Here is a 56,828-nt window from a genome sequence, read left to right on the forward strand (position 1 = left end):
GGTTTTCCCTGTCGACCATCGTCTGGAACTTTACCCTTGGCGACCTGCGAACGGAGATTGGCCATTCGTTAAGCCACGCTAAACAGGCATGGAAAACAAAAGGTTAATTTTCCCGCGCCGAAGCGTCGGTTTCTCGTTTCGGTTGCATCTATTTTCGACACAAGCCCAGCCGCCAGAACGGCACGTTAAGTTTTCCGGCCTAGGCTCTCCTTGAGACATGACGCAGGCCAGTGACATACCGCAAAGGCGGCCCCTCGCCCGGCCGCAAAGGCGGCCCCTCGCCCGGATCGGCAGCTTTTTGGCCGAACGACGGGGGCTGCTTCGCGACTATTTCTCAGCGATCAGCGGTGCCGGTGGGCGACTGGTGTTTTCGCTGGCCTATTTCATCGCGCTGGCCAACACGCTGTCGATATCCGAATTCGGCATGTTCGCCACCGCGTCGGCGGCCGGCGTCATGCTGTCGCGCATCCTCGCTTTCGGGTTCATCTCGGCGCTTTACCGCACCGCCACCATCCGCCCCAATCTGATCGGCACCTTTTCCGCCGGCTTCCTGCTGCTCGGCGTGCTGTCGCTGCCGCTGCTGGCCGTGGCCTCGTTCGGCGTCTATCTGCTTTTCTTTGCCGACACCGTGCCGCTGTCGGTGTTTGCGGCAATCGTCTTTGCCGAAGCGCTGTTGTGGCGGCCGGTGGAGGTGGCGCTGATCGTCAACAACGGCCTGGGCAAGTTCGGCCGCGCCGCGCTGCTGGCCATCCTGGCGACCGCGCTGCGGGCGCTCGGCGCGGTGCTGTTCATGTTCTCAGCGCAACACAGCGTCTGGATATGGTCCTGGTTCTATATCGGCGCCAATGCCGCCTCGCTGCTGATTGCCTTCGGCTTCTTCTACCCGCGCCAGAGGCTGCGGCTGCGCGTCGAGCTGTATCTTCGGCGATTGGCCGATTCCATCTATGTGGCCGGCGCCGAAGTGCTGTTCTACCTGCAGATGGAGTTCGACAAGCTGCTGGTGCTGGCGATCGGCGGCCCGCATCTGGCCGGCATCTACGCCATCATCATGCGGCTGGTAGACCTGACGGCGATTCCGATCCGCACCTTCTCGATGATGCTGGTGCAGCGCATGATGCGCGCGCCGGAACTGCTGTCACGGCTGGCGGTCAAGAGCGGCATCGAAGGCGGCGTTTTCGCGGTGTCGACGCTGGCGCTCTTGACGCTCGGCATCGTGCTGCATTTCTTCCCCAATGCGCTCGGCAAGAATGTCGCCGAGGCTGCCCCGCTGGTGGTGCTGGCGATCTGCGTGCCGGGATTGCGCAATCTGATCGAATACCAGGCCGAGCTTTTGTTCGCACGCGGCCAGACGCTGGTGCGGGCGCTCAATCTCGGCCTGCTCGCCGGATTGAAGGCGCTGTTGCTGACCTATGTGCTGACGACCATCCTCGACACGCCGAAGCTGGTGCTGTCGCTCAATGTCGTCTTCCTGCTTTTGTATCTCGCCTCGACGCTGCTCACCTATTCGGCGATGCGCAAGCCGGCCAAACCCGTCTAGGACTTTCTCATTTGTACATGACTTCTGGACAAACGGAAATCGTTGTCCGAGAAAACCGGTTTCCGCTTTTCGGGATGATCTAATCCAACCCAATCAGACGGCGGATGCGGCCGATATCGGTGCCGATGAAGGATTGCATGCCGATCGCCACCTGCTCCGGCGCCATGGCGGCAACGAAGCGGCGGAACTCGTCATCCGAAAGCGCTTCGCCGGTCCAGTGCACGCGGCAGAACTCTTCGGAACCGTGGAAGTGGCCGGCTCCGTCCAGCAGATCGTCGACATAGCGGCCGTAGATCATGCATTCGGAGAATTTGCGCGCCGAACCGACGACCTCGACCCAGTTGCGGCCATGGACCTTCTCGATCTCGCCGCACATGGCCAGCACGGTGTCGCGCCGCCAGGCGATCAGCGTCGAGATGTAGTCATGGATCGACGTCCGGGACGGGTCGATGCCGAGTGCCGATCCCGCATTGCGCGACCAGATGCGATGCTCCTCATGACCTTCGTCCGCCAGCACAGCGTCGCGGCGGAACAGGCGCACCTTGCCGTCGCGCCAGAAGGCGCCGCAGTCGAAAGGTTTCAGGAAGGCAACATCGGAATCGCAGAAGATGAGCACGTCTTGAGATGCATGCGCTGATATGGCGATGCGGCGCAACTGCTGCACATGCCAGCCGCGCAGCGGCTGGGTCTTCAGGCTGAGCCAGACGCGCCGGCGAAACAGGCTGAGCGGATCGTCGAAGGCGTGCAGCCAGCGCGGCAGCAATTCCCGCTCGTCGACCACCGTGCGGCGGCCGGTCTCCAATTGGCGAAACAGGCCGACATCGCGATGCTCGACCAGGATGTAATGGTGCGCCGCGCCAGAAACGTGGCGATCAAGTGTCTCGCACAGCAGGCGACAGCGCTCGAAATCGGGCGCATAGCTTGCCGTCACGATGGCCGCCGTCGGTGTCTGCCGGAGCGGGCTTGGCTCGACAGCGGCACCTGGCACGAACCTGCTGTTCATTTGGTATCTCCCGCGGCTTCGGGCGCAAGCGAGAATTTCTGCCTGACGACGCGCAGCAGGAACAGCGGGTTGCCGACCACATAGCGGCGCCACAGGCGGCCCGGCTCGACAGCCAACCGGAACAGCCATTCGAGCCGCAGCCGGCGCATCCACAAGGGCGCGCGGGGCACCGCGCCGCTCAGGAAATCAAGCAACGCGCCGACGGCGATCGGCAGCGTGCAATGGCGCGCGTCGATATGGCGTTCGATCCACAATTCCTGGCGCGGCACGCCCATGGCCACGAGCAGCACGTCGGGCCGAAGCGCGGCAATCCGGTCGACGATTTCCTGCTCCTGCGAAGGGGGGAAATAGCCGTCATGGATCACCACGAACCGGTGCTGCACGGCCAGTGCCGCCAGCTTGACCGACGCCGCTTCGGCGTTGACGCGCGTCGCGCCGAGCAGCCCGACGGTCAGCGGCGTCGTCGAGGCCTGCAGGAAGGCCGGGACGAAATCGGTACCATTGAGATTGTCGGGAAACGGCGCCCCGTAGAGGAGCCTCGCCGCCAGATCGATGCCGATGCCGTCGGGCAGGATGAGGAAATCATCGAGTGCTTCGGCGAACACCGGGTCGGTATAGGCGATGTTGGCGTTGTGGGCGTTGAGGAAACTGACCTTGGTGAAGCGCCGCTCGGCAATCAACCGGTTCAGCAGGGCGATGGCATCGTTCCAGCGGACCGCAACCACCGGGATGCCAAGGATCGTCTTCAGCGTGTCGAGCCCGAAAGCGGCGCGGGCGGAATGCATGTTCATGCAAACGCCTCCTGCCTGAGAGGGGCGAGCTTTTCGAGGCCGAGCCGGATGGCAGCGTCGAGCGCCTTGACCTGCGAGCCCCGGAACGCGCTGCCGTCAACGTCGCGGATGTCGGCCGCCGCAGCCTCGAGCGCCCTGGCGAAGGCAACGGGATCGTCGGTGACGACGCAATTGGAAGGACGGTGGTCGATGCCGCGCAACGAACGGCTGGTGGCGACCGAAGGCAGGCCGAGCTCGAAGGTTTCGATGGTCTTCAACTGGACACCGCTGCCGGCGGTGCTGATCAGCGGGATGACGGCAGCACCGCGCACGAAAGCTTGCGCGTCGGGCACGCGGCCGACAAATTCGACACCCGGGTGCTTCGACGCGACGCCCGAAGGCATGTGGCCCGCAATGCGGATGCGGAAATCGGGCCGCAGATGCGGCACGACCTTGCCCAGGAACCAGTCGAGGCCGATGCGGTTCGGCTGCCAGGTCCAGGTGCCGATCAGTGCGGCGTCGCAGTCGATGCGGCGCGGGCTTTTCAGGGTTGGCGCCTGGGCACCGGTCACCAGCGACAGCACCGCCGAGCGGTTGTCGGAGGCGACACCGAGCGCGGCGCGGTCTTCCTCGGCCAGGGTGAAGACGAAGCGCGCCCGGCGGCAGAGACGCTCTTCGACGGTCTTGAGCAGCCTCGCCTCGCGGCGAAACAGCAGGCGCTGGAAGAGGCTGCCGGCGGCAGCGGCATTCTCCCGCGCCGAAAGATGCTCGACATTGTGGGCAACGAAGATCGAAGGCCGCTCAGCGAACAGCTTTTCGAAGGCGCCGGCGAACTGCACGGAATTCAAGACATAGCCGTCAAACGGTCCGGCACGCTCAATGGCAGCGAGAACATCGCTGTCGGACACGGCGCGCAGCTTGACCGACGCGAAGGTGAGGCCCGAAAGCAGCGCCTTGCCGACCCAGGCCAGCTTTTGCCGCGCGGAGGCATTTTCCGTGCGCACGTCGATCGCACCCAGCACCACGGTGTTTTCGGGGTCGGCCGCGGGCTTCCCCGGCCAGGTAAAGCCGATGACGGTGACGCGCGCGCCAGCGCGCCGCAAGGCAGCGATGATCGCAGCGTTGGCGATCTCGTAGCCCGAGGCGAGAGCGCCGTCGGGCACGATCGATGTGGCGAACAGCAGATGCATCTTACCTATCCAGTGGTGTAGCCGGTAGCAAAGTGCGGTGAACCCTTGATTAAGCCTGCACATTCGACGACCGAAAGCCGCTGCCTGGCGGGCTTCTCCGTACAAGGTGATTAACGAAACCTTATCAACCGTGGTGCTACCAGAGCCCAACTCACCATGTGGCTGGACACGGATGATCCCTTTGCCATCGGACGGCTCGGTAACGGTCGCGGGACGCACGCCGCGGCTTGACGTCGAGGCCGTCGAAGCCGTCGTCACCTTGCCGACCTTCAAGCGTCCCGAGCAAGTGCTGGAAACGCTGGCGTCGCTGCGCGCGCAGCAAACCGGCAGACGCTTTGCCGTGATCGTCATGGAGAACGAAGCCGAGGCGCGGGCCGGCGCCAAGGCGGCGCTGCCGCTGTTCGAGCGGGGCGAAATGCCGGGCCTGGTGATCATCGCGCACGAGCGCGGCAATTGCAGCGCCTACAATGCCGGCTGGCAGACAGCCATCCTGCAATTCCCGAACTTCAGGCATCTGCTGGTCATCGACGACGACGAGATCGCCGATCCGCAGTGGCTGGAACGGATGTGCCTGGCTGCCGAAACGCTCGGCGCCGACATTGTCGGCGGCCCGCAGGTGCCCGTGTTTGCCGACCCCGCCCATGCGCGATGGGCAGACCATCCGGTGTTCGCGCCGCCTTACCGGGAAACCGGACGCGTGCCGGCGCTCTATTCGTCGGGCAATCTTCTGGTCGGGCGCAACGTGCTGATCGCCATGGGTCCGCCCTTTCTCGATCTCAGATTCAATTTCATGGGCGGCGGCGATTCCGACTTTCTCAGCCGGTCGGTGCAAAAGGGCTTTGTGCTGGGCTGGTGCGCCGAGGCCAAGGTGCTGGAAACCGTTCCGGCGCGGCGTATCGAAGCCGACTGGATCCGCGCCCGCAGCCTGCGCAACGGCGTCATCTCGACACTGGTCGAAAAGAAGAAGCGCGCCGGCACGCCAATGGCCGGCGCCAAAGTGTTGCTGAAGAGCCTGGCACTGCTTGCCGCCTCGCCGTTTCGCGGCCTGATCCGGCTGGCGCGGACCCGATCGCCGGCGATCGCCATCTACCCCGTCCATGTGGCGCTGGGCCGCGTGCTGGCCGAATTCGGATATGCCAATGAGCAATACCGCCAGCCTGAGAAAAACTGAGCGCGCGCCGCTCGGCGACGCGTTCACGCGCGAAGGCGTGGCCACCGCCATTGCCGCGCTGCTGTTCACCGTCATCATGGTGTCGTTCCGGCCGTTCCAGCCGGGCGGCGCCGAACTCACCGGTCAAGGCGGCGACATCGTCAACCAGCTTGGCTTCGGTTCGCTCGGCGCCATGTCGATCTTCTCGCTGATGGCCTTTGCCGATCCGCGCGTGGTGCGCTCGCTGCTGAGCCCATCCTGGGTGTTGATGCTGGGCTTCTTTTTCCTCTCGGTGATCCTGTCGACCGATCCGCCTTCGGCCATGCGCGCCGCCTCCTTCACGCTGATCGGCATCCTGACGATGGCGACGATCCTGGTGCTGCCGCGCGACGCCGAAGCCTTCTCGAAGGTGATCATCTTCACCGCCGTCGTGGTCATGGGCCTTTCCTATCTCGGCCTCATCGTCTTTCCGCACGAGGCGATGCACACAGCCGACTCGCAGGAGCCCGAACATGCCGGACTGTGGCGCGGCGTGTTCACCCACAAGAACATTGCCGGGCCGGTCATGGCCTGCCTCAGCTTCGCAGGCCTCTATCTCTACCGGCGCGGGCAGCGCTACTGGGGCGCCGGGATCTTCTTCGCGGCGATGATCTTCATGCTGCACACCGGCTCCAAGACGACAGCCGGCCTGGTGCCGTTCTCGATCCTGATCGTCATGTTCCCGAGCCTGATAGGCATGCGGCTCGGCACGCCGATCCTGTTTGCGCTGGCCATCATCGCCACGGCGGTCGGCACGCTGGGCATCGTCTTCCTGCCGCCTGTAAAACATCTGGCGGCGATCTATTTCCCCGGCATGACCTATACCGGCCGCACGACGCTGTGGGAGTTCGCCGGCAGCATGCTGGCGAAGAAGCCATGGACCGGCTACGGCTATGAAAGCTTCTGGGGCACGCCGCTCTTGCTCAACCAGGACCAGCCCTTCGACCGGCCCTGGGACATCAGGACCATCGTGCACGGCCATGACGGCTATCTCGACATCGCCGTGCTGATGGGCATTCCGGCACTATGCGTGGCGGTCTACACCTTCCTCATCGCGCCGCTGCGCGACTACATGCGCATTCCGTTGCGCAGGGAAAACATCTTTCTCGGCGACTTCTTCATGATGGTGGTGCTGTTCACGGCGCTTAACGCTTTCCTCGAAAGCTTCTTCTTCCATCGCGGCGACCCGGTCTGGCTGTTCTTCGTGCTCGGCGTGCTCGGCCTCAGGCAAGTGTCGCTGCGGCCAATCGCGGTGCGCGATCCCGATCGTGGCTCGCGATCCTGATGGGGCTTCCCCAGGGAAGCGCCAGCGTCTATGTGAAGGCCTTCCTTTGGAGGGCTTTCGATGACGATCAGGCTTGTTCTCGCCGGCTGCGGCAATATGGGCTACGCCATGCTCTCGGGCTGGCTGAAATCCGGCAAGCTCGCGCCGTCGGCGGTTTTCGTGGTCGAGCCCAATGCCGATCTGCGCAATCGCGCGGCAACGCTGGGCTGCGTGACATCAGCCGATGCCGGTAGCATACCGGCCGATGCCCTGCCCGATCTCGTCGTCATCGCGGTGAAGCCGCAGGTGATCCGCGACGTCACGGCCGCCTACAAGCGCTTCGGCGACGGCCGCACCACCTTCGTCAGCATCGCCGCCGGCACGCCTGCCGCCACCTTCGAGGAAATCCTCGGCAACCGCGCGCCGATCGTGCGCTGCATGCCCAACACGCCCGCGGCGATCGGCAAGGGCATGATGGTGGTGTTCTCCAACAAGCTCGTGTCCGATGACACCAAGCGTTTCGTCGCCGACCTTTTGTCGGCGAGCGGCGAAGTGGCCACCATCGACGATGAGGGCCTGATGGATGCGGTGACCGCCGTGTCCGGATCGGGGCCGGCCTATATTTTCCATTTCATCGAAGCGCTGACGGTTGCCGCCGAGAAGGCCGGTCTGCCGACGGCGACCGCCAAGCTGCTCGCCATGCAGACCGTCTATGGCGCCGCCTCGCTCGCCGCCGAAAGCGGCGAGGAACCGGGCGTGCTGCGCCGGCAGGTCACCAGCCCCAACGGCACGACGGCCGCGGCGCTGGCCGTTCTGATGGGCGAGGACCGGCTGACCAATCTGCTGACGCAAGCGGTGGAGGCTGCGCGGCTGCGGTCGGTCGAACTGGGGAGATAAATCCTCAGTTTGTCCCGTACAGCATCTCATCCTGCAGCCGGCGCAAGGCGAACAGCCTCGTCGTCTGGTCGGGCGACGCATTATCCGCCGTCAGCAATTCGCCTTTCGTGACCGGTTTCAGCACCTTGCCGCCCTCGAGCAGGCCGACCGGCACGGCGCGCTGGGCGCGGGCTTCGCCGACGGTCATCGTCCAGGAGCGGTAACAAGTCTCGCCGATCGCATCGAAGGTCTCGCCGGGGGCAAGGTCGCGCTTGGCAACGGCGCACACTTCGGCAACCGGCCGCGGCAGCGGCACCATGTCGGGCTTGCCGAAAAGCACGATGCGGGCGGCGGTCAGCGGCACTTCCAGCGAGGTCAAATGGTATGGCCGGAACAGGCTGTAATAGGGGCCGTGGCCGATATGAAGATCGTCCATGCGCTCGATGATGCGCGGATGCGTCGCTTCGACGATGACGAAGACACCGGGCGCGACGCCCTTGCCGACCGTGTAGTCGACGACGCCTTTCTTCAACAGCAGCCCGCCATCCTCGCGCGGGATCAGCACCTTGGCGAGGTCGTCGCGATCGGCCTTGGGGCCGTGCATGCCGGGGACGTCCGGCACCAGCCCGGTGGCGTTGGCGATGGCGCACATCTCGACCATGGTCTTGGAGCCGTCGACGAACTCGACCAGCATGCGCGGGTTCATGTTGCGGCGGATCGCTTCGGCGCGATAGTCGTCCGGCACGGCATCGTGGTTGAGCGGGTTGTTCTTGCCCTTGCCGGCCGACACGATGGTCAACCCGAGCGCCGACGCAAACTCGATCAGTTCCATGCAGCTCGACGGCTCGTCGCCCGCACCCACCGAATAGACGACGCCAAGCCGGTCGGCCTGCTGCTTGAGATAGCAGCCGATGGTGACGTCGGCCTCGACGTTCATCATCACCAGATGCTTGCCGTGCTCCATCGCCATGAGGTCGAAATCGGCGGCGACGCCCGGCTTGCCGGTGGCGTCGATGACGACGTCGATCAGCGGATTGGTGACCAGCATCTCGTTGGATGTGACGGCGATTTTTCCCGCCTCGATTGCCGCGGTGACTTTCGAGGCGGTGTCGGCTTCGACCGCCATGGCTTCGTCGCCATAGGCGATACGGATAGCGTCGCGCGCGGTGTGCGGGCGGCGCGTCGAGACGGCGCAGACCGAAATGCCCGGCATCAGCATGCCCTGCGTGACCAGATCGGTGCCCATTTCGCCCGAACCGATGACACCGATGCGCACCGGGCGGTTCTCGGCGGCACGCTTGGCGAGATCACGGGCAAGCCCGGTCAGGGCGACGTTGGTCATGCAGGAATGTCCACAGCTTCGTGATTTGGGGTCGGATAGCAGGGAATGGGTTCTATTTGCCAACGAAACCCGGTCGCGACCGGCAATTTCCCACGAAATCGTCTCGGAAGGCACGTCCGCCGGGGCTCGATTCGCCGAAGCCCAACAATTGACATTGCAGCGGACAACCCCAATAAAACATTCGTTTGTCAACAAAGGCAAATGTTCACCGACGCGACAGTCGGGAAGCATTCGCCTCTGGGCAAATTGGGGAGTGTCTTTGCGCCACGGCGTCAAAGGCTGGATGGAGCATCATTGCGAGGCGTCGAGCGAAGGCTCGCGGCTCCAGGGGAGGAAAAATGGATACTGTTCTCGCGGGCCTAAAAGGGGCCATCGATACGCTTGGCCCGACGATCCTGCTGCCAATTGTCATTTTCGTCATCGCCGTGGTTCTGGGCGCCAAGGTCAGCAAGGCTTTTCGCGCCGCCGTCACCATCGGCGTCGCCTTCATCGGCATCAATCTGGTGCTTGGCCTCATGTTCACGTCGATTGGCGACGTCGCCAAGGCCATCGTCACCAACACCGGCATCCATCGCGACATCATCGATGTCGGCTGGCCCTCCGCGGCCGCGATCGCCTTCGGCTCATCGGTCGGCCTTTGGGTCATTCCGGTCGGCATCCTCGTCAACATCGTGCTGTTGCTGACACGCATGACGCGCACGCTCAATGTCGACGTCTGGAATTTCTGGCACTTCGCCTTTGTCGGCTCGCTGGTCGTCGCCGCAACCGACAATCTGGCCTATGGCATCGCGGTCGCAGCACTTGTCGCAGCACTCTCGCTGCTGTTCGCCGACTGGTCGGCGCGCGCGGTACAGCAGTTCTACGGGGTACCCGGCATTTCCGTGCCGCATCTCGCCTCGGCGCAGATCCTGCCGATCGCCATTGTGCTCAACTGGATCATGGACCGCATTCCCGGGATCAACCGCATCAACATCAACACCGATACGATCGAGCGCAGGTTCGGCGTGTTCGGCGAACCTGTCGTGATGGGCCTCATTATCGGCCTCGTGCTTGGTGCGATCGCCTTCTACAATGCGGGTGATCTCAGCGTGGTGCTGGCCAAGGTTCTGGGCACCGGCATGACGCTGGCCGCGGTCATGCTGCTGCTGCCGCGCATGGTCAAGATCCTGATGGAAGGCCTGCTGCCGGTTTCCGACGCAGCCCAGGCATTCGTGCGCAAGCGCACGGGCGATCGCGAGCTTCTTGTTGGCCTCGATTCCGCGATCCTGATCGGCCATCCGGCCGCGATCTCGTCGTCGCTGATCCTGGTGCCGATCGCGATCATCCTGTCCATCATCCTGCCGGGCAACCGCGTCATCCTGTTCGCCGACCTTGCGGTCATTCCCTTCATCGTCGCCATGACCGCGCCGCTGGTCAAAGGCAACGTGTTCCGCATGGTGGTGATCGGCACGGTGACGCTGGCCATCGGCTTCTACGTCGCCAACGCGCTGGCGCCGCTGTTCACAAGTGCTGCCGTCGCATCGGGCTTCAAGCTGCCGGCGGATGCGCTGCAGATCACCTCGGTGGTCGACGGCTTCCTGTGGGTGCCTTACGTGGTCATCGAGGCGATCCAGGGGCTTGGACTTGTCGGCATCATCGTGATCGCGGTGGTCATCGCGGCATTGTTTGTCCTCTACCGCCGCAATCCGCTCGGCTGGGAGCGGGCCGCGGGCGCCGAAGACGAGCCGGCCGAAGAGACGGCCTGAACCTGATAGGGTCCACCCTTCAAACCGATCGTACGCCCTCCTCGGGGCGCCCGATTTCATCGACGGAGCCCGATCGTGCGCCCTCCTCGGGGCGCACGATTTCATCGACGGAGCAAAGAATGTCCGACGGCCTCATGCAGCTTCTGGATCCCGACGCGATCGTGCTCGGATCCGATGCCTCGACCAATGAGGAGATCATCCGCATCCTGGCGGGCCGGCTGGAGAGACTTGGCTATGTCAAAAGCTCCTATGCCGACGCGGTCGTGCGCCGCGAATTGACCATCCCGACCGGACTGCCGCTGGAACGCTCCGACAATGTCGCGGTGCCGCACACCGATCCGGAGCATGTGCTGAAGCCTGGCATCGCGATGGGCACATTGAAGCAACCAGTGACCTTCGCCAACATGGAGGATCCCGACGAGATGCTGCCGGTCGGCTTCGTTTTCCTGCTTGCCATCAACGACAAGGACAAGCAGATTGAGGCGCTGCAGGCCGTCATGGCCACCATCCAGAACCCGCAAGCCTTGGATGATTTGAGGTCGGCCAGAACCCTCGAAGACGTGCGAGCCGTACTCGGCTGATAACCAAGGAGAAGCAGAGATGTCCAGACAGAAAACCATTCTCTTCGCCTGCGGCACGGGCATCGCCACCTCGACCGCGGTCAACGTCGCCGTCACCGAGGAAATGAAGAAACGCGGCCTCACCTTCAATGCCCAGCAGGCAAAGGCCACCGAAGTGCCCGGACTGGCCGACAATGTCGACTTCATCGTCGCAACCACCCCGATCTCCGCTTCGGTGACCAAGCCGGTCATCAAGGGCCTCGCCTTCCTCACCGGCATCGGCAAGGACAAAGTGCTCGACGAGATCGAGGCTCAATTGCGCAAGTGACGGTCCAGACGCCACGCGCAGGCTGACGCGGCTTCACACCACCCTGACGTAGCTCGTCATTCCCGATTTCTGGTGCTCGATGATGTGGCAGTGCAGCAGCCAGTCGCCGGGATTATCGGCGACGAAACCGAGCTGAACCTTCTCGTTGGGCTGGATGAGATAGGTGTCGGAAATGACAGGCTGAACCTGGCGCGTCGAGGACGACAGCACCTTGAAGCTCATGCCGTGCAGATGCATAGGATGGGATTGCGGCGTCAGGTTCTCCATGTCGATGACATAGCTTTGGCCAAGCTTCAGTTCGGCCAGAGGCGCGGTCGGATCCTTGGTGTCGCCGGGCCACGGCACTTTGTTGATGGCCCAGAAACTGTAGCCAAGCGAGCCGCAGATGCCATCGCTCGGGACGTTTTCCGCCGTGGCGCTGAGCGCCAGGGAAATATGCCTGGCACTGGCGAGATCCACTTCCGCCACCGGATTGAGCTCCAGTGGAGCAAGATCCCGAATGTCCCGTTTGAGGGAGTTTCCTGTCGCGCGCAGGGTTGCCAGGATTTTTGGCTTGGTGCCTCTGACGTCCCTCAAGCTGACGATCGCGCCTTCCTCGTCGGGCATGCGTATGGCCAGCTCCATGCGCTGGCCGGGTCCAAGCAGCAAGGCATCGGGCGAAAAACGCTCAGGCACCGGATTGCCGTCGAGCGCCATGACAGTCGCCTTTGCACCGTCGACGTGAAAAGCGTAGATTCGCGTCACGTCGGTGATGGCGACGCGCAGCCGCGCCAGTCCGCCGGCCGGCGCATCATATTGCGGCTGGTCGAGCCAATTGGCGGTGCGCACCGTGCCGTAAGTTCCGGTTCTCGCGGCATCGCGCGGCCGGAACTGGTCGATGAACTGACCGTCGTCGCCGAGGCGCCAGTCGCGCAAATTGAGGACGATTTCGGCATCGAATTTCGGATCGTTGGGATTCTCGACCACGATCACGCCGGTCAGGCCATGGCCCATCTGCTCCAGCGTGTTGCAATGCGGGTGGTACCAGAAGGTGCCGGCATCGGGCGGCGTGAAGGCGTAGTCGAAATGATCGCCGGTGTAGACGTAGGGCTGGACCAGGAACGGCACGCCGTCCATCTTGTTTGGAACGCGAATACCGTGCCAGTGGATCGTCGTCGGATCGTCGATCGCGTTGACAAGGCGTGCAGCGAAGGGCTGGCCTTTTTTCATTCTGAGCACGGGCGGCATTCCGGCGTTGCCATAGGTCAGCACATCCCTGGTCTGGCCGATATCCATCAGCTTCGCCTGGATCTTTGCCGTCTGCAAAACCACCGGCTCAGGCGTGGCAGCGGCCCAGCCACCAAGCCGGCCCATGGCCGAAAGCCCGACCCCGCCTGCGCCGGCAATCGCTGCCGTTTTCAAAAGCCGGCGTCGGGTGAGTACGGTCATTTGACGCTCCAGCTGCAAAGACGGCTGCCCTGGGTTTATCGCAGCCTTGGATCGTAAGCGAGCATCCTGTGCCTAAACCGACTCCGCCACCGGCCTTAAGCAAAAGACGCTGGCGTGGACGGACAATCGACCACAATAAGCATCGCTGGCGGAGCGGCGCGCGACTATTTCGGCCGCGCCCCATAGGCGGCAAGGAATGCTTCGACCGAAGCATCGGCGTGCCGCTCGAGGTCCGCCTTCGAACGCGGGTTGCTTCCGGTGAACATGGCTTCGTTCATTGGGATCCAGAGAAGCATTCCGAAGAGATGGCTGGCCGCCAGACGGGGATCGCTGGTCTGCAACAGGCCTCGACTGGTAAGCTTTTGAAAGCATGATGCCACCGAGGCAAGCATGCGTTCAAAACCTTTTTCATACCAGCTCCGGCCAAGCTGCGGCATCCGATCCGCGTTGGCGATAATCAGACGCCGCAGCTTCAGCAGCTCTTCGTCCATCAGCGTCGTTGTCATGCGTCGGGCAAGCTGCTGTAGCCCACCCTCCATGAATTTCGCCTCGGAAAGCAGCATCGTCACGGACTCGACGACATCGTTGGTCTGGCTGGCGGTGGACTCGACGACTTCGCCGAAAAGCGTCTCCTTGTCCGTGAAATGCTTGTAGACAGTCTGCTTGGATGCGCCTGCTTTGGTGGCGATCTCTTCCATGCTGGTTCCATCATAGCCCTTGGCGATGAAGGCGGCCGTAGCCGCTTCAATGATTTCACGATCCTTGCGAGCCGACCTGGTCTCACCATCAATTTTCATAGCGCCTCTCAACCGGTACTAGACGGTACCGTTCCCGCATGGTAGCCATAGTTACAGTACTAGACTGGCTAGTACCCATCAACGGCAGCAAGGCTTAGACCGATGACCAAAATGATCTTCCTCAATCTACCGGTACGCGATCTGCAGGCGGCGACCAAGTTCTATCTCGCGATCGGGGGCACGCTGAACCCGCAGTTCTCGAGCGACCAGTCCAGCTCGATCATGTTCTCAGACTCGATCGGGGTCATGTTGCTGACGCACCAGCATTACAGCCAGTTCACAGCGCGCCCGATCGGCGACCCCAAGCGGGACAGCCAGATGTTGATCGCACTAACCGTCGACAGCAAGGACGAGGTCAATGTCGTAATCGAGAAGGGCGTGGCGGCAGGCGGTCGCGCCGATCCCAACCCGGCGCAGGATCTTGGTTTCATGTTCAACCGCCACATCGAAGATCCGGACGGCAACGTCTGGGAGCTGCTGTGGATGAACCCGTCGGCCATGCAATAGCCCACAGGAATCGAAGCGGGCCAGGATGACACTGGAGAAGCGATCGGCATTCGCCTGTCGCTTCCGTCAGGCGCGCCGGCATCGGCTATTCAGCCGCCTCGGCATAGTGTGCCGGCACGTAGTTGAGGATGGGGCCAAGCCAGCGCTCGGCCTCGGTCAACGGCATCGCCTTGCGGCGCGCATAATCCTCGACCTGGTCGCGTTCGACCTTGGCGACGCCGAAATAATAGCTTTCGGGATGCGCCAGATAGATCCCCGAGACGGATGAGCCCGGCCACATCGCATAGCTTTCGGTCAGTCTCACGCCGGCATTGCCTTCGCCATCGAGCAGCCGGAACAAAGTCGCCTTCTCCGTATGGTCGGGCTGAGCCGGATAGCCGGGCGCCGGTCGGATGCCGCGATAGGGTTCGCCGATCAGCTCGTCGGGCGCCAGCGCTTCATCTGACGCGTAGCCCCAGAATTCCTTGCGCACCTTCTCATGCATGCGCTCGGCAAAGGCTTCGGCGAAGCGGTCGGCCAGCGCCTTGACCATGATCGAGGAATAGTCGTCGTTGGCGCGTTCGAAGCGTTCGGCGATCGCCACCTCCTCGATGCCGGCGGTGACGATGAAGCCGCCGATGTAATCGGCCTTGCCGCACTCCGCCGGCGCGACGAAATCCGACAGGGCAACATTGGCCTTGCCGTCGCGCTTGGTCAGTTGCTGGCGCAAGGTGAAGAACGTCGCCAGTTCCTGCGACCGCTTCTCGTCCGTAAACAGCCTGATGTCGTCGCCGACGGCGTTGGCCGGCCAGAAGCCGATGACGCCGCGCGGCGCGAACCACTTTTCGGCAATGATCTTGTTCAGCATCGCCTGCGCATCCTCGAACAACTGGCGTGCGGCGGCACCTTGCGCCTCATCCTCCAATATCTTGGGATAGCGGCCCTTCAGCTCCCAGGTCTGGAAGAACGGCGTCCAATCGATGTAGCGCGCGAGCTCGGTCAGGTCCCAGTTCTCGAACACCTTCACGCCTGCGAAGGACGGCTTCGGCGGCTCATATTCAGACCAGTCTATCCGATGCGCATTGGCCCTCGCCTTGGCCAGCGGCAAACGCTGCTTGTCGGCTTCCGAGCGGGCATGCGCATCGGCGACCTTCTTGTATTCGGCGCGCACCGTATCGACAAAGCCATCCTTGCTCTCGTTGGACAGCAAGGATGAGACCACGCCGACCGCGCGGCTGGCGTCGGTGACATAGACCGTCTGCCCCTTGCTGTAACGCGGGTGGATCTTCACCGCCGTGTGCACGCGGCTGGTCGTCGCGCCGCCGATCAGCAGCGGAATGTCGAAGCCTTCACGCTCCATCTCGGCAGCCATGTGCGCCATCTCGTCCAGCGACGGCGTAATCAGGCCGGATAGGCCGATGATATCGACATTTTGCTCGCGCGCCGTCTGCAGGATCCTGGCCGCCGGCACCATGACGCCGAGATCGATGATCTCGTAATTGTTGCAGGCGAGAACCACGCCGACGATGTTCTTGCCGATGTCATGGACATCGCCCTTGACCGTCGCCATCAGGATTTTTCCGGCCGTTTTACGTTCGCCATTGTCGATGCCGTTGGCGGCGTTTGCCAGCTTCTCGGCTTCCATGTGCGGCAGCAGTCCAGCCACCGCCTGCTTCATCACCCGCGCCGACTTCACCACTTGCGGCAGGAACATCTTTCCCGCGCCGAACAGATCGCCGACGACGTTCATGCCGGCCATCAGCGGGCCTTCGATGACATGCAGCGGCCGCTCGGCGGCAAGCCGCGCTTCCTCGGTGTCGGCGTCGATGAATTCGGTGATGCCGTTGACCAGCGCGTGGCTGATCCGCTGTTCGACAGTCCATTCGCGCCAGGCGAGATCGCGCTCCTGCGCTTCCTTGCCGGCCGTGCCCTTGAAGCGTTCGGCGATCTCCAGCATGCGTTCGGTGGCGGTGCCGCCGGCCTTCGGCGCGCGGTTGAGCACGACATCCTCGCAGGCCTCGCGCAGATCAGGCTCGATCGTATCGTAGACGGCGAGCTGGCCGGCATTGACGATGCCCATGTCCATGCCGCGCTGGATGGCATGGTAAAGGAATACGGCATGCATGGCCTCGCGCACCGGCTCGTTGCCACGGAACGAGAAAGACAGGTTCGACACGCCGCCGGAAATGTGGACATGCGGCAGCGTCGCGGTGATCTCGCCGGCCGCCTCGATGAAGTCGACGCCGTAATTGTCGTGCTCCTCGATGCCGGTGGCGATGGCGAAGACATTGGGATCGAAGACGATGTCCTCGGGCGGGAAGCCGGCCTGCTCGGTCAGGAGCTTGTAGGCGCGGGTGCAGATCTCGACCTTGCGCGCCTTGGTGTCGGCCTGGCCTTCCTCGTCGAAGGCCATAACGACGACGGCGGCGCCATAGGCGCGGACCAGCCTGGCATGATGCAGGAAGGCTTCTTCGCCCTCCTTCATCGAGATGGAGTTGACCAGCGGCTTGCCCTGCACGCATTTCAAGCCGGCTTCGATGATCTCCCATTTCGAACTGTCGACCATGACAGGAACGCGGGCGATGTCCGGCTCGGCGGCGATCAGGTTGAGGTATTCGACCATGGCCTTCTTCGAATCGATCAGACCCTCGTCCATGTTGATGTCGATGATCTGCGCGCCGTTGGCGACCTGGTCGCGGGCGACGTCGAGCGCGGCGACATAGTCGCCCGCCGTGATCAGTTTCCGGAACTTGGCCGAGCCGGTGACATTGGTTCGCTCGCCGACATTGACGAAGGGGATCTCGTCGGTGAGCGTGAATGGCTCCAGCCCGGACAGGCGCATCCTGGGCTCAATGTCCGGAATGGCGCGCGGCGGATACTTCCGCACCGCCTCGGCGATGGCGCGGATGTGCTCCGGCGTCGAGCCGCAGCAGCCGCCGACGACATTGACCAGTCCCTCACGCGCGAAATCCTCGATCTGGGCGGCCATGAAGTCCGGGCTTTCGTCATACCGGCCGAATTCGTTGGGCAGGCCGGCATTCGGATAAGCGCAGACAAAGGTGTCGGCGACACCGGATATTTCGGCCAGATGCGCTCGCATGGCGTTGGCGCCGAGCGCGCAGTTGAGGCCGATGGTGAAGGGGCTGGCGTGCCGCACCGAATGCCAGAAGGCGGTCGGCGTCTGGCCCGACAGCGTGCGGCCGGAGAGGTCCGTGATGGTGCCCGATATCATCACGGGCAGGCGCACGCCCTTCTCGATGAAGATCTCTTCCGCCGCGAAGATCGCCGCCTTGGCGTTCAGCGTGTCGAAGATGGTCTCGATCAGGATGATGTCGGCGCCGCCATCGATCAACCCGCGCAGCTGCTCGCCATAGGCGAGGCGCAAATCGTCGAAGGTCACGGCGCGATAGCCGGGATTGTTGACGTCGGGCGACATCGAGGCGGTGCGGTTGGTCGGCCCGAGCGCTCCGGCGACAAACCTTCGCTTGCCGTCCTGCTGCTCGGCCCGAACAGCGGCGCGCCTGACCAGCCGCGCGCCATCGCGGTTCAGCGCATAGACGGCATCTTCCATGCCGTAGTCGGCCTGGGCGATCGAGGTCGAGGAGAAAGTATTGGTCTCCAGGATGTCGGCGCCTGCGATGGCGTATTGATAATGGATCTCCTCGATCGCCCCGGGCTGGGTCAGGATCAGGAGATCGTTGTTGCCCTGCTGATGGCAGGCGCAGCCGGCGAAAGCCTCGCCGCGGAATTGGTCCTCGTTAAACCCGAGGCCCTGGATCTGCGTGCCCATGGCGCCGTCGAGGATGAGAATGCGCTCGCGTGCCGCCGCTGTCAGCGCGGCAAGCACTTCCGAGCCGTCCGGTTTTGCCGCGACGGGGCCGAACAATGCGTCCAGCGAGGCAGAATTCTGCGACATTTTTTATCCCTTTGGCGACAGGCCTTTTCATGTCACATAAGGATATGTTTATGTCAATATACGGCAGATGCGCGTGATTGTCACCCACCCAACGCGAAGGCGGGTCCGTGGCGCCGGTTTTCCGACGGACCTACGCTCTGTCGACGCTCGCCAGGAAGCGGGCGAAGACCGGATCGAAGCGATCGGGCGAATCCCAGAACGGCGCGTGGCCGGATTTGTCGAGCAGATGCGCCTTGCCTTCCCATAGATTGGAGAATTTCACAGCCGAGACGAAATCGGTGTTGACGAATGGCTCGTCGATGCCGTTCAGAACGGCGATCGGCGGCGTCTTGCCGGCCACGATCTCGCGCTGGTTCCGGCCAGTGCCGGCCGCGAACTTTTCGAACATCAGGCGCCGCGCCCGTCCATCGGTGCGCGCCACCGTGTCGATGAGAAACGGCTCGAACGGCTCGCCGCAAGTGCTGCGCGCATAGGCCTCCACCTCGGCGCCGGTGAAGGTCTCCTGCCCGGCGAGATGCATATGCGGGCTCGGCTTGAATCCGCTGCCGACCTCCTCGGGCGAGACAGGCGGCGTGCCGGTGATCATCAAGCCGAGCAGGCCGGGAAAGCGGTCGATCATCTCAAGCCCGATATGGCCGCCGAGCGACCAGCCGAAGACGATGGCCTTGTCGATGCCGAGCAGCCCGAGCACTTCGGTCATGGCATCGGCATAGCCTTCCATGCTGTAGGAACGCTCTGGATCGATCGCATCGCCGGACGCTCCATGACCGGGCAGGTCGGGAGCGATGAGGTGATATCGCTCGCCCAACGGGCCGTCCAACTGGTTGCGGAAAACGGCACTGGAAGATGAATTGCCGTGGATCAGCATGACAGCGGTTCCCTGGCCGCTGGTCTCACGCACCGCGATCTTGCCGTGGCTGGTTTCAAGGGTCTTCTGCGAGATCGTCATTGTCCGCTCCGTCGGGAATTGCCCTGTTTTAATGCAGTTGCGCAGCAAAGCGCCACGGCTTCCATACCTTTGCGGGAACCTTGTTCCCGGCCAGGTTGCGTTGAAAAATCCTTTTCAAATAAGAACAATTATGCGTAGATTGTCAATTATCCAACTCCCGATGAACGGGAGGAAAACAGGGAACAGCACGATGAAGCCCAAATCCGCCGCAAGTCGAATCCGCCATAAGCTGATGAGCACGACGTTGATCGGCATGTTTGCCGCATCAGCCGCCCCCGCCTTTGCCGACGTCGTCAAGATCGGCCTGCTTGCGCCGCTCACCGGCCCTGCCGCGGCGGACGGCCAGGAATTCCAGCGCGGCGTGCAGATGGCCATCGACGAAGCGAACGCAGCCGGCGGCGTTGCCGGGGATACGTTCGAACTGGTGGTCGGCGACGTCAAGGATCAGTCCGCCGGCAACGTCACCAGCGCCGTCGAACGCCTGCTTGGCGATCCGGGCGTGCACTTCATGCTGACCGGCTATGCCAGCCTGACCAATTTCGAGATCGACAACATGGCCGAGGCGGAAATGCCCTACATGCTGGCGGCCACCTCGCAGCAGACCAGGGACATCATCGCGCCGAGCCCCGACAAATACATGTGCTGCTGGTCACTGACGCCTTCCTTCGACGCCTACAACACCGACGTCACCCTGTTCGTCGAGAAGCTCGCGGCCGACGGCAAGATCACCCTGCCGACCAAGAAGGTCGCCATCATCTCGTCCGACAACGCCTATTCGAAGACCATCTCCGAAGGCATGAAGAAGACCTTCAAGGACAAGGGCTGGACCATCACCGTCGACGAGATCGTACCCTTCGGCGAAGTGACCGACTGGCGTTCGATCCTCGCCAAGGTGCGCGAGAACGTTCCCGATGTCGTCATCAACACCGACTATCTGCCGGGCAATTCGGCGTCGTTCCTCAACCAGTTCCTCGAGCAGCCGACCAAGAGCCTCGTCTTCCTGCAATACGCGCCGAGCGTTCCGGAATTCGTCGAGCTGACCGGCAAGAAATCGGATGGCGTCATCTACAACCTGCTCGGCGGCGCGCTGACGACGCCGAAGAACCCGCGCGCCGATGAGGTGGCAGCCAAGTTCAAGGCAAAATACGGCGTCGAGAGCGGCACCTACGGCGTCGGCCTCTACGAAATGACCAATGTCTATTTCGACGCGGTCAAGAAGGTCGGCGGCGCATCCGACCATGCGGCGATCATGAAGGCGCTGTCGGAGACCGACAAGCAGGTCGCGGAAGGGCGGCTGAAATTCGATCCCGCCACCCACCTTGCCACGCAGGGCGACGACTATATTCCGATCACCTTCTTCCAGATCTGGGATGGCCAGCGCACGCTGATCTCGCCTGAGAAATATGCCACCGGCGCCTTCAAGCTCCAGCCCTGGATGAAGTAGGGAATGGCCCTGCTTGAACTGGACGACGTGTCGAAGGCCTTCGGTTCGCTGAAGGCCGTCGATGGCGTGTCGTTCAAGGTCGAGGCCGGCGAGATCTTCGGTATCGCCGGCCCGAACGGCAGCGGCAAGAGCACGCTGTTCAACATCATCACCGGCATCCCGTTCGGGCCCGACCGGGGCCAGATCCGCTTTGACGGCATTGCCATAAACGGCAAATCGGGACACGCCATCGCGCGCCTCGGCCTTGCCCGGACCTTTCAGCGCGAGACCAGCTTCGACGGGCTGACCGTGTTCGAGAACGCGCTGATCGGCGCCAGCTACGGCAAGCAGGAAAAGACAGCGGCCACGGCCCGCAATGCCGCCGCCGAGGCGCTGGAGTTCGTCGGCCTGGGATCCCAGTCGTTCGGCCGGCTTGCCGGCGAATTGTCCGTGTTCGAGCGCAAATGCCTGATGCTTGCCACGGCGATCGCCATGCAGCCACGCATGCTCTTGCTCGACGAGCCGGCATCGAGCCTGACCAAACCCGAGATCGAGACGTCGATCGGCCTGATCCGCCGCACCGCCGAACGCGGCATCACCATCCTTCTGATCGAGCACGTGCTGACTTTCCTGATGAGCCTTTCGCAGCATCTGCTGGTGCTCAACAATGGCCGCGTCCTGGCCGCCGGCGATCCGGCAGGCGTGATCGCCGATCCGCACGTCATCGAAGCCTATCTCGGCACGAGGAGGTCGGCGGCGTGAATCCCATTCTCAGCGTCGAAGGCGTCACCGCCGGCTATGGCCGCGTCACCGTGCTGCACGATATCTCGCTGGAGGCCGGCCGTTTCGGCAATGTCGGCCTGTTCGGCCCCAACGGCCATGGCAAGACGACGCTGCTGCGTGCGATCTCCGGGCTTCTGCAGCCGAAGAGCGGCCGCATCCTGTTCGACGGGCAAGACATTGTCGGCCACAGCGCACGCGCCATCGTCGGCGCCGGCCTGATCCATGTGCCGCAAGGCAATCGGCTGTTTCCCGATCTCTCGATCGCCGACTGCATGGCGCTCGGCGCCTATTCGCCGCGGGCCCGGCCGCATGAGGCGGAAAACCGCGAAAAGGTGGTCAAGCTGTTCCCGAAACTGGCGGAACGCTGGCGCCAGCGCGTGCGCACGCTGTCGGGCGGCGAGCGCCAGATGGTGTCGATCGGCACGGCGCTGATGAGCCATCCGCGCCTGCTGATCCTCGACGAGCCGACGCTGGGGCTGGCGCCCAAGATCAAGGACGAGCTCTGCGCCTCCGTCATGGACATTTCGCGCGGCGGCGTACCGCTCATCGTCGTCGAGCAGGACATCGAATTCCTGCTGGAACTGACGCAGCAACTCTACCTCGTCAACCATGGCGCCGTTGCGACCGAGATCAAGCCGGGCGAAAGCCTCGACCACGGCGAGATCATGTCGATGTATTTTGGCCATTAGGAAAATCCGAAGATGAGCGCATTGGCGGAAATCCTGTTCGGCGGCCTGTTCCAGGGCTCGCTCTACGCCATGATGGCGGTCGGGCTGGCTCTGGTCTGGACGACGATCGGCGTGTTCAATTTCAGCCATGGCGTGTTCATGATGCTGGGCGCCTACATCGCCTGGCAGCTGGTCGAACTCGGCCTGCCGGCGGCGGTCGCCTTTCCCATCGCCGTCGTCGTCATGGCCGGCGTCGGCTGGATCCTGCAGGCGAGTGTCGTGCGGCCGCTGATCGGCCGACCCAACATCGTGCTGGTCGTCGTCATCACCACGCTGGCAGCCGGGTCGCTGATCGAGAACGGCGCGCTGACCATCTGGGGACCGCGCTCGAAGCAGATCCCGGCGCTGATCACCGGCAACACCACCATCGGCGGCGTCGGCGTCTCCCTGCACCAGATCGCCATCATCGTCATCACGCCGCTGATCCTGGCCGCACTTTGGATGTTCCTCAACCGCACGCGGCTCGGGCTGGCGCTGCGCGCCGTGGCGCAGAATGAAGATGCCAGCCATCTGGTCGGGCTGAACGTCACCGCGCTCTATGGGCTGGCCTTCGCCATTGCCGCGTCGCTTGCAGGCCTCGCCGGCATCTTCATGGGCGGCTATCGTTTCATGTCGCCGGTGATGGGCAGCGACCCGCTGCTCAAGGCGCTGATCGTCGTCGTATTCGGCGGAATATCGAGCATCTCGGGACCGATCTTCGCCGCCTATCTGATCGGCTTCTTCGAGGCCGCCTGCAGCTATTATTTCGGCCTGTACTGGACGCCGGCGCTGCTGTTCGGCGTGCTGATCCTGACCCTGATGGTGCGCCCCGAGGGCATCTTTGCCAGCCGCTCCCGAGGCCTAGCATGACCGACACGACATCGCCGATCACCCTTAGCCACACAGAGGCGGCAACCCCGATCGCTCCCGGCCGCACGCCGTGGAAGCAGGAGGCCATCGGCTTCGTGCTCGGCTTCGCCTTTCTGACACTGCTGCCGCTGATCTTCGGCGACACCTATGCCCGCCACATCCTGATCATGGCCTTCATCTATGCGATCGTCGCCTCGAACTGGGACCTCAGCCTCGGCTATGGCGGCGTCTTCAATTTCGGCCATCTGGCGCTGTTCGGCATCGGCGTCTATGCCTACAGCCTGCTCACCAAGCTGGCCGAATTCGACCCGTGGATCGCGCTGTTTGCCAGCGGTGTCATCGCCACCCTGGCGGCGATCCTGGTGACCATCCCGATCCTGCGGCTGAAGGGCATCTACATCATCCTGGTCACTTTCGGCTTCGCGCAGCTGGTGATGCAGGTAATCATCAGCCAGTCCGCCATCACCGGCGGCACGCAAGGGTTGGTGCGCATTCCCGGGCTATACGTGTTCGACCACAACATGGTCCGTGACGGCAAATCAGCCTATTTCTACATCGCGCTGGCGCTGCTGGTGGCGAGCACCCTATTCCTGCGCGTGTTCGTGCGCTCACGCACCGGGGCCAGCATCGTCGCCTTGCGCGACAATGAGGAATACGCCATCAGCCGCGGCGTCTCGATCGTGCGCCAGCGCATGCTGACGCTTGCCGCGAGCGCCTTCTTCACCGGCATCGCCGGCGCCTTCTACGCCGCCTACCAGCGCAATGCCTCGATCGACGTCTTCGGCATGAGCCTTGCGACCATCATCCTGTCGATGGTGCTGCTTGGCGGCACCAGCACTATTTACGGCGCCATCATCGCCTCTTTCGTGCTGACGATCTTCGCCGAATGGATGGCCGATTTCGGCGCGTGGCGGCCGATGATCACGGCGGTGCTGATCATCGGCGTGATGCTGGCCTACCCGAGCGGCCTGGTCGGCATGATCAAGGCTTCATGGGGCGCCGTCGCCGGACGCCTGAAGCGCCCGGCCTGACCGTTTCGGACTGGCGGCTCCGCCTCAGCGGATGCCGCACCAGTCGATGACCGAAGCGGCGATCACCTTGGCGGTCTCGACCACCGATTCGACTTCGACATACTCGTCGGAACCGTGAAATCCGTCGCCTGACGGGCCGAAGATGACACCGTCGACGCCGGCGCCGGCATAGTGCGCGGCATCGCACACGGCGACGAAGCCACGCGCCTGCGGCGCCTTGCCGACCATGGCCTTGCGCTTCATCAGCGATCTCACCAGCGGATGGTCGACCGGCGTGTTCATCGGCGGAAAATGCAGCCCGCCGAGCTCCCATTGGATCGCAGGCGGGTTGTCGCGCAGCCACGCATCGGTCTGCGCGAAATGGTGGACGAACGCCTCGAAATCGCGGCGGTAGTCGGCCGAATTCTCGTCGGGCAGGAATTTCATGTCGAGATCGAGCACCGCGACATCGGGAATGATGGCCGGGTTGGTCATCACGGTCGGCAGGCCGTGCTCGCCAAGGCCGGTGCCGCCATGCATGACGCCGATGTTGATGGTGTTCATGCCGAGCGGCAGCAGCGGATGCGATTTTGCTCGCGTCCGGTCCAGCTCATACTGGCGCACGGCGGCAATGAAGCGGGCGGCGATCTCGATCGCATTGACGCCCGGCTCCAGCCGGTCCTTGTCGTGGCGCTGCGGATAGATCTCGTTGTAGCGCAGCGCCGAATGGGCGTTGCGGCCACGGATCGTCACCCGCGCCCATTCCAGCCCGCCTTCGACCGGCAGGACATCGCCCCAGGTCGGTTCGGCGACCAGCACCGCCTTGGCGAGCTTGCCCTTCTTCACCGCGTCCATGGCGCCGAAGCCGCCGGCTTCCTCATCGACGACCGAGTGGATGGCGAGCCGGCCCTGCAGCGTGATGCCCGCCTTGCGGATCGCGCGCGCGGCGGCGATGCAAGCGGCGACGCCGCCCTTCATGTCGACGGCACCGCGGCCATAGAGCCGGCCATTGGTGATTTCGCCGCCGAACGGATCGACCGACCAGTCCTTCATCGCGCCGACCGGCACGACGTCGATATGGCCGCACAGGATCAGGCTGCGGCTCTCGTCTCCCGCCCATTCGCCGACCAGATTGGGCCGCCCGGGCAAGGCATCCCATTGCTCTGTCCTGAACCCGTCCTGCTTGAGGATCGGTTCGAGCAGCGCCTGGACATCCGCCTCGCGGTTGATCGCCGGATTGGGCTCGAATTTGGGGTTGACCGAAGGGATGCGGACCATGTCGCGGGTCAGGCCGATCAACCAGTCGCGATCGGTCTCGATCTCAGCCTGCACGGCGTCGATGAAGGTCTGGTTGTCGGGCATTGTCGCTTCCTTTTCTGCGTCGCGGCGCTTTGCATCGCTGCACTGCGCGCAACGACACTACTTCCTTGTGGTTTTGGATTTGGCGGCGTCGTCGGCCGATGACGATAGGACGGTATCGAGCGTGACCGCATTGGCGCTGCGGATCTTCTCGATGTCCTCGATGCGCTTGCGCACCCCGGCGCCATGGCCCTCCAGCGCGTGGGCAAAGACGGTTTCCATCTGGGCAACGGCCGTCGCCAGCGTGTCGAACGGCGAGTTGGCGTCGATCGCCGCGACCATGGTCAGGTCCGCTATGTCAGATATCGGCGACAGCCAGACGTCGGTGAACAGCAGGATGGAGACGCCGCGCTCCTTGGCCTGCTGGGCAAAGCTCACCACGTCCGACTGGTAGCGCCGGTAATCGAACACGACGAGGAGGTCGCGCTTGCCAAGGTCGATCAACAGGTCGAAATCGGCGGGACTCAACGAACCGATGTCGCGCACGCCGGAGCGGAACTGCAGGAGATAGCCGGCCAGCATGGAGGCGATATGCCGGCTGAACCGGCCGCCCAGCAGCACGACCTGGCCCTTGCTCTCGAGCAGCATGTTGACAGCGCGCGTGTAGGCCTGCACCGGCACAGCCGTGCGCGTACGCTCCAGGCTGTCGGAAACCGAATGGAAATAGGCAAGTGCGGTGCCTTCGCTGGAGCCGCCCGGACGCTTGGCTTCCATCATCAAAAGCGGCGAATGCAGCCTGGATTCGACTTCGGTGAGCAGGCGTGCCTGGAAATCGGCAAAGCCGACATAGCCAAGCTTGGTCATCAGCCGCGTCACGCTCGGGTCGCTGACGCCGGCGCGCCGTGCCAGCCGGGTTGCGGTGCCCAGCCCCGACATTGGGTAATCGGCGAGCAGGACCTGGACGATCTTCTCTTCCGCGGAGGTGAACGCCACGGTCGTGTTGGCCAGTTCTTCGCGGATCGACATGGTCATCGCCTATCGCTGACGGAAGATGATTATCTTACAATTTTGTGAAATGGTGTCAAATCTGGAAAAAGTTTTACAGGATTGAATCTAGCCGCGTAGATCGCCCGCATCCGCCAGAATCCAATCCTTGCTCACTGCCATATGCACTTTCGATCTCGCTTGAGTATCTTGGCGGCGAGCCTGGTTCTCACGGACCCCGTTCCGGGGCCGGTTGTTACGGACGTGAAGTGAGGGTCATAACCTCAATCCAAAACCCCATCAAAGCGTCATTGGTGAACTGGTGCCCGCCGAACACGGATCGTGACAAAGCTGAACTGGCATTCGAACTTTTTCGCCAGTTGATGCATCTTAAGCCCATGGGCTACGAAACTCATATCGTGCCGAGTGATGCCGAACTGGCCCTTGCCGCTCGGGGCGGCGATTGTGGTTGCCTCGGCCTGCTGCTGGAACGTCATCGCGCACGGCTCTATGCGATAGCGCTGAACATGCTCGGCTATGGGTCGGACGCCGAAGATGCTGTGCATGAGACTTTCCTGATCGCGCTGAGGCGCATCGGCGAACTCAAGGATCCGCAAGCCGTCGGTGGCTGGCTTCGCACTGTGTTGCACCGCTGTTGCCTGCAACAATTGCGTCGAAGACGACGCGAGATCTTGACCGCCGACATTCCAGACCGCCCAGACGAACGCGCAAGCATTGAGGAGCGGCTGGAGAAAGTCGCGCTTCGCGAATGGGTTTGGGACGCCCTACGCAAGCTTCCCGAGCCGCTGCAGGCTACCGCCATGTTGCGCTATTTCGGAAGCTATCAGTCTTACGAGGAACTGGCCGCCATTCTGGGTGTCCCGATTGGGACGGTTCGCAGTCGTTTGTCGCAAGCCAAACGCAAGCTTGCCGAGATGCTGCTGGAAACGGCGGGCCTTGCCGACACAGAGGCTCGCTCGCAGTCTCGCGAGCGCCAGCGATTCTACTCCGAAATTTTCAATGGGCTCAACCAGCATGGCGAGCGTGACCGCTTCCTTGGGCACTTTGCAGAGGACCTGCATCTTGTCCGCGGGACGAGCAAACCAGTGCTGGGTCGCTCATTCCTTGCCTGGGAAGTCGACGCCGACACGGAAGCCGGCGTCCGCCTGGAACCGCAGCGCATTCTCAGCGCCAGCCAGGTCACTGTGATCGAGGGACTATTCGTCAATCCGCCGGAAGACCCTTTCCACTGCCCGCCGGGTGTCGTCCTGGTGATCTTTCAGCGAGACGGCAAGGCCCGACGCTTGCATCTTCATCTTTCGCCGCGTCCGCCTAGAATCGAGGACGACTGATCGAACTTTTTCTCCCGTCCGTGACTCCTTACAGCACGCGGGCATCATCTGGCCCGGACGCAAATGGTTCCAAAGAGGAGAGAGATCATGTTCGCCTTCGCAGTTTCCCATGTTGCTTCCATTGCACACCACGGCGAGCTCGGGCCCAGCCGCTCGCGCCGCCTCCTTCACACGGCGTTCGCATCGACTGTCGTCTGCGCCACATTGTTGTCATCAGGCTTAGGCTGGGCCGGTCAAGCTGAGGTCGACGCCACCTATAAGGACGTCGAGCGGACGCTCGGCTCGGTGCCGACCTTTCTCCATCAGGTTTCAAAAGCAGCGCTGCCGGGCGCCTGGGCAGAGGTGAAGGCTCTGCAGTTCTCCAGCGAAACCGCCCTGCCGCCGAAGGTCAAGGCTCTGATCTCGCTCGCCGTCTCCGCACAAATTCCCTGCCAGTATTGCATCTGGGAAGACACCGAGAGCGCAAAACAGGCGGGCGCAACGGAGGACGAGATCGAAGAGGCCGTCGCTATCGCCGCTCTGTCACGGCACTGGAGCACAATCTTCAACGGCATGCAGGTCGACTTTGAGACCTTCAAGAAGGATCTCGGCGGCGACGCTCAGGCTGCCGCGCCTGCCAAGTAGCGCGAGCCTTGTCGGCACATTGTCGGAATTGGGGCCAGGCCGCGGCAACCGTCGTCGGCATCCGCGGACCGGAATAGGGAGTGGAATTCTCATTTTATAGGGAGGTAAAGATGCCAGTAGTCTTCGGAGAAACCGTCAGCACAGTCAAAGATATCGTGTCCGTGCTAAAGAAACACGGTGACGCGGTGCGTGGCACCTATCGTGCCCGCTACCGCTTCGACCCGCAATCAGGCGATCCTTACACAACACCGCTACTGGAGCGACCGGCGAGCCTCAAGGACAATTCGCCGACCGCCGTCTTTCCCTGGGAGCAGATCTTTGCCGCGGCGGCTGTGTGCGCCGGCTCGGATTATCCGATGCTGGCAGCGCATGCGGGGGTCGATCTTCGTTCGGTCGATTTCATCGCGGAAGGCGTGTTCGACCCGCGTGGCGAGTTCGACGGACTTGATGGGCTCACGGCGCCCGTGGACGCCCGGCATTGCTACGTGTCCCTGCACCTCAGCGCGACCGTGTGTTCTTCGGCGCCCCGCGCCGATCTGGAGAAAATTCATGAGCGCGCGATCTCGCACAACATGGTGCTTGGCGCCCTTAGAGGAATTCCCATGACCAGCGAGTTGGTGATTCACCAGGCGTGATCCGTGTCGCAGAACTCGCCCGCTGGGCGGCCTGTGGCTTAGTCCCGCCGGTTGCGGCCGGCGGGGCCAAATATGCCTCGTGCACGTTTGCGCCGCCACCACGATCCTGGCAAGTTCGCGGGGCGATCTGCTCGAAAGGCAACGGATGGCGGCCGACAGCAACGAGCCGACTGCCCGCTGCAGTAGCGCGCTGCTCGCCAAGTGTCATAGCGCGGAAGGGTTCGGCATTGCGAATCCCGTGACCGCCCCGGCCATCGATATGGCGCAACACATTTCGACACTGGATCGAACGGTGCTTTCGCCCTCTATTTGAAACTGGCGATGGGCAGGAATTTCACCGCGGAGCCGGTGAAGCGGCGGTGATCGGACGTCCGTCCCCGCGGTTGGAATCCATCGAGATAGACATGCTCCGGCGCCGTGCGGATGAAATTGGCGGCAATCATGGGCGTCCCTGTTGATGCGGCCCCACCGGCAACAGCGCGATCTGCCTCGGAATCGGGGCGCCGCTGGACACGGTCGGCCTTGGGGTTCGCCCTGACGCGATCTTCTGGCTTTGACGCAGGCGCCGCGATCCGCTCGCCGGCCAGCCCGTCGTCGGGGTGATGCATGGCCAGCAAGACACCGATGGCATCGCCAGATTTGGCTGCTTCCAACTGGCGCGTCGGGCTTGACTGGCTTTCCGGCCGCCATGTCGGCAATGGGACGTTGAGCGCCATCATCTCCGGCGCGACGCTCGTGGCAGCGGCATCGGCATTCGCAGCGTCCGGCTTGGCAACGGCCAGCTCGGCCTGCGCCGTGGACGCGCCGGCGATTGCCAACGGTGCGGCTTCCGGGGTGGGAACGGGTGCCGTGAACTCGGCTCGCGGTGCGAAGGCCGGCAGCGGCACTGAGCCCGGTGCCATCGCCATGACGATCGCTTCAGGCGTCTTCCCCTTCTGCCCGGCAAGCGGTTCTTCGCCTGGATCGCTGGCAGCAATCTGGATGTCCGCCCGCTGGGCATCCTGCGGCGGCACGATAGCGATACCCTGTCCAGCCGGTCTGGGTTCGACGGACCTCGCCGGTTTGCGTGGCGCCGGCACCGCTTCCGCGACATCGTCGGACTCGTCTGCGCCGCCCCCGCCCAAGAGCGTCGCCAGCAGGCCACGCGGCCTGCGTTGGCCGCCGTCGACGCTTGCCAGCTCGATGTTGGGCGTGCCGGCGCCCTTGCGCGATTTGTAGGCGGCAAACGCCTGCTCATAGCCGGGCAGCGGTTTGCCGTCGCTCGGCACATGCAGTGTGTTGCCGTTCGGAAATACCCTGGCGAGTTCCTGGCGGCTGATGCCAGGCCAATGCCGCACATTGCCGACATCCATGTGTATGAAAGGCGAACCGGAGGTGGGGTAATAACCCACGCCGCCGCCCTGCATTTTGAGGCCGATGTCGCGCAGCTTCTTCAGCGGCACATCCGGCAGGAAGAAATCCATCGCGCGGCCAACCATGTGTTGGCTCTCCCGGGCCACGCCCTTCGAGCGGCTGCGCAGCATGGCGTTCGTCGCCGGCGAACGATAGGCGCTGACCACATGGATATAGGCTGTCGAGCCGCTGGCGCGATAGGCCTGCCAGACAAGATCGAGCAGGCGCGGATCCATCTTCGTCGGTTCGTTGCGACGCCAGTCGCGCAGCATGAGATTGATCTTCTTCAATCCCGCCGGATCATAGCGCCCATTGCGCTTGAAGACGATTTCAGCCTTCTCTCCCGTATGGAGATGTTGAATCCTCAAAGCACGCGTCTCCGCGAACGCGCCGGTAGCGCACAGGCAAAGGAACGCTGCGATGATGGCAGGCAGGGTCCAAAGACGGGAAGCACCGGGGGCGTTTTGCACGTTTTCGCTCACGTTCATGCCTTGCACGTTCTTTTGTTTCGGGCGATTTAGATTTCCGCCCAGATCAGGAGCCTTTCGGCCCTCTTCCTGACAAGCATGGATCTGACCGGCGAAGACGGGCATCCATGCCACAATACGTCATGTCGATGAATAGCATCTTGGTTAATGAATCGTGTCTTGCCGGAATGCGCTTCGGCTGGATTTGCCTGTGGCAGCCATTTTCTGAAGCAATGAACCGCTGATCGGGTCTGCCGGCACGAGGGCCGCGCCATCCCATGTACCCGCCTCGCCCTCGCAAATGCAGAGGACGATCGTGCGGCAACAGGGATGTTGGAAACTGGTGCTGCGAGAGAGGATTGAACTCTCGACCTCTCCCTTACCAAGGGAGTGCTCTACCACTGAGCTACCGCAGCCGCTGATGGCGGGGCTTCTGCCATATCGAACCGGCAAGCGCAAGGCCAAGTGCAACGCTTCTGTGAAAGGCTTTGCCGGATGGCTTTTAATGACATGGCAGTGCCACAATGTTGGCTATCCCTGAACAGCAAGCTGGTGGGTCGCCGGCGGGATGGGGCGATGGACGACAAGACAATTCCAGTGAAAAAGGATGGTCCACCGAAAAGCAGCGCAACAATCCGCAAGGATCGGCTCGCCGAGCAATTGCGCGCCAATCTGCAGAAGCGCAAGGCGCAGTCGCGCTCGCGGCGGACCGGCGAGGCCGACCTGCGCCCGGACGGGCTCGCTGCATCGAAGAAAATACAAAAAGATTAACTCAAATAGGTCACTCTTGGCCTGGGGTGGGCGAAATCCTATTTCTTGAACCAGATTGGCCAATGGTCTAGACGGGCCGCTACTCAAACGATTGAACCGGCCCTTTTTTGGCCGAGAGGGACGTTCTTCCATGGATCGCATCAGAATTGTCGGGGGCAACAAGCTCTCCGGAAGCATTCCGATCTCGGGCGCGAAAAACGCGGCGCTGCCTTTGATGATCGCCTCGCTTTTGACCGACGACACACTGACGCTGGAAAACGTGCCGCATCTGGCCGATGTTGAGCAGCTGATCCGCATCCTGGGCAATCACGGCGTCGATTATTCGGTCAATGGCCGCCGCGAGAAGCAGAATGAGGGCTATTCGCGCACCATCAACTTCTCCGCCCGCAACATCGTCGACACCACAGCGCCCTACGAGCTGGTGTCGAAGATGCGCGCCTCGTTCTGGGTGATCGGCCCGCTGCTGGCCCGCATGGGCGAAGCAAAAGTGTCGCTGCCGGGCGGTTGCGCCATCGGCACGCGGCCGGTCGATCTGTTCCTCGAGGGCCTCCAGGCGCTGGGCGCTGATATCGACGTCGACACCGGCTATGTCATCGCCAAGACCCGGAATGGCCGCCTTGTCGGCAACCGCTATATCTTCCCGAAGGTCTCGGTCGGCGCCACCCATGTGCTGATGATGGCCGCGGCACTCGCCAAGGGCGAGACGGTGCTGGAAAATGCCGCCTGCGAGCCCGAGATCGTCAATCTGGCCGAGTGCCTCAACGCCATGGGCGCGAAGATTTCCGGCGCCGGCACGCCAACCATTGCCATCGACGGCGTCGAATCGCTCTCCGGTGCGCGCGTGCGCGTCATTCCCGACCGCATCGAGACCGGCACCTATGCGATGGCCGTCGCCATGACCGGCGGCGACGTCGTGCTCGAAGGCGCGCGTGCGGACCTGCTGCAGACCGCACTGGACGTGATCGCCCAGACGGGTGCGGAGATCACGCCGACCAATTCCGGCATCCGGGTGAGGCGCAACGGCGCCGGCATTTCGCCGGTCGACGTGACGACAGCACCCTTCCCGGCCTTCCCGACCGATTTGCAGGCGCAGTTCATGGGCCTGATGACCATGGCCAAGGGTAAGTCGCGCATCACCGAGACGATCTTCGAGAACCGCTTCATGCATGTGCAGGAACTGGCGCGGCTCGGCGCTCACATCACGCTTTCGGGCCAGACGGCGATCGTCGACGGCGTGCCGAAGCTGAAGGGCGCGCCGGTCATGGCGACCGATCTTCGCGCCTCTGTCTCGCTGGTCATCGCCGGCCTGGCGGCGGAAGGCGAGACCACGGTCAACCGCGTCTACCACCTCGATCGCGGCTTCGAGCGGCTGGAAGAAAAGCTGTCCAACTGCGGTGCGGTGATCGAACGGATTTCGGCGTAGCCCGCGACCTCGGCTCCTCTCTAGCAACGCAGGAGATTGGCGAAATCCTTCGCGGCAGCGTCCTTCTCCCCGTCACTATCCGGGGAGAAGTGCCCGGCAGGGCGATGAGGGGCAGCGCAGAGCTGCAGCTGCTGGTGCGGTTGCACCGATCGCCAAGACCGCCTAACAGAAGGCTGAACAATCAACCTTCAGGTGCGAAATCCGTATGACCGCCCTTAAGCTTATCGCGCTCGACGACCAGGATCTGAGCATCGTTTCGGCTCATGTCCAGGATGCCGTGCTGAAAGTCAGCGACCTCGAATTCCTCCCCGCGGCCAAGCGTTTCCTGCTGACCATGAACCGTTTCGTCTGGGAGGCAAAATCCGGCCTGTTTCGCCAGCATAATGAGCGACGGCAGGCCGTGCTGCATTTCGACCGCGTGCTCGGGGCCAAGACCAGCGGTATTGACCGCGACAAGCCTGCCGAAGTCCTGTCGCTGCTGGCGATCAGCTTCATCGAGATCAGCAAGCCGGCCGGCATCGTCGAGCTGATCTTCTCGGGCGGCGGTGCGATCATGCTCGACGTCGAGTGCATCGAGGCCCGTCTTGCCGACATCGGCGGGGCGTGGGAAGCCACCTCGCGCCCCATCCACAAGGCCTGAGCGTCCGATGGCCATCACGCTTCGTCAGTCCGATACCGATTTCGAGCAACGTTTCGCCGCCTTCCTCACGACCAAGCGGGAGGTCTCCGCCGATGTCGATGCCGCGGTGCGCGACATCATCGCGCGCGTGCGCGCGGAGGGCGACGCGGCACTGATCGACTATACGCGGAAATTCGATCGCGCCGATTTGACCGGCCTCGGCATTGCCGTGTCTAAGGAAGACATCGCAACCGCCTACGAAACGGCCGACCCAAAGACGATCGAGGCGCTGGAGTTCGCGCGCGACCGCATCCGCTCGCATCATGAACGGCAGCGGCCGAAGGACGATCGCTATACGGATGCCGCCGGCGTCGAGCTCGGCTGGCGTTGGACGGCGATCGAGGCCGTCGGGCTCTATGTGCCGGGCGGTACGGCGAGCTATCCGAGCTCGGTGCTGATGAACGCCGTGCCGGCCAGAGTGGCCGGCGTCGAGCGCATCGTCATGGTCGTGCCGGCGCCGGGCGGCATCATCAATCCGCTGGTGCTGGTGGCAGCGGACATATCAGGCGTGTCCGAAATCTACCGCGTCGGCGGCGCGCAGGCGATCGCCGCCCTCGCCTATGGCACCGAGACAATCCGGCCGGTCGCCAAGATCGTCGGCCCGGGCAATGCCTTTGTCGCGGCAGCCAAGCGCCAGGTTTTCGGCACCGTCGGCATCGACATGATCGCCGGGCCGTCGGAAGTGCTTGTCGTGGCCGACGGCAGCAACGATCCGAACTGGATCGCTGCCGACCTGCTGGCCCAGGCAGAACACGACGCTTCGGCGCAGTCGATCCTGGTCACCGACGATCCGGCTTTCGGCATCGCGGTCGAACAGGCGGTCGAGCGCCAGTTGCAGAGCCTGCCACGCGCTGAAACGGCAGCGGCGAGCTGGCGCGATTTTGGTGCCGTGATCCAGGTGTCGACCATCGACGCCGCGCTGCCGCTGGTCGATCGCATCGCCGCCGAACATGTCGAACTGGCCATCGACGACGCCGAGGGCTTCCTGTCGCGGATGCGCAATGCCGGTGCGGTCTTTCTCGGCCGCCACACGCCGGAAGCCATCGGCGACTATGTCGGCGGCTCCAACCATGTGCTGCCGACGGCGCGCTCGGCGCGTTTCTCGTCCGGCCTGTCCGTGCTCGATTTCGTCAAGCGCACGTCGATCCTCAAGCTTGGACCGGAGCAGTTGCGTATCTTGGCGCCGGCGGCGATTGCGCTGGCAAAGGCGGAGGGTCTTGACGCGCATGGACGCTCCGTCGCCATACGGTTGAACATGTAGGCGGCGATGTCTGGCCCCGATCAAACCCGCGCCAGGCTGATCGATGTCGAACTCGATGAATCGATCGGCCGGTCAACGCCGGATGTCGAGCATGAACGCGCGGTGGCGATCTTCGACCTGATCGAGGAGAACAGTTTCCAGCCCGTCAATGACAGCGGCGACGGCCCTTACCGGCTGAAACTGTCGCTGGCCGAGCAGCGCCTGGTGTTTGCCGTTGCGCGCGAGGATGGCACCGCCGTCGTCACCCATATCCTGTCGCTGACGCCGCTCCGGCGCATCGTCAAGGATTACTACATGATCTGCGAAAGCTACTACGACGCCATCCGTTCCTCGACGCCGAGCCATATCGAGGCGATCGACATGGGCCGCCGCGGCCTGCACAATGAAGGTTCGCAGACGTTGATGGACCGGCTGTCCGGCAAGATCGACATCGACTTCGACACGGCGCGCCGGCTGTTCACGCTGGTCTGCGTGCTGCACTGGCGGGGCTAGCCCTGTCGCCCGGCGCCCTGCCCCGTTCGATCCTGTTCCTGTGCGGCATGAATGCCGTGCGCTCGCCAATGGCGGAGCAGCTGGCGCGCCGGATGCTGCCCGCCACCGTCTTTGTCGCTTCGGCCGGCGTTCGCGCCGGCGAGCGCGATCCGTTCGTCGATGCGGTGCTGGCCGAAGAAGATCTCACGCTGGGCGAGCGCCACCCAAGGACGATGGACGATCTCGAGGACGACTATTTCGACCTGATCGTCACGCTGGCACCCGAAGCGCACCACGCCGCACTCGAACTCACCCGCTCGCTCGCCGTCGAGGTCGAATATTGGCCGACGCCGGACCCGACCGACGCCGGTGGCACGCGCGAACAGATCATGGCAGCGTACCGGGACGTCCGCGAGCGGCTGAAGGTGCGCATAGGCCGACGTTTCTTGCTTCCAGAGGCAAAAAACGCGACGGATTAAGCGTGTTCACAAGCGGACGATTATCATATAGGTTCCGCCGAAATTCCGGCCAGGGTGCTGGAACTACCATCCAAGCAAAGGTATCGAATGCCGAAGGAAGAAGTCCTCGAGTTTCCGGGTGTCGTGACGGAATTGTTGCCGAACGCGATGTTCCGGGTAAAGCTCGAAAACGAACACGAAATCATCGCCCATACGGCCGGCCGCATGCGCAAGAACCGCATCCGCGTGCTGACCGGCGACAAGGTTCTGGTCGAGATGACGCCATACGACCTGACCAAGGGCCGCATCACCTATCGTTTCAAGTAAGCAAAGCCCGACTGGTCCGCGATGAGCATTTTGCAGAAGCTGGTGCTTGCCTCGGGTTCGCCGCGCCGAATCGAGCTCTTGCAGCAGGCCGGGATCGAGCCGGACCGCGTGCTGCCGGCCGATATCGACGAAACGCCGCTGCGTGCCGAGCATCCACGCTCGCTGGCCAAGCGGCTGTCGAAGGAAAAGGCCGAGAAGGCGTTCGCCTCACTGAAGACCGAAGCCGACTATGCGCCGGGTTTCGTGCTGGCCGCCGACACGGTGGTTGCCGTCGGGCGGCGCATCCTGCCCAAGGCAGAAACCCTCGACGACGCTGCCAACTGTCTCGGGCTGTTGTCGGGCCGTTCGCATCGGGTCTATTCCGGCATCTGCCTTATCACCCCGGGTGGCAAGCTGCGCCAGCGCCTGGTCGAGACGCGGGTGCGTTTCAAGCGGCTGCCGCGCGAAGAGATCGACGCCTATATCGCCTCGGGCGAATGGCGCGGCAAGGCGGGCGGCTACGCCGTCCAGGGCCTCGCCGGCGCCTTCGTCGTCAAGCTGGTCGGCTCCTACACCAACATCGTCGGGCTGCCGCTCTATGAGACCATCGCGCTGCTGAGCGGCGAAGGCTTCAAGGTGCATGGCGGCTGGCTGGCGGGAACCCGGCTGTGAATTCCGATCCCAAAGTCACGCCCTTGCGCCCAAAGCGCCCCTGTCCCGAATGCGGCAAGCCCTCGGCGCGCGACAGCTTTCCGTTCTGCTCGACGCGCTGCAAGGACATCGACCTCAACCGCTGGCTGAAGGGCGCCTATGTCATCAAGGCCCGCGATGACGAGGAAGAGACGGATCCCGACGCTCCGAAATGAGGTCGTCAGGCGGCCTCGGTCTTGCGCGCCACCCGCGCCCAGCCCGGCAGCCAGTCGCCGTGAGCGGCCAAGAGATCATCGACCAGTGACCAGATCTGGTCGAGATCGAGTTCGGCCGCGGTGTGCGGATCCATCATCGCCGCGTGGTAGATGTGCTCGCGGTTCTCGGTCATCAGAGCCCGCACCGTCAGTTCCTGCACGTTGATGTTGGTGCGGATCAGCGCGGTCAATTGCGGCGGCAGCTCGCCTATATAGGTCGGCTGGATGCCGGAGGCATCGACCAGGCACGGCACTTCGGCGGCGCAATCGCGGGGCAGCGAGGTGATGCAGCCATTGTTGCGGACATTGCCGTAGATCACCGACGGCTCGCCGGTCCAGACTGAATTCATGATCGAGGAGGCATATTCCCGGGACTGCTCTACCTCGATGCGATCGGCCGAGCGATAGGCTTCAGCCTGTCCCTTCCAGCGCTCGATCTGCTCGATGCAGCGCTTGGGATATTCATCCAGCGGGATGCCGTATTTCTCGATCAGGTCGGGGCGGCCCTCCTTGATGAAATAGGGCGTGTATTCGGCAAAGTGCTCCGAGCTCTCGGTGACGAAATAGCCGAGCCTGGTCAGCATCTCGTAGCGCACCTTGTTGGGACAGCGCGGGTTCCAGCCGGGCTTGGGCGCGCGGCCTTCGCGATAGGCGCGCACGAGATCTGGGTAGAGGTCGCGGTAGGAACCGTCCGGCTGGCGATGCTCGAACTTCAGATAGAACGCCATGTGGTTGATGCCGGCCGAGCGATAGCGGATCTCTTCGTAGGGAAGGTCGAGGTCTTCAGCCAGTTCCATTGCCGTGCCCTGCACCGAATGGCAGAGGCCGACCTGCCTGATCTCAGGGTATTTCTCTGCTATCGCCCAGGTGTTGATCGCCATCGGGTTGACATATTGCAGCATGATCGCATCGGGGCAGACGGCGAGCATGTCTTCGCACACCTTCCACAGATGCGGCACGGTCCTTAAGCCCCGCATGATGCCGCCGACGCCGAGCGTGTCGGCGATCGTCTGGCGCAGGCCGTATTTCTTCGGCACCTCGAAGTCAGTGACTGTGCAGGGCTCGTAGCCCCCGATCTGGAAGGCGACGACGACGAAATCCGCGCCGGCCAGCGCCTTGCGCTGATCCGAATGGGTCTCGGTCTTCGCCTTGACGCCAAGCGTCGCGATCAGCTTGTTGACGACAATGGCGCTCTCTTCCAGCCGCTGCGGATTGATGTCCATCAGCGCGATCGTCGCGCCGGACAGCGACGGGCGCTGCAGCACGTCGCCGACAATGTTCTTCATGAACACCGTCGAGCCGGCGCCGATGAACGTGATCTTGGGATTTCTTGCCATGCTAACCTCCGGCATATGTTCAGGCCACATCGAAAGCGGCCCTGACGAGCCGTTCGGTGTAAGCGGTCTTGGGATTGGACAGGATGTCGTCGACGGGGCCCTGCTCGACGATCTTGCCGTTCTGCATGACGATCACGCGATGGCACAGCGCACGCACCACCTTGAGGTCGTGCGAGATGAAGAGGTAGCTGAGGCCGCGCTCGTCCTGCAGCTTGCGCAGGAGGTCGATGATCTGCGCCTGGACGGAGAGGTCCAGCGCCGATGTCGGCTCGTCGAGCAGGATGAATTCTGGTTCAAGCGCTATGGCGCGGGCGATCGCAATGCGCTGCCGCTGGCCACCAGAGAATTCGTGCGGAAACCGCGACAGTATATCGCCCGGCATGCCGGCGCTGACCAGCGCGTCGCGCACCCGTTCGACCCGCTCGCGCCGCGTCGCCCCTATGCTGTTGACGATCAGCCCTTCCTCGATGATCTGGCCGATCGTCATGCGCGGGTTGAGCGAGGAGAACGGATCCTGGAAGACGATCTGCATGCGCGAGCGCAACGGCCGCATCTCGGCCCGCGACAGGCCGTGGATCGGCTTGCCGTCGAAACGGATCTCGCCGCGCTTGGCGTCGATCAACCGGAGCAGGGCCTGGCCGAAGGTGGTCTTGCCGGAGCCGGACTCGCCGACCAGCCCCAGCGTCTCATGACGACAGAGTTTCAGGCTGAGATCGTCGACGGCGACCAATTCGCGCCAGTCGGGTTTCAGAAAGGTGCCGTGGCGCAGCATGAATGAGACGCGCACGCCGCTGGCCTCGAGAATGGTGCCACAGCCCTCCGGCAGCGGCTTCGGCTGCCCATGCGGCTCTGAAGCCAGCAGCCGCCTCGTATAGGGATGCCGCGGGTCGGCGAAGAGCCGTTCGGTGACGTTGTGCTCGCACATTTCGCCATGCTGCATGACATAGACGTAGTCGGAGAACTGGCGCACCACGGTGAGGTCGTGGGTGATCAGGATCACCGCCATGCGCAGCTCTTTCTGCAGGCTGCGGATCAGGTTCAGGATCTGCGCCTGGACGGTGACATCGAGCGCCGTGGTCGGCTCATCGGCGATCAGCACGTCGGGATTGTTGGCCAGCGCCATGGCGATCATCACCCGCTGGCGTTGCCCGCCCGAGAGCTGATGCGGGTATTGTCTGAGCCGCGCGGCAGGATCGGGAATCTGCACGTGCTGCAGAAGTTCGAGCGCTCGCGCCCAAGCCTGTTTGCGGCTGACCTTACGATGCACCCGAATCGCCTCGACGATCTGGCTGCCGACCGTATAGATCGGGTTGAGCGAACTCATCGGCTCCTGGAAGATCATCGAGATGCGGTTGCCGCGCAGCTTGCGCCGGGCGCTCTCGGGAAATTTCAGGATGTTTTGCCCGTCATAACAGACGCTCGAGCCGGGCGACACCGTGGCGCGCCGCGACAGCAGGCCCATGACGGTGCGCGCCGTCACCGACTTGCCCGAACCGGATTCGCCGACGATGGCGATCGTCTCGCCGCGATAGAGCTGGAACGAGATGTCCTTGACCGCTTCGACGACGCCATGCTCCACCTTGAAGGCCACGGCGACGTTGCGGGCATCGATGATCGGCTGGTCCTGGCGTCCGTCATGGTCGTGACGGACGATCGGTGCGAAGGATTCGGCGAGCGCGACGGTCATCTCAGCACCTCAATAAGGGTCGACGGCGTCGCGCAGGCCGTCGCCAAGCGCGTTGAAGGCAAAGACGGTGACGAGCACGAAACCGACCGGCGACAGGATCCAGGGATAGGTGCCGATGACGGAATAGGTCGCGGTGTCCTGCAGCATCAGGCCCCACGAGATCAGCGGCGGCTTGACGGCGAAGCCGAGGAAACCGAGGAAGGATTCGAGCAGCACCACGGTCGGGATCGCCAGCGTCACGGCGACGATCACATGGCTCATCACATTGGGGAAGATGTGCTGCATGATGATGCGCCGGTCGGTGGCGCCGACCGCCATGGCGGCGCGCACATACTCGATCCGCGCCAGCGCCAGCGTCTTGCCGCGCACTTCGCGCGACATCTGCGCCCAGCCCAAGGCCGACATGACGATGATGACGAAAGCGAGGAAGACGTTGGTGGGAGCGGTGACCGGGATCAGTGTCGTCAGCGCCAGATAGAGCGGCAGCTGCGGGAAGGCGAGCACCAGTTCGACGAAGCGCTGCATCCAGACATCGAACCTGCCGCCGAAATAGCCGGAAACCATGCCGACGATGGTGCCAATGACGGTGATGATGAAGACGACCGTCAGGGCGATCATCAGCGAGACGCGCGAGCCGTGGATGGCGCGCGACAGCACGTCACGGCCGAACTTGTCGGTGCCCAGGAAATGCACCGGCTGGCCGTCCAGCGAGCCGAACAGATGCCGGTCCGCCGGCAGCAGCCCAAACAGCTTGTAGGGCGCGCCATGCACGAAGAAACCGAGCAGCCTAGGATGATCATAGTCGGGGCCGACGACGGGCTGGAAAGTGACCGGATCGAGGTCCGCCGAATCGGCCAGCGCATAGACCCTCGGCCGTGCGGTGAAACCGCCGTCTCTGTCATGGAAGCTTGGCACCTGCGGCGGAGCGAAGCCGACATCCGTGACCTTCGGGTCCATTGGCGCGATGAATTCGGCTAATACGGCCATCACCAGCAGCAGCACGACGAGCCAGAGCCCGGCCATGCCGGTCCAGGAGCGCTTCAGCCGGCGCCAGACAAGCGCCATGTAGCTTTCGTTGCCATGCGCCGGTTTGGCGACGATGGGCCCTTCGGCAGGCAGCGGTGGAGGGGATGGATCGCGCGCCAGCATCTCAACGCTCCCCGAACTGGCGCACGCGCGGATCGAGCAGCACGAGCAGCATGTCGGCGATGATGTTGCCGACGATGAGTGTCGCCGACAGGACCATCATGAAGGTGGCAGTGACATAGACGTCGCCGACAGCCATGGAGCCGACGATCGCCGGGCCGACGGTCGGCAGTGCGAAGATGATCGCCGTCTCGATCTCGCCGGTCAGCATATAGGGCAGCACCACGCCCTGATACATGATGAGCGGATGCAGCGCGTTGGGCACGGCGTGGCGCATGACGACGGCAGCACCCGTCAGCCCCTTGGCCCTTGCCGTCTCGACATATTGCGCGTTCAGCGTATCGAGCAGATTGCCGCGCATGACGCGCATATTGTAGGCGAGGCCGCCGAAAGTGGCGATCGCCACCACCGGCCAGACATGTTTGACGAGGTCGACGAATTTGGCCCACGACCACGGCGCACCACCATATTGCGGCGAGAAGAATGAGCCGATCTCAGACACGTTGAACTGGAAGACCAGGAGATAGACGATGATCAGCGCCATCAGGAAGCGCGGCACCGTCATACCGAGGAAGGAGATGGCCGACAGTGTCGAGTCGATCCAGGTGTATTGCCTTGTCGCCGCCCATATGCCGAATGTGATGCCCAGCACCGAGGCCAGCAGATGGCAGACCAGCGCCAGAAGGAGCGTGCGCGGCAGGCGCTCTCCGACCACATCGGCGACCGGTTTGTTGTAGTACAGGCTGTAGCCGAAATCGCCTCGAGTGACGATGCCGACGATCCAGTTGAGATACTGCACGGGCAGCGGCTTATCGAGGCCATGCTCGATGCGATAGGCCTTTGCCTGCGCGTCGGCCTCGGCAAAGGAAGCTCCACCCTGGTTGATCGCCTGCGAACGGATGTAGTCGGCATAGTCGCCCGGCGGCGCCTGGATGATGGCAAAGGTGGCCAGGCTCAAAATGGCGAGGACCGGGATTGCCGACGCTATGCGCGTGAGCAGGAATCGCAGCATGGACGGTTCGTTCCTTGTCTCGCCGATCGCGCCCTTGGTTGCGTCCGGAGGTTGGTTTGTCCGGCCGCGCCAGCGGCGCGGCCGGAGGTCTCTCAGTCAGGGAGGTAAACCTAATTCATCAGCCCCTTCTCTCCGGGTTTGCCGGGCAGCTCATCGGGGAACAATTCATATTTCGCCTGCTTGTCTGCGGCGACAAACACCCGTTCGCGGATGATCGAATCCTCGGCCCAGTTGAACATGAAGATCGGCGTGCCCTGCGGAATGTTCGAGAAGCGCTTGTTGACGATCAGCGCGCCGGGATATTCCGTCAGGCCGACATTGTAGACGTGCTCCGTCGAGATCTTCTGGAATTGTTTCATCAAGCTGGCGCGCTGGTCATTGTCCTGCGTGGAGACGAACTTGTTGACGATGTCGACGAGGTCCTTTTCGAACGGCATCACGTCGACCTCGCCATTTTCCGGCGCACGATGGTCCCAGCTGGTGCGCGGGCCGACAGGGGCAAGCTGCACGGTGTTCTGCACCACCGAGGTCAGTTCCTGTTCGTTGCGCCGGACCAGCCAATCGAAGCGGCCGGAGTATTGCGAAGCGTCCCGCTGGGTGCCGTTGAGGCCGTTGAGCACGACCCGCAGCCCGAGCTTTTCCATCTGGGCGACGACGCCTTCGGCAAGGCTCTTGTCGGTCGTGTAGTCGTTGTTGACCAGCATCACGATCTCGACATTCTTGCCGCCGGCGGTGCCGGAAGGGAAATTCACGAAGCCGTCGCCGTCCGTGTCCTTGAGGCCGGCCTTGGCGAGTTCCGCCTTGGCGCCATCGAGGTCGAAGGGGTAGTAGACCGTCGAATTGCGGTCGTAGAAGCTGGTTCCTGACGACAAGCCGCCGGGATAGATGGCGGTGAACGGCCCCTTGACCAGCGAGTCGCCGAGCGCCTTGCGGTCGAGCGCCATGGTGACGGCCTTGCGGAAATCCTCGTTGCGGTTCAGCTCGCGGATCGCCTGGCCGCGTTCGTCCGGATTGCCCCAGCCATTGGCGGAAAAATTAAAGCGCAGATTGTAGCCGATGAGCCGCGGGCCGAAAGCAAGACGGGCAGGCGCGTTCGCCTCCGCCGCACGCTTCAGCGAGGCGACGAAGTTTTCCGGCTGCTCCAGATTGGAAAAATCAGCCGCGCCGGCCACCGCCTGGACGTCGCGATCGGCCCAGGTCGACAGCTTGTAGTGCAGTTCGTTGAGATAGGGCAGTTGATTGCCCTTTTCGTCGACCTTCCAATAATAGGGATTTCGGCGCATGACGATGATATCGTCCGGCCGGTATTCGACCGGGACCCAGCCGCCCATCACCGGCATGTTCATGAATTCCGGCGGGAAGGCATTCTTGAACTGATCGTAGGTGTTCTTCGAATATTTCGGATGCTGCGGCTTCAGGATGTGCGCGGGACCAGGACAGAAGGTGCCGTAGGCCATGGCATACAGGTACTGCTTCGGGAAGGCGTCCTTGAAGGTCCATTCGACGGTGTAGTCGTCGATCTTCTTCAACGTCGTGCCGACGCCGAAGGTTTCCGGCGTGGCGCCGTTCAGCGGCGAGACGTTGGGATCGACGACCTCGTCGTCCCAGTAGAACATAACGTCGTCGGCGTTGAACGGCACGCCGTCCGACCACTTCGCGCCTTCGATGAGGTGCATGGTCAGCTTGTGGCCATCGCTCGACCAATCCCAGCTCCTGGCCAGGTTCGGCAGCGGCTCGGTGTCCTTGGCCTCGACCTGGAACAGCGGGGCGGTGCGCGTCAGGCATTCGGAGAGGCCGATGTCGATGCCGCCCCAGCCTTGCGTCTGACCGGCGCCGTAGTTCCAGCCTTCCGGCCGCCCGCCGATGACGTGGCGCATCGTATCGCCATAGACGCCGATGCCGTCTTGCATATTGCCCGTCTTGAAGACCAGCGGCTCCTTCGGCAGCCTGTCTTTCACCGGCGGAAGCTTGCCGGTCTTGACGTATTTCTCGGTGACCCAGTCCGGCTCGTGATATTCGGGAAGCGCCTTGAACTCCAGAATGGAGTCGCGCGCGACATAATTGATCTTGCCTTCGGCGGGAAACGGTGTCGGCGCCGGCGGAACCGTCGGCTCGGAAGCGTAAGCACTGAGTGCCGAGACCGAGACGCTCAGCGCCAGTCCGGCAGCAAGGCCGATATTGCGTAAATTCCTCACTGTCTCTCTCCCTCTTGTTTGTCCGGAGCGTTTGCACCCGCTCCGCCTCTCCTCGAATTCAAACGGCTTCGTGGCAGTGGATCCGCCTCCCATGGATCCACCATCACCGCATGAATTTCCAGCCGGCCCGTTTCAGCCGGCCCGTTTCAGCCGGCTTGCTTCAGCGCGGCTTTTTCGGCGCGCAATTCCTCGATCGAGCGAACGCTGCGCCGTGCGGCGCCCGCCCACTCGCGGGTCTTCACCTTGGATGTCGACAGCCGCTCCCTGGCGGCCGGAACCGCATGGGCGTATTGCGGCAGCCAGGCTGCCTGGGCGACGACCATTTCGTCGACCATCTGCCAGACCTCCTCCGGCGTCGAAACCGCGCCGACCAACGGGTCATGCAGCACGGCGAGCTTCAGAAGATCGATGTCGCCTGATATCGCGGCATGCACCGACATGCGCTGGACGTTGATCGAAGCGATGCAGGTGGCGGCGCAAGCCTCCGGCAACGTGATGCCGGCGGCCATGTTGATGCCGAAACGGTCGACGAAGCCCGGCGACTCGATGATGGCATCCTGCGGCAGGTTGGTGATCACGCCATTGTTCTTGACGTTGAAGTGGCCGCGATAGACGCGGTTGGTCTCCAGCGCCTCCAATATGTGGCTGGCATGCTCGTTGGAGCGTTTCTCGCGGTCGATCGGCTTGGACGCCGCTTCGAGGAACTGCGGATATTCCGTCTCGAACCAGTTGCGGGTTTCGGTGGAGTAGCGGAGATAGCCGCCGGTCTCGCCGTGAATCCAGTCGGACATATCGATCCAGCGCGTGATCTCGTCGGGACGTTTGCGGTACCAGGGCAGATATTCGGAAAGATGGCCGTTGCTTTCGGTCGAATAGACACCGAAGCGCTTCAGGACGTCGATGCGCAGCTTCTCCTGCCTGGAATAGACCGGATGCGCCTCGAAAGCGGCCACCAGTTCATCCTTGCCAATGGGGCGGCCGTTGAGGCGCAGGTCGATGAACCAGGTCTGGTGGTTGATGCCGGAACAGACATAGTCGAGCTCCTGCGTGGACTTCGCGCCAAGCACCTCGGCGATCTGCTCGGCGCCGTGCTGGACGCCGTGACAGAGCCCGACAGTGTCGACCTTGCCGTATTCGATCGCCGCCCAGGTGTTCATCGCCATCGGGTTGGCGTAGTTCAGGAATTTGACGTTCGTCTCGGCGACCTCGCGTATGTCCTTGCAGAAATCCAGGATCACCGGAATGTTGCGCTGGCCATAGAGAATGCCGCCAGCGCAGATCGTATCGCCGACGCACTGGTCGATGCCGTATTTCAAGGGAATGCGGATATCGTCGGCGTAGGCTTCGAGGCCGCCGACCCGCACGCAGCTGATGACGTAGCGAGCGCCTTCGAGCGCCTTGCGGCGGTCTGTGGTCGCCGTCACCCTGGTCGGCAACCTGTTCGCCTCGACGATCCTGTCGAGGATCGCCTTGATCATCTGAAGATTGTGCTCGCTGACATCGGTCAGCGCGAATTCGATGTCCTTGAATTCGGGCACGCACAAGATGTCGGTGAACAATTTCTTGGTGAAGCCGACGCTGCCGGCACCGATGATAGCGATTTTGAAACTCATCAGCCGCACCTCATTCCATTTCGAATTGCAGGCAAGGAATGACAATGGAGGCTGTAGCCACATGCCGCGACATGTATGCAGGACAAGCCGGAATCCGGCTCGCCAACCTCCCTGTCCGCTCCTTGACTGCGGATCTCTCTCGCTTTTCGATGGGGATTATGCGCTTATTCGCGAGCGCGACCAGAGAAGGATTATGCTTTCAGGGGTAATTTTGTGCTGCATGATTTGATAGAACACGGACAGTCCATGCGCACGATCTCGCTGCCGCGCGGCCGCCAGCGCCTGCACGCCATGCCGACGAGCACGGGCTACGAAGTGCGCGAGGACGAAATCTACGACTGGGACGGCCGCAAGCGCGGTCAGACACCGTTCACCGTGCTCCAGCACACGATCAGCGGGACTGGCCGGCTGCGCTACGAAAACCGCAACTACCGCTTGCAGAAGAACGACACATTGCTGGTGCTGGTGCCGCACAACCACCGCTACTGGCTGGCTGGAGATGAGCGCTGGGAATATTTCTGGATTTCGATGAACGGCGAGGAAGCGCTGCGCATCCACAAGTCGATCCTCAGCGTCTCGGGTCCTGTATTTCGGCTGCAGCCGGCGACAATCGATCATCTTGCCGATTGCAGCTTGCGCCTGATCAAAGGCGCCGCTTCGCCGGGTGCTGCTTCCGCGATAGCCTACGAGGCTGCGATGGCGCTCTATGACGATGTCTTCGGTTCCCATGCCTTCGCCGAAAAACTAAGCGCCATGCAGCCGGTCATCGATCACATCAACGCCAATCTCGACAAGCCGCTGCCGGTGGCGGACCTGGTCCAGATCAGCGGCCTCAGCCGAGCCCATTTCTCACGCTGTTTCGCCGAGAGCGAAGGCCTGCCTCCGGCCGAGTTCGTGCTGCAGCAGCGCCTGCAACGCGCGGCGAAGCTGCTGACCAAAGCGGATTTTTTGCCGGTGAAGGAAGTCGCCATCCTGTGCGGCTTCGAGGAAGCGAACTATTTTTCAAAGGTCTTCCGCCGCTGCTACGGCATCACACCGAGCCAGTTCCGCACCACAGGCATGTACGCGAATTTGCGGACTCCGGCCAGGCGCGGCGTCAGGGCGTTCGATGACGAGACCTGACGCCGCCACGGTTAAACAGGCAGCCAACTAGGCAGCGCGCAGGCTGCCGCCGTCCAGCCATTCGAGATCGGCTTGCGAAAGCGTGATGTCGAGAGCGCGCAGGCTGTCGTCCAGTTCATCCAACGTGCGTGGCCCGATCAGCGGGATGGAGGGGAAGGGCTGAGCGAGCACATAGGCCAGCGCAATATGGATTGGGCTCTTGCCCAGTCTCGCGGCAAGTTCGATCGCCCGGTCGCGGCGGCCGAAATTCCGCTCGGAGTACCAGACCCGCACCAGCTCCTCATTGTCTTGCTTGTCGCGACCCGCCCGATCGGTGAAGAAGCCGCGCCCCTGGCTCGACCAGGCGAAATTCGGCATCTTCCTGGATGTCAGCCAGGCCTTCCACGCATCCGTGGAGGACGTGACGCAGCCAGCCCAGATCGGCTCCAGCATTTCGGCCAGCGAGAAATTGTTGGACAGCGCACCGGGCTTTTGCTTGCCGGTGCGTTCGGCGTAGGCAATTGCCTCATCCATGCGTTCCATCGTCCAGTTCGAACCGCCGAACGGGCCGCGGATGCGGCCGGCCTTGACCTCGCGATCCATTGCATCGACGAATTCGCCGACCGGCACATCCGGATTGTCGCGGTGCATGAAGTAGACATCGACATGATCGGTCTGCAGGCGTTCGAGCGTCTGGTCGAGCTGCTTGCCGATCACATCAGGATAGCACAGCGGCGAGTGGGCGCCCTTGGCGATGACCACCGATTGCGCGCGCACGCCACGGTTTTTCAACCATTCGCCAAGCAGCTTCTCGGTATAGCCGCCGCCATAGACATAGCCGGTATCGAAGAGATTGCCGCCGGCCTCGAAAAAGGCATCGAGCAGGATCGAACCTGAGGAAAACGTACGGAAATCCTCGAAGCCGAGCGCCACCACCGATGCCGGCTTCGACAGGCCAGGAATGGTGCGCTTGGCGACCGCCGTGCCGCCGGACAGCAGCGGCCGGCCGGAGATGGTGTTGGTGCGTTGCTCGGCCTTCTCGATCCCGTATTCGAGGCCGGCTGCCGCCCGCCATTTGTCCAGCACACGCAAGGTGCCGAGGCTTTCCGCCCACGCCATGCCCGGCCAGGCGAATTCTTGGCCGCCGGCGAGGATCGCCTCGCCGGCTGCGTCGACCTCGAAGGAATAGACATGGCGCTTCTCGTCGACGCTGATGGTCTGGCGCGTACCATCGGAGGCGATGACGTCTATCCGGCCGAGACCGACATCGCGGTTGCCGCCGGCGAACCAGAAGTCCGGCACTTCGATGCGGCCCTTAGTGCCCAGGATGCGCAGGACATTGTCCTGGCTGAGCGAGATGCTGCAGGAGACTTCAGCGACAATGCCACCGGGGAAATGCAGCAGCGCGGAGGCCCATTCGTCGACGCCGGACTGGCCCAGATGGGCGGTGCCGACCACCTTGTCTGGCTCGCTGAAGGGCTTTCCGACGGCCGCACCGGCAATCAGCCGGACCATCGAGACGGGATAGCCGCCGACATCGAGAATACCGCCGCCGGCGAGATCGTTGGCATAGAGCCGGTGCTGCGGCATGAAGCCCGGCATGGCGAAACCGAAGCTCGACTTGATCATCCTGATCTCGCCTATGACGCCGGACCTGATCAGCTCCACCAGCTTCTTGGTCTGCGGGTGCAACCGGTACATGAAGGCTTCGCCGAGGAATGTGCCGGCCTTGCGCGCGGCATGCATCATGGCGTCGGCCTCGAAGGCGGTCAGCGCCAGCGGCTTTTCGCACAGCACATGCTTTCCGGCCTCGGCCGCCTTGATCGCCCATTGCGCATGGCCTGGATGCGGTATCGAAATGTAGACGGCGTCGATGTCGGGGTCGGCGAGCAGCGCGTCGTAGCCGTCGAGGATACGGGCACCGGGAAAACGCTCGGCAAGCCCCGGCTTGGCGGGATTGCGTGCGCCGATGGCGACCAGCTTGCCGGTGTCCGAAGCGGCCACGCCACCGGCAAAGGACTGGGCGATGCTGCCCGGGCCGAGAATGCCCCAGCGAATGGGCGTGGTTGCGGTCATTGTCATTCTCCTTGAAGGCTGGAAAGGGCTGGCGGTCAGCGCAGCCGCAGTCCTTTTTCGTCGAACAGGTAGGATTTGCGGATGGAAACGGTGATCGCGGACGTGTCAGGGACCTTTGCCGCGTCGCGCTGGATCACCACGTCGTCCCCGTTGGCCGTTCTGGCATAGAGGAAACTTGTGCCGCCCAGGTGCTCGATCACGTCGATGGCAACCACAAGGTCGGCGTCGCCTTCTCCGGCATTGCCGAAATGTTCAGGCCGCACACCGACAATGACCTTGCTGCCGATTTTTGGGCCGCCGATTTCGGGCGCAGTGCCAGTCAGCGGTTGCGTGATGCGGGTCTTCTCCTGGCCCGCCAGTTCGACCACGACGCCAGGTGCATCGTGCCCGACAACCCGGCCTTTGATGAAATTCATCTTCGGCGAGCCGACAAAGCCGGCGACGAACTGATTGTCGGGGTTGTCGTAGAGATCGAGTGGCCGGCCGATCTGCTCGATATGGCCGGCGCGCATCACGACGATCCTGTCGGCGAGCGTCATCGCCTCGGTCTGGTCGTGGGTGACATAGATCATTGTCGTGCCCAGTTCCTTATGGAGCCGGGAGATCTCGACGCGCATCTGGACGCGCAATTCGGCGTCGAGATTGGAGAGCGGCTCATCGAACAGGAACACCTGCGGTTCGCGCACGATGGCGCGGCCGATGGCGACGCGCTGGCGCTGACCGCCTGAGAGTTTTTGCGGGCGTCTGTCCATCAGGTCGCTGATGCGCAGGATCTCGGCCGCCCGCTTCACCCGCCGTTCGGTGTCGGCTTTTGGATTGCCGGTCATGCGCAGGCCGAAAGAGAGGTTCTGTTCGACGCTCATATGCGGATACAGCGCGTAGGACTGGAACACCATGGCGATGCCGCGGTCGGCCGCCTCGACATCATTGACCACCTTGCCGCCGATGGCGATCTCGCCGCCGCTGATGTCCTCGAGCCCGGCGATCATCCTGAGCAGCGTCGATTTTCCGCAGCCGGAGGGGCCGACGAAGACGACGAACTCGCCGTCCTTGATGTCCATGCTGGCGCCATGGACGACCTCGAAGACGCCGAAGCGCTTGACGACATTGGTGAGCGTGACCGTTGCCATGCTGCCCCTTACTTGACCGCGCCGGCGGCAATGCCGGCGATGAAATGGCGCTGCAGCAGCACGAAGACGACCAGCATCGGCACCGTCAGCATTACAGCGCCCGCCATGATGCCGCCCCATGACACCTTGGTGAGGCCGATCAGCGTGCCGAGCGCCACCGGCGCCGTCATCGAACCGGGCTGGCTGTTGATCAAAAGCGGCCACAGATAATTGTTCCAGGAGGCGAGGAACAGGATGATGGCGAGTGCGGCCAGCATCGGCCGCGCCAAAGGCAGCGCGACAAAGAGGAAGATGCGCCACTCCTTCACGCCCTCGACGCGCGCCGCATCGAAGAGGTCGTCCGGCATCATCGAAAAACTCTGCCGCATGAACAGCACGCCGAGCGAATTGAACAGCGGCGGAACGATCAGCGCCACCCAGGTGTTGGCGAGCTTGAAGTCGCGCGCCACCATGATGAACTGCGGGATCAGCACGACCGCATAGGGCAGCGTTATGGTGCCCAGTATGATGGCGACAACCGCGCCCTTGCCGAAGAACTGGTAGCGGGCCAGCGCCCAGCCGGCCATCGACGTCAGCAGCACCGACAGGATGGTGTAGGTCACCGCCACCGAGACCGAAATGCCGATGGCGCCGACGAAGTTCGTGTCACGCTGCAGATTGTTGAAATTGTCGATGAAATTGCCGTGCGGCAAAAGCTCGATGCCGGGGCTGAAGATGCCGTTGTCGGGCATGGTCGAGAACACCACCATCATCCACAGCGGAAACAGCCAGATCAGCGCCAGCGGCGTCAGGAACAGATGCAGAGCGATGCTGCGTCCCAGCCTGGCGGAGGAGCGCGAACTCATTTCGGTTCCCTCGTCAGCCACAGCTGCGCCAGCGTGATGGCGATCGCCAGCCCGGCCATGGTGTAGGCGACGGCCGAGGCGTAGCCGAAGTTGAGCGACCGAAAGCCCTGGCGGTAAAGCAGCAGGCCAAGCGTCTCCGTGCCGCCGCCCGGCCCGCCGCGCTCGGTGATCAGGAAGGGCTCGGTGAACAGCTGCATGGTGCCGATGATCGACAGCACGAGACAGAACACGATGACCGGCTTCAGCAGCGGCAGGGTGATATAGAAGAACTGCTTGAGCTTGCTGACGCGGTCGAGCGTCGCCGCCTCGTAGACGTCTTCGGGAATGGACTGCATGCCGGCGAGCAGGATGATGGCGTTGTAACCGGCCCAGCGCCAGGTCACCGCGATCATGATCAGCGCCATCGCCGGCGTGACGTTGGAGAACCAGTCGATCTTGGGCAGGCCGACGCTGTTCAGGAGCTTGTTGATGATGCCGAAATCGAGGTTGAACATCAGCCGGAACACCGCCGAATAGGCAACCTCGCCGACCACGACCGGGGCGAAGAAGGCGAAGCGGTAGAGGCCACGCGCCTTCAAGAGCGGCGAGTTCAAAAGCACCGCCATGACGAGCGCCAGCGAGATCATCACCGGCACCTGGATGACCAGGATGAGCAGCGTGTTCTTCAGGGCGTTGAAGAAGGCCGGATCGCCGATCAACCGGCCCCAGTTGAAGCTCGGCGCGAACCGCCACGGCACGGTGCGCGTCGCCTGGAAGGAGATCATGAAGGAGCTGATGATCGGCCACACCCAGAAGATCGCGAAGATCAGCAGATAGGGCGTGAGGAAGCGATAGGCCGTGGCGTTACGATTGCGCATCTTGCTCCTCCTTCTACCGCTTGTTGTTTCACGCCGTCGCCTGGGTCTTCCCTTCTCCCCTTGTGGGAGAAGGTGTCGCCGAAGGCGACGGATGAGGGGGTGTTCCAGGGAATGCCAACGTCTCACTCCGCTGGAGCACCCGTCATCCGTCTCGGCGCTATCGCGCCGATCCACCTTCTCCCACAAGGGGAGAAGGAGAAGCGGCAATCAAGATTTGACGGGCAGTCCGGTCGCCGCCGCGATCTGGCTTGCGGCATCGTCGAGCGCCGCCTTGGCGTCAGGATAGCCGCCGGCCAGATACTTGGTCTGCACGGCGCGGACGATGATTTCGGCGTCGCTCTGGAACTGCGTGCCGCGGCTCGGAACAACCTTCGGCAAGGTGCCGAGAATGTCCTTCCATACCGCCTGGCCGCCCCAGTAAGACAGGACTTGCGCGACATAGGGATCGTCGAGCGCCGAGACCAGGGACGGTACCAGGCCGAACTCCTTCAGCATCGTGATCTGGCCTTCATTGGTTCCGAGCGTGTATTTCAGATAGGCGTAGGCAGCCTCCTTGTTCTTGGAAGCCGAGGTGATGGCCAGCGAGGACCCGCCGAGATTGGCGGCGCGCGGCCCGTCGGCGGTGAGGCTCGGCATCAGATAGACGCCCCATTTGCCGTTTTCGCCGGCAGATTCGGTGCGAATGGTGCCCTCATACCAGCCGCCATAGATCTGGGTGGCGACGGTGCCGGCGGTGTTGTTGGTGATCTTGGTGCCCCAGTCGGCCGACGAGATGATGCCGGCGTCCTTCATCTCCTTGACCTTGGTCATGGCATCGATGCATTTGGGCTGGTTGACCGTGATCGACTGTCCGTCCTCGGAGAAATAGGCGCAGCCCTGTTCGTTGGAGATCATGCGGAACAATTCCGAGTCGCCGTTGAAATCGGCATTGGTCATCGAGACGCCAGGATTGGCGGCCTGGATTTTCTTGCCGGCGGCGATGAAATCGTCCCAGGTCTTGATCGAAGCCGGATCGACGCCGGCCTTTTCGTAGAAGTCGCGGCGATAAAAGGCGGCCACCGGGCCGGAATCCCACGGCATCGCGTAGGCCTTATCGCCCACTTCCAACTCGGTGCGCTTGAAATCGGGGAATTTTTTCTGGTCGTCGGCTGTGTAACCGAGCGTATGCAGGTCGACGAAGCAGTCGGGGAACTGGCTCCAGTAATTCTCGGCCTCGCCGTTCTCGATGGTGACGACATCAGGCAGCCCGACGCCGCCGGCGGCGCAGCCGGCGATCGACTTGTCGTAAGTCGGCTGGTTGCCGAGATCCTGGACCGTGACCTTGACGTCGGGAAATTGCTTGTTGAAGCCGGCAATGGTCGCTTTCAGCGATGAAGCCGCGACATTCCAGCTCCAGATGGTGATTTCGCCGGATTGCGCGAAGGCCGGGGCTGAGCCCAGGGCAAGCGCGAGCGCGGCGCAGGTCATTGTGATGCGCATTGAAATCCTCCCATTTCATTTGCTCTCTCACTGTGAGCGTGGCTAGACTATGCACCGGGCAAGGCCTGTCGCCGTCAAAGGGAATATGAAATTGGCGGAAAGTAAGATGCCTGAACGGCCGTTCTACCAGCCTGGGGCCAGCAGCGTGGAAGGCCTGCCGCTGCTCCTGCAGATGTTTCACACCAATCCGTTGGTGATGCTCAAGCCGCATTGGCACGCCCAGGTCGAGGTTAATTTCATCGTGCGCGGCAGCGTGCATTACCGCATGAACGACCACGAGATTTCGCTTTCGGCCGGCGAGATGTGCCTGTTCTGGGGTGGCCTGCCGCACCAGATGGACGATTTGTCCGACGACGCCATCTATGCCGGAGCGCATCTGCCGCTGGTGCATTTCTTCCGGCTGCACCTGCCCACGGACATAAGGCACCGGCTGATGACGGGCGCAACACTGGTGACATCAGCCACCGACCAGTCCGACAACCATAATTTCGAGCGCTGGAACCGCTACGCCCGGTCCGGCGACCAGGCCAAGGCCGAACATGCCGTCAACGAATTGCTGCTGCGGCTGGAGCGAGTGCGGTTCGAGCCCTATCGGCTGGTATCCGCAACTCCGACCGACCAGGAAACAGGCAGCCCCTTTGACCAGCAATCGTCGCGGAATGTCGGACGCATGTGCGATTTCATCGCCGAAAACTTCCTCTATGACATCGATTGCGTGAACATCGCCGCGGCCGCCGACATCCATCCCAAATACGCCATGAGCCTGTTCAAGAAATCCACCGGCATGACGCTCAACGAGTATGTGAACCTGTTGCGGCTGAGCTATGCGCAGGCGCTTTTGATGCATCAGGACGCCAATGTGCTGCGCGTCGCCATGGATTCGGGTTTCGGCTCGCTCAGCGCCTTCAACAAGTCGTTCCGCAAGCTCGCCGGCATGTCGCCTTCCGATTTTCGCCGCGGCGTGACCGGCGCCAGATAGGCGATGGCGACTTGCGGGCGCCCAGTGCCGCGAGCATTGCTGCACCTCGACCGCCGGCTAAAAGACATGTCACGGCGTTTCAGCCTGCAATAGCGGCACGGACAAGAATGGCGAAGGCCGGATAGTGCCATGCCGTGCGCCATTCCGGCCCGCAAGCGGCATGGAAACCGGGGCGCCGCACGGCATCGCTTTTCCTGCCTGAAATTGCCACCTAGGCGCTGGACAGGCCGAATTCCCGTGCTATAACCCACGCGCTTTCAAGGGGCGCCCACGGCGCCTCGATGAATTCCGGCCTGCGAGTTTTCGTTTGCCGGAACAGGCCCAGATAGCTCAGTTGGTAGAGCAGCGGACTGAAAATCCGCGTGTCGGTGGTTCGAATCCGCCTCTGGGCACCATCACCCTCGCAAGGTGTTGACACAGCTGAAAAACCAGCAAAACTAACTGCTTAGGGCTACCCGAGTGCTACACACAGGTGTTACACATGGTCCTAGCTATGAGCCGTCCAACAAAACATCGTAAGACCGGCGTTTACTGGTTCCGAAAGCGGATGCCAGCCGATATCGCCTTGTTGACCGGCCGCCGAGAAGTCAACAAGACGCTCGGAACGAAGGACCCCGAAGAGGCAAAGCGAAAATTCGCGGAAGTCCTTGCGGAGTACGAACGTGAGTGGGCGCAGCTTCGGCTAGGAAACGGCTCGGTCAATGGAAGCAGCTGGGGTGGTCCTGCCCCTGCTGGTGCAGATTCCCTCACACCGCGCCTCATTACGGACCGTGAGGCGCATCTTCTTGCCACGGCGGTGCACGATGAGTGGCTTGCGAAATTCTACGACAATCCGAGTGAACAGCTCCACTGGCACACCGACCTGTACGAGGGCATGTGGGAAAAGTATCCGTTGCCATCAACTGATCCAGTCGCTGGAGTGGAAGGCATCGCTGATCCCATCCCGGGGACAATGCCAATTGAGAATGTCTTTTGGAAATCGATGAGGGCCAGATGCATTAGCAGGGCTGAGGCCATCCTAGCTGACAATGGCTACAGCGATGATCCTTGGAGCATTCACAAGACAGCACGAGCTGTTGGGGCTGCTCTGCAGCGAGCTAGCTTGACGCTACAAAGGCTCGAACGCGGGGAGTTTGAGCTAGGAGAGCAGCCCGGGCGCCTTCCTCGTTCGGCAAATACTCAGGCAGCAGACGGTCAGTCCTACAAGGCGACGGCTGGGAACTCCGACGCAGCGACGTTGACCGGCCTCGTTGACGGTTGGTGGAAGGAGAGCAAGGCAGCAGGCAGAAAACCGAGCACCTATGAAAGCTATAGAGACGCCTTTGCCTATCTTGCTCGTTTCTTGAAACACAACGACGCATCGACGGTCACGGCTAAGGATGTCATTGCCTTCAAAGATCACCGACTGAGCACACCCTCGCCGAAAACTGGAAAGATGATTTCCGCCAAAACGGTTAAGGATAGCAATCTGTCGGCTCTGAAAGTCGTCTTCGGCTGGGGGGTCGCCAACGGACTTGTCGCTCATAACCCGGCTGTCGGTGTGACCTTGAAGGTCGGAAAGCCTGCTCGCCATAGATCGAAGGGCTTTTCTGATGAAGAGGCGAAGACGATCCTTTCTGGCGCGCTATCTCATCAGCGAGGGCAGGAAAATCCGAAGACATTTGCGGCGAAGCGTTGGGTACCATGGTTGTGTGCATTCACAGGAGCTCGCGTAGGCGAATTGGCCCAGTTGCGGAAGCAGGATGTATCCCTGCGCGGCGACTTCTGGGTCATTCGCATCACCCCTGAGGCCGGAACAGTTAAGACTAATGAAGCCCGCGAGGTACCTCTCCATCAGCAGGTGATAGACCTTGGATTCCCTGCTTTTGTACAAGAGGCTACAAGCGGCCACCTCTTCTTGAACGTCGATTCGTCTGAAAACGTCCGAGGGGCTCTGCGAGGCTTGAAGAACCGGCTCGCCGAGTTTGGGCGGACCTTCGTGCCAGACCCAAATGTGGCGCCGAACCACGGCTGGCGGCACCGCTTCAAAACAATTGGCATGGAAGCCGGTATTCCTCCGCGCATCCTCGACGCAATCCAAGGTCAGGCAGCTCGGACGGTTGCCGACACTTACGGCGAGGTCACACTCAAAACGATGGCCGAGCAGCTTGCCAAGCTACCCTTCTATTCAC

General features: G+C 62.7%; 51 protein-coding genes and 2 tRNA genes (2 of these 53 cut by a window edge). 29 read left to right on the plus strand and 24 right to left on the minus strand.

Annotation, left to right across the window (positions count from 1 at the left end):
- Positions 1-19: the beginning of a GumC family protein gene (locus EN990_RS02235; RefSeq protein ID WP_127384762.1), read on the minus strand. Its footprint begins 2,522 nt before the window's first position; 19 of the gene's 2,541 nt are visible here — the first part of the coding sequence; the start codon lies at positions 17-19; its stop codon lies beyond the left edge, outside the window.
- A 198-nt stretch (positions 20-217) separates the two neighbouring features.
- On the opposite strand from EN990_RS02235, the gene EN990_RS02240 reads away from it, so the two are divergent.
- Positions 218-1,537 carry a lipopolysaccharide biosynthesis protein gene (locus EN990_RS02240; RefSeq protein WP_127369812.1) on the plus strand — a complete coding sequence of 440 codons (1,320 nt, stop codon included), beginning with the start codon at positions 218-220 and terminating at the stop codon, positions 1,535-1,537.
- Between the two features lie 79 nt (positions 1,538-1,616).
- On the opposite strand, the gene EN990_RS02245 is transcribed toward EN990_RS02240, so the two are convergent.
- The 3 genes from EN990_RS02245 to EN990_RS02255 are packed head-to-tail and all read right to left on the minus strand — an operon-like array spanning position 1,617 to position 4,500.
- Positions 1,617-2,540 (minus strand): DUF6492 family protein, encoded by a 924-nt coding sequence (locus EN990_RS02245; protein WP_127385835.1) that lies wholly within the window; start codon positions 2,538-2,540, stop codon positions 1,617-1,619.
- The gene (locus tag EN990_RS02250; RefSeq protein WP_063170060.1) at positions 2,537-3,331 is read right to left on the minus strand and encodes a WecB/TagA/CpsF family glycosyltransferase; all 795 of its coding nucleotides are present in this window, start codon (positions 3,329-3,331) and stop codon (positions 2,537-2,539) included. The genes EN990_RS02245 and EN990_RS02250 overlap by 4 nt, the downstream gene beginning before the upstream one ends.
- Complete coding sequence (locus tag EN990_RS02255; protein WP_127388237.1) at positions 3,328-4,500, minus strand: glycosyltransferase family 4 protein; 1,173 nt, start codon at positions 4,498-4,500, stop codon at positions 3,328-3,330. Before EN990_RS02255 ends, EN990_RS02250 begins: the two co-directional genes overlap by 4 nt.
- A 172-nt stretch (positions 4,501-4,672) precedes the next feature.
- Here EN990_RS02255 and EN990_RS02260 point away from each other — a divergent pair, with 172 nt between their 5' ends.
- From EN990_RS02260 to proC, 3 genes are read left to right on the plus strand one after another with little or no spacing between them, the layout of a single operon-like run.
- Positions 4,673-5,671, plus strand: a complete 999-nt coding sequence (locus EN990_RS02260) for a glycosyltransferase (protein WP_127384495.1) — start codon at positions 4,673-4,675, stop codon at positions 5,669-5,671.
- Positions 5,640-6,974 carry an O-antigen ligase gene (locus EN990_RS02265; RefSeq protein ID WP_013530224.1) on the plus strand — a complete coding sequence of 445 codons (1,335 nt, stop codon included), beginning with the start codon at positions 5,640-5,642 and terminating at the stop codon, positions 6,972-6,974. Before EN990_RS02260 ends, EN990_RS02265 begins: the two co-directional genes overlap by 32 nt.
- A 60-nt stretch (positions 6,975-7,034) precedes the next feature.
- Positions 7,035-7,850, plus strand: a complete 816-nt coding sequence (proC, locus tag EN990_RS02270; protein ID WP_127384496.1) for a pyrroline-5-carboxylate reductase — start codon at positions 7,035-7,037, stop codon at positions 7,848-7,850.
- A 4-nt stretch (positions 7,851-7,854) separates the two neighbouring features.
- Here the strand turns inward: proC and EN990_RS02275 are convergent, their stop codons facing one another.
- On the minus strand, positions 7,855-9,171 hold the full coding sequence (locus EN990_RS02275; protein WP_127384497.1) for an NAD(P)H-dependent oxidoreductase: 1,317 nt from the start codon (positions 9,169-9,171) through the stop codon (positions 7,855-7,857).
- A 338-nt stretch (positions 9,172-9,509) separates the two neighbouring features.
- Here EN990_RS02275 and EN990_RS02280 point away from each other — a divergent pair, with 338 nt between their 5' ends.
- The 3 genes from EN990_RS02280 (at position 9,510) to EN990_RS02290 (ending at position 11,804) form a co-directional block, all read left to right on the plus strand.
- Positions 9,510-10,916 (plus strand): PTS sugar transporter subunit IIC, encoded by a 1,407-nt coding sequence (locus EN990_RS02280; protein WP_013530221.1) that lies wholly within the window; start codon positions 9,510-9,512, stop codon positions 10,914-10,916.
- A gap of 119 nt (positions 10,917-11,035) precedes the next feature.
- Positions 11,036-11,497, plus strand: a complete 462-nt coding sequence (locus tag EN990_RS02285) for a PTS sugar transporter subunit IIA (RefSeq protein WP_127267974.1) — start codon at positions 11,036-11,038, stop codon at positions 11,495-11,497.
- Positions 11,498-11,516: 19 nt separating this feature from the next.
- A complete protein-coding gene (locus EN990_RS02290) occupies positions 11,517-11,804 on the plus strand; it encodes a PTS sugar transporter subunit IIB (protein WP_023809203.1) in 288 nt (95 codons plus the stop codon).
- 33 nt (positions 11,805-11,837) lie between these two features.
- On the opposite strand, the gene EN990_RS02295 is transcribed toward EN990_RS02290, so the two are convergent.
- Positions 11,838-13,232 (minus strand): multicopper oxidase family protein, encoded by a 1,395-nt coding sequence (locus EN990_RS02295; RefSeq protein WP_127368957.1) that lies wholly within the window; start codon positions 13,230-13,232, stop codon positions 11,838-11,840.
- 164 nt (positions 13,233-13,396) lie between these two features.
- Positions 13,397-14,029: a TetR/AcrR family transcriptional regulator gene (locus EN990_RS02300; protein ID WP_024504795.1), complete on the minus strand. Its 633-nt coding sequence runs from the start codon at positions 14,027-14,029 to the stop codon at positions 13,397-13,399.
- Between the two features lie 102 nt (positions 14,030-14,131).
- Between EN990_RS02300 and EN990_RS02305 the strand changes: the two genes are divergently transcribed.
- Positions 14,132-14,536, plus strand: coding sequence for a VOC family protein (locus EN990_RS02305; protein WP_013530216.1), 405 nt, complete (start codon positions 14,132-14,134; stop codon positions 14,534-14,536).
- A gap of 85 nt (positions 14,537-14,621) precedes the next feature.
- Here EN990_RS02305 and metH read toward each other — a convergent pair whose 3' ends face one another.
- Both metH and EN990_RS02315 read right to left on the minus strand, forming a co-directional pair.
- Complete coding sequence (gene metH, locus EN990_RS02310) at positions 14,622-18,431, minus strand: methionine synthase (RefSeq protein ID WP_127368958.1); 3,810 nt, start codon at positions 18,429-18,431, stop codon at positions 14,622-14,624.
- Between the two features lie 130 nt (positions 18,432-18,561).
- Positions 18,562-19,380 carry an alpha/beta hydrolase gene (locus tag EN990_RS02315; protein ID WP_127384498.1) on the minus strand — a complete coding sequence of 273 codons (819 nt, stop codon included), beginning with the start codon at positions 19,378-19,380 and terminating at the stop codon, positions 18,562-18,564.
- Between the two features lie 190 nt (positions 19,381-19,570).
- Here EN990_RS02315 and EN990_RS02320 point away from each other — a divergent pair, with 190 nt between their 5' ends.
- From EN990_RS02320 to EN990_RS02340, 5 genes are read left to right on the plus strand one after another with little or no spacing between them, the layout of a single operon-like run.
- Positions 19,571-20,824, plus strand: a complete 1,254-nt coding sequence (locus tag EN990_RS02320) for an ABC transporter substrate-binding protein (protein ID WP_127369918.1) — start codon at positions 19,571-19,573, stop codon at positions 20,822-20,824.
- A 3-nt stretch (positions 20,825-20,827) separates the two neighbouring features.
- Entirely contained in the window at positions 20,828-21,565 is a 738-nt protein-coding gene (locus EN990_RS02325) for an ATP-binding cassette domain-containing protein (RefSeq protein WP_127366362.1), read from the plus strand.
- Positions 21,562-22,275 carry an ABC transporter ATP-binding protein gene (locus tag EN990_RS02330; protein WP_013530211.1) on the plus strand — a complete coding sequence of 238 codons (714 nt, stop codon included), beginning with the start codon at positions 21,562-21,564 and terminating at the stop codon, positions 22,273-22,275. Before EN990_RS02325 ends, EN990_RS02330 begins: the two co-directional genes overlap by 4 nt.
- Before the next feature lie 12 nt (positions 22,276-22,287).
- Positions 22,288-23,163: a branched-chain amino acid ABC transporter permease gene (locus EN990_RS02335; RefSeq protein ID WP_063170049.1), complete on the plus strand. Its 876-nt coding sequence runs from the start codon at positions 22,288-22,290 to the stop codon at positions 23,161-23,163.
- Positions 23,160-24,194, plus strand: a complete 1,035-nt coding sequence (locus EN990_RS02340) for a branched-chain amino acid ABC transporter permease (RefSeq protein WP_127370283.1) — start codon at positions 23,160-23,162, stop codon at positions 24,192-24,194. The genes EN990_RS02335 and EN990_RS02340 overlap by 4 nt, the downstream gene beginning before the upstream one ends.
- 24 nt (positions 24,195-24,218) lie before the next feature.
- Here EN990_RS02340 and EN990_RS02345 read toward each other — a convergent pair whose 3' ends face one another.
- Both EN990_RS02345 and EN990_RS02350 read right to left on the minus strand, forming a co-directional pair.
- Positions 24,219-25,535, minus strand: coding sequence for an ArgE/DapE family deacylase (locus EN990_RS02345; RefSeq protein WP_127370736.1), 1,317 nt, complete (start codon positions 25,533-25,535; stop codon positions 24,219-24,221).
- 57 nt (positions 25,536-25,592) lie between these two features.
- Positions 25,593-26,498: a MurR/RpiR family transcriptional regulator gene (locus EN990_RS02350; RefSeq protein WP_127366532.1), complete on the minus strand. Its 906-nt coding sequence runs from the start codon at positions 26,496-26,498 to the stop codon at positions 25,593-25,595.
- 227 nt (positions 26,499-26,725) lie between these two features.
- Between EN990_RS02350 and EN990_RS02355 the strand changes: the two genes are divergently transcribed.
- The 3 genes from EN990_RS02355 to EN990_RS02365 all read left to right on the plus strand — a co-directional run bounded on the left by EN990_RS02355 (position 26,726) and on the right by EN990_RS02365 (position 29,067).
- Complete coding sequence (locus EN990_RS02355) at positions 26,726-27,808, plus strand: sigma-70 family RNA polymerase sigma factor (protein WP_164753405.1); 1,083 nt, start codon at positions 26,726-26,728, stop codon at positions 27,806-27,808.
- Between the two features lie 87 nt (positions 27,809-27,895).
- Positions 27,896-28,432: a carboxymuconolactone decarboxylase family protein gene (locus EN990_RS02360; protein WP_024504783.1), complete on the plus strand. Its 537-nt coding sequence runs from the start codon at positions 27,896-27,898 to the stop codon at positions 28,430-28,432.
- 110 nt (positions 28,433-28,542) lie between these two features.
- Complete coding sequence (locus EN990_RS02365; protein ID WP_013530204.1) at positions 28,543-29,067, plus strand: OsmC family protein; 525 nt, start codon at positions 28,543-28,545, stop codon at positions 29,065-29,067.
- A gap of 305 nt (positions 29,068-29,372) precedes the next feature.
- Here EN990_RS02365 and EN990_RS02370 read toward each other — a convergent pair whose 3' ends face one another.
- Entirely contained in the window at positions 29,373-30,947 is a 1,575-nt protein-coding gene (locus EN990_RS02370) for a DUF882 domain-containing protein (protein WP_127366533.1), read from the minus strand.
- Between the two features lie 320 nt (positions 30,948-31,267).
- Positions 31,268-31,342 (minus strand) — tRNA-Thr (locus EN990_RS02375).
- 160 nt (positions 31,343-31,502) lie between these two features.
- Here EN990_RS02375 and EN990_RS02380 point away from each other — a divergent pair.
- The 9 genes from EN990_RS02380 (at position 31,503) to yacG (ending at position 37,161) form a co-directional block, all read left to right on the plus strand.
- A complete protein-coding gene (locus EN990_RS02380; protein WP_013530202.1) occupies positions 31,503-31,697 on the plus strand; it encodes a hypothetical protein in 195 nt (64 codons plus the stop codon).
- Positions 31,698-31,827: 130 nt separating this feature from the next.
- Positions 31,828-33,120 carry a UDP-N-acetylglucosamine 1-carboxyvinyltransferase gene (gene murA / locus EN990_RS02385; RefSeq protein WP_013530201.1) on the plus strand — a complete coding sequence of 431 codons (1,293 nt, stop codon included), beginning with the start codon at positions 31,828-31,830 and terminating at the stop codon, positions 33,118-33,120.
- 205 nt (positions 33,121-33,325) lie between these two features.
- Complete coding sequence (locus EN990_RS02390) at positions 33,326-33,760, plus strand: DUF2948 family protein (RefSeq protein ID WP_013530200.1); 435 nt, start codon at positions 33,326-33,328, stop codon at positions 33,758-33,760.
- A gap of 7 nt (positions 33,761-33,767) precedes the next feature.
- Entirely contained in the window at positions 33,768-35,060 is a 1,293-nt protein-coding gene (gene hisD, locus EN990_RS02395) for a histidinol dehydrogenase (protein ID WP_127370737.1), read from the plus strand.
- A 6-nt stretch (positions 35,061-35,066) separates the two neighbouring features.
- A complete protein-coding gene (locus tag EN990_RS02400; protein WP_013530198.1) occupies positions 35,067-35,552 on the plus strand; it encodes a UPF0262 family protein in 486 nt (161 codons plus the stop codon).
- Entirely contained in the window at positions 35,540-36,010 is a 471-nt protein-coding gene (locus tag EN990_RS02405; protein WP_013530197.1) for a low molecular weight phosphatase family protein, read from the plus strand. The genes EN990_RS02400 and EN990_RS02405 overlap by 13 nt, the downstream gene beginning before the upstream one ends.
- Before the next feature lie 87 nt (positions 36,011-36,097).
- Entirely contained in the window at positions 36,098-36,316 is a 219-nt protein-coding gene (infA, locus tag EN990_RS02410) for a translation initiation factor IF-1 (protein ID WP_006200926.1), read from the plus strand.
- Between the two features lie 21 nt (positions 36,317-36,337).
- A complete protein-coding gene (locus tag EN990_RS02415; RefSeq protein ID WP_013530196.1) occupies positions 36,338-36,967 on the plus strand; it encodes a Maf-like protein in 630 nt (209 codons plus the stop codon).
- The gene (gene yacG / locus EN990_RS02420) at positions 36,964-37,161 is read left to right on the plus strand and encodes a DNA gyrase inhibitor YacG (protein WP_013530195.1); all 198 of its coding nucleotides are present in this window, start codon (positions 36,964-36,966) and stop codon (positions 37,159-37,161) included. Before EN990_RS02415 ends, yacG begins: the two co-directional genes overlap by 4 nt.
- A 5-nt stretch (positions 37,162-37,166) precedes the next feature.
- Here the strand turns inward: yacG and EN990_RS02425 are convergent, their stop codons facing one another.
- The 6 genes from EN990_RS02425 to EN990_RS02450 form a co-directional block, all read right to left on the minus strand.
- Entirely contained in the window at positions 37,167-38,537 is a 1,371-nt protein-coding gene (locus EN990_RS02425; RefSeq protein ID WP_127367163.1) for an alpha-glucosidase/alpha-galactosidase, read from the minus strand.
- Positions 38,538-38,556: 19 nt separating this feature from the next.
- Positions 38,557-40,224, minus strand: coding sequence for an ABC transporter ATP-binding protein (locus tag EN990_RS02430; RefSeq protein WP_127368850.1), 1,668 nt, complete (start codon positions 40,222-40,224; stop codon positions 38,557-38,559).
- A 9-nt stretch (positions 40,225-40,233) separates the two neighbouring features.
- Positions 40,234-41,373, minus strand: coding sequence for an ABC transporter permease (locus EN990_RS02435; protein WP_127368849.1), 1,140 nt, complete (start codon positions 41,371-41,373; stop codon positions 40,234-40,236).
- Between the two features lies 1 nt (position 41,374).
- Positions 41,375-42,382: an ABC transporter permease gene (locus EN990_RS02440; RefSeq protein ID WP_013530191.1), complete on the minus strand. Its 1,008-nt coding sequence runs from the start codon at positions 42,380-42,382 to the stop codon at positions 41,375-41,377.
- A gap of 110 nt (positions 42,383-42,492) precedes the next feature.
- Positions 42,493-44,577: an ABC transporter substrate-binding protein gene (locus EN990_RS02445; protein WP_013530190.1), complete on the minus strand. Its 2,085-nt coding sequence runs from the start codon at positions 44,575-44,577 to the stop codon at positions 42,493-42,495.
- Between the two features lie 146 nt (positions 44,578-44,723).
- Positions 44,724-46,190, minus strand: a complete 1,467-nt coding sequence (locus tag EN990_RS02450; protein ID WP_127384499.1) for an alpha-glucosidase/alpha-galactosidase — start codon at positions 46,188-46,190, stop codon at positions 44,724-44,726.
- 246 nt (positions 46,191-46,436) lie between these two features.
- Between EN990_RS02450 and EN990_RS02455 the strand changes: the two genes are divergently transcribed.
- Positions 46,437-47,312 carry an AraC family transcriptional regulator gene (locus EN990_RS02455; RefSeq protein ID WP_082826649.1) on the plus strand — a complete coding sequence of 292 codons (876 nt, stop codon included), beginning with the start codon at positions 46,437-46,439 and terminating at the stop codon, positions 47,310-47,312.
- Between the two features lie 27 nt (positions 47,313-47,339).
- Here the strand turns inward: EN990_RS02455 and EN990_RS02460 are convergent, their stop codons facing one another.
- The 5 genes from EN990_RS02460 to EN990_RS02480 all read right to left on the minus strand — a co-directional run bounded on the left by EN990_RS02460 (position 47,340) and on the right by EN990_RS02480 (position 53,678).
- Complete coding sequence (locus EN990_RS02460) at positions 47,340-49,367, minus strand: aldo/keto reductase (RefSeq protein WP_127369704.1); 2,028 nt, start codon at positions 49,365-49,367, stop codon at positions 47,340-47,342.
- A 35-nt stretch (positions 49,368-49,402) separates the two neighbouring features.
- Positions 49,403-50,497, minus strand: a complete 1,095-nt coding sequence (ugpC, locus tag EN990_RS02465; protein ID WP_127388238.1) for a sn-glycerol-3-phosphate ABC transporter ATP-binding protein UgpC — start codon at positions 50,495-50,497, stop codon at positions 49,403-49,405.
- 8 nt (positions 50,498-50,505) lie between these two features.
- Entirely contained in the window at positions 50,506-51,342 is an 837-nt protein-coding gene (locus EN990_RS02470) for a carbohydrate ABC transporter permease (RefSeq protein WP_013530185.1), read from the minus strand.
- A complete protein-coding gene (locus EN990_RS02475; protein ID WP_013530184.1) occupies positions 51,339-52,199 on the minus strand; it encodes a sugar ABC transporter permease in 861 nt (286 codons plus the stop codon). The genes EN990_RS02470 and EN990_RS02475 overlap by 4 nt, the downstream gene beginning before the upstream one ends.
- 207 nt (positions 52,200-52,406) lie before the next feature.
- Complete coding sequence (locus EN990_RS02480; protein WP_127368060.1) at positions 52,407-53,678, minus strand: extracellular solute-binding protein; 1,272 nt, start codon at positions 53,676-53,678, stop codon at positions 52,407-52,409.
- 85 nt (positions 53,679-53,763) lie between these two features.
- Between EN990_RS02480 and EN990_RS02485 the strand changes: the two genes are divergently transcribed.
- The 3 genes from EN990_RS02485 to EN990_RS02495 form a co-directional block, all read left to right on the plus strand.
- Positions 53,764-54,657 carry a helix-turn-helix domain-containing protein gene (locus EN990_RS02485; protein WP_024504770.1) on the plus strand — a complete coding sequence of 298 codons (894 nt, stop codon included), beginning with the start codon at positions 53,764-53,766 and terminating at the stop codon, positions 54,655-54,657.
- A gap of 319 nt (positions 54,658-54,976) precedes the next feature.
- Positions 54,977-55,052 (plus strand) — tRNA-Phe (locus EN990_RS02490).
- A 98-nt stretch (positions 55,053-55,150) separates the two neighbouring features.
- A protein-coding gene (locus tag EN990_RS02495; protein WP_245465000.1) for a DUF6538 domain-containing protein crosses the window boundary here: on the plus strand, positions 55,151-56,828 show its 5' portion. It continues 41 nt past the right edge of the window; the window shows 1,678 of its 1,719 coding nt (coding positions 1-1,678); its start codon is at positions 55,151-55,153; its stop codon lies off the right edge, out of view.

Source organism: Mesorhizobium sp. M7A.F.Ca.US.005.03.1.1, assembly GCF_003997975.1.
GTDB lineage: Bacteria > Pseudomonadota > Alphaproteobacteria > Rhizobiales > Rhizobiaceae > Mesorhizobium > Mesorhizobium ciceri.

Coding starts and splice junctions, on each gene's coding strand:
- EN990_RS02240 (WP_127369812.1), top strand. CDS start 218: ATGACGCAGGCCAGTGACATACCGCAAAGGCGGCCCCTCGCCCGGCCG.
- EN990_RS02245 (WP_127385835.1), bottom strand. CDS start 2,540: ATGAACAGCAGGTTCGTGCCAGGTGCCGCTGTCGAGCCAAGCCCGCTC.
- EN990_RS02250 (WP_063170060.1), bottom strand. CDS start 3,331: ATGAACATGCATTCCGCCCGCGCCGCTTTCGGGCTCGACACGCTGAAG.
- EN990_RS02255 (WP_127388237.1), bottom strand. CDS start 4,500: ATGCATCTGCTGTTCGCCACATCGATCGTGCCCGACGGCGCTCTCGCC.
- EN990_RS02260 (WP_127384495.1), top strand. CDS start 4,673: ATGATCCCTTTGCCATCGGACGGCTCGGTAACGGTCGCGGGACGCACG.
- EN990_RS02265 (WP_013530224.1), top strand. CDS start 5,640: ATGAGCAATACCGCCAGCCTGAGAAAAACTGAGCGCGCGCCGCTCGGC.
- proC (WP_127384496.1), top strand. CDS start 7,035: ATGACGATCAGGCTTGTTCTCGCCGGCTGCGGCAATATGGGCTACGCC.
- EN990_RS02275 (WP_127384497.1), bottom strand. CDS start 9,171: ATGACCAACGTCGCCCTGACCGGGCTTGCCCGTGATCTCGCCAAGCGT.
- EN990_RS02280 (WP_013530221.1), top strand. CDS start 9,510: ATGGATACTGTTCTCGCGGGCCTAAAAGGGGCCATCGATACGCTTGGC.
- EN990_RS02285 (WP_127267974.1), top strand. CDS start 11,036: ATGTCCGACGGCCTCATGCAGCTTCTGGATCCCGACGCGATCGTGCTC.
- EN990_RS02290 (WP_023809203.1), top strand. CDS start 11,517: ATGTCCAGACAGAAAACCATTCTCTTCGCCTGCGGCACGGGCATCGCC.
- EN990_RS02295 (WP_127368957.1), bottom strand. CDS start 13,232: ATGACCGTACTCACCCGACGCCGGCTTTTGAAAACGGCAGCGATTGCC.
- EN990_RS02300 (WP_024504795.1), bottom strand. CDS start 14,029: ATGAAAATTGATGGTGAGACCAGGTCGGCTCGCAAGGATCGTGAAATC.
- EN990_RS02305 (WP_013530216.1), top strand. CDS start 14,132: ATGACCAAAATGATCTTCCTCAATCTACCGGTACGCGATCTGCAGGCG.
- metH (WP_127368958.1), bottom strand. CDS start 18,431: ATGTCGCAGAATTCTGCCTCGCTGGACGCATTGTTCGGCCCCGTCGCG.
- EN990_RS02315 (WP_127384498.1), bottom strand. CDS start 19,380: ATGACGATCTCGCAGAAGACCCTTGAAACCAGCCACGGCAAGATCGCG.
- EN990_RS02320 (WP_127369918.1), top strand. CDS start 19,571: ATGAAGCCCAAATCCGCCGCAAGTCGAATCCGCCATAAGCTGATGAGC.
- EN990_RS02325 (WP_127366362.1), top strand. CDS start 20,828: ATGGCCCTGCTTGAACTGGACGACGTGTCGAAGGCCTTCGGTTCGCTG.
- EN990_RS02335 (WP_063170049.1), top strand. CDS start 22,288: ATGAGCGCATTGGCGGAAATCCTGTTCGGCGGCCTGTTCCAGGGCTCG.
- EN990_RS02340 (WP_127370283.1), top strand. CDS start 23,160: ATGACCGACACGACATCGCCGATCACCCTTAGCCACACAGAGGCGGCA.
- EN990_RS02345 (WP_127370736.1), bottom strand. CDS start 25,535: ATGCCCGACAACCAGACCTTCATCGACGCCGTGCAGGCTGAGATCGAG.
- EN990_RS02350 (WP_127366532.1), bottom strand. CDS start 26,498: ATGTCGATCCGCGAAGAACTGGCCAACACGACCGTGGCGTTCACCTCC.
- EN990_RS02360 (WP_024504783.1), top strand. CDS start 27,896: ATGTTCGCCTTCGCAGTTTCCCATGTTGCTTCCATTGCACACCACGGC.
- EN990_RS02365 (WP_013530204.1), top strand. CDS start 28,543: ATGCCAGTAGTCTTCGGAGAAACCGTCAGCACAGTCAAAGATATCGTG.
- EN990_RS02370 (WP_127366533.1), bottom strand. CDS start 30,947: ATGAACGTGAGCGAAAACGTGCAAAACGCCCCCGGTGCTTCCCGTCTT.
- EN990_RS02380 (WP_013530202.1), top strand. CDS start 31,503: ATGGACGACAAGACAATTCCAGTGAAAAAGGATGGTCCACCGAAAAGC.
- murA (WP_013530201.1), top strand. CDS start 31,828: ATGGATCGCATCAGAATTGTCGGGGGCAACAAGCTCTCCGGAAGCATT.
- EN990_RS02390 (WP_013530200.1), top strand. CDS start 33,326: ATGACCGCCCTTAAGCTTATCGCGCTCGACGACCAGGATCTGAGCATC.
- hisD (WP_127370737.1), top strand. CDS start 33,768: ATGGCCATCACGCTTCGTCAGTCCGATACCGATTTCGAGCAACGTTTC.
- EN990_RS02400 (WP_013530198.1), top strand. CDS start 35,067: ATGTCTGGCCCCGATCAAACCCGCGCCAGGCTGATCGATGTCGAACTC.
- infA (WP_006200926.1), top strand. CDS start 36,098: ATGCCGAAGGAAGAAGTCCTCGAGTTTCCGGGTGTCGTGACGGAATTG.
- EN990_RS02415 (WP_013530196.1), top strand. CDS start 36,338: ATGAGCATTTTGCAGAAGCTGGTGCTTGCCTCGGGTTCGCCGCGCCGA.
- EN990_RS02425 (WP_127367163.1), bottom strand. CDS start 38,537: ATGGCAAGAAATCCCAAGATCACGTTCATCGGCGCCGGCTCGACGGTG.
- EN990_RS02430 (WP_127368850.1), bottom strand. CDS start 40,224: ATGACCGTCGCGCTCGCCGAATCCTTCGCACCGATCGTCCGTCACGAC.
- EN990_RS02435 (WP_127368849.1), bottom strand. CDS start 41,373: ATGCTGGCGCGCGATCCATCCCCTCCACCGCTGCCTGCCGAAGGGCCC.
- EN990_RS02440 (WP_013530191.1), bottom strand. CDS start 42,382: ATGCTGCGATTCCTGCTCACGCGCATAGCGTCGGCAATCCCGGTCCTC.
- EN990_RS02450 (WP_127384499.1), bottom strand. CDS start 46,190: ATGAGTTTCAAAATCGCTATCATCGGTGCCGGCAGCGTCGGCTTCACC.
- EN990_RS02455 (WP_082826649.1), top strand. CDS start 46,437: ATGCGCACGATCTCGCTGCCGCGCGGCCGCCAGCGCCTGCACGCCATG.
- EN990_RS02460 (WP_127369704.1), bottom strand. CDS start 49,367: ATGACCGCAACCACGCCCATTCGCTGGGGCATTCTCGGCCCGGGCAGC.
- ugpC (WP_127388238.1), bottom strand. CDS start 50,497: ATGGCAACGGTCACGCTCACCAATGTCGTCAAGCGCTTCGGCGTCTTC.
- EN990_RS02470 (WP_013530185.1), bottom strand. CDS start 51,342: ATGAGTTCGCGCTCCTCCGCCAGGCTGGGACGCAGCATCGCTCTGCAT.
- EN990_RS02475 (WP_013530184.1), bottom strand. CDS start 52,199: ATGCGCAATCGTAACGCCACGGCCTATCGCTTCCTCACGCCCTATCTG.
- EN990_RS02480 (WP_127368060.1), bottom strand. CDS start 53,678: ATGCGCATCACAATGACCTGCGCCGCGCTCGCGCTTGCCCTGGGCTCA.
- EN990_RS02485 (WP_024504770.1), top strand. CDS start 53,764: ATGAAATTGGCGGAAAGTAAGATGCCTGAACGGCCGTTCTACCAGCCT.